Annotated in this window: 35 protein-coding genes, 1 tRNA gene and 6 pseudogenes (1 of these 42 running past the window's edge); 18 read left to right on the forward strand and 24 right to left on the reverse strand. The window is 35.3% G+C overall.

The genetic code is table 11. The annotated features are described in order from the left end of the window. Window positions 1-1468: 1468 nt before the first annotated feature. From RGRSB_RS10425 to RGRSB_RS02785, 5 genes and pseudogenes are all read right to left on the reverse strand, one after another. A pseudogene (locus RGRSB_RS10425) lies at window positions 1469-1741 on the reverse strand (sugar nucleotide-binding protein). 482 nt (window positions 1742-2223) lie between these two features. After that, on the reverse strand, window positions 2224-2952 hold the full coding sequence (locus tag RGRSB_RS02770) for a 4'-phosphopantetheinyl transferase family protein (RefSeq protein ID WP_119259745.1): 729 nt from the start codon (window positions 2950-2952) through the stop codon (window positions 2224-2226). A gap of 33 nt (window positions 2953-2985) precedes the next feature. Then, window positions 2986-3270, reverse strand: a complete 285-nt coding sequence (locus RGRSB_RS10435; protein ID WP_232014557.1) for an ATP-binding protein — start codon at window positions 3268-3270, stop codon at window positions 2986-2988. Between the two features lie 676 nt (window positions 3271-3946). After that, window positions 3947-4595: pseudogene (locus RGRSB_RS10440) on the reverse strand (response regulator transcription factor); the annotation flags it as partial. Window positions 4596-4695: 100 nt separating this feature from the next. Next, window positions 4696-5679, reverse strand: a complete 984-nt coding sequence (locus tag RGRSB_RS02785) for an aspartate carbamoyltransferase catalytic subunit (RefSeq protein ID WP_119259746.1) — start codon at window positions 5677-5679, stop codon at window positions 4696-4698. A gap of 257 nt (window positions 5680-5936) precedes the next feature. Between RGRSB_RS02785 and RGRSB_RS02790 the strand changes: the two genes are divergently transcribed. From RGRSB_RS02790 to RGRSB_RS02805, 5 genes are all read left to right on the forward strand, one after another. Further along, the gene (locus tag RGRSB_RS02790) at window positions 5937-6581 is read left to right on the forward strand and encodes a GUN4 domain-containing protein (protein ID WP_119259747.1); all 645 of its coding nucleotides are present in this window, start codon (window positions 5937-5939) and stop codon (window positions 6579-6581) included. 456 nt (window positions 6582-7037) lie between these two features. After that, window positions 7038-7181 (forward strand): hypothetical protein, encoded by a 144-nt coding sequence (locus tag RGRSB_RS09985; RefSeq protein ID WP_172582020.1) that lies wholly within the window; start codon window positions 7038-7040, stop codon window positions 7179-7181. Window positions 7182-7472: 291 nt separating this feature from the next. Then, complete coding sequence (locus RGRSB_RS02795) at window positions 7473-7664, forward strand: hypothetical protein (RefSeq protein WP_119259748.1); 192 nt, start codon at window positions 7473-7475, stop codon at window positions 7662-7664. Window positions 7665-9409: 1745 nt separating this feature from the next. Beyond that, on the forward strand, window positions 9410-10603 hold the full coding sequence (locus RGRSB_RS02800; protein ID WP_119259749.1) for an NAD(P)/FAD-dependent oxidoreductase: 1194 nt from the start codon (window positions 9410-9412) through the stop codon (window positions 10601-10603). 568 nt (window positions 10604-11171) lie between these two features. Continuing rightward, complete coding sequence (locus tag RGRSB_RS02805) at window positions 11172-11675, forward strand: DNA recombination-mediator protein A (protein WP_119260924.1); 504 nt, start codon at window positions 11172-11174, stop codon at window positions 11673-11675. Window positions 11676-13144: 1469 nt separating this feature from the next. Here the strand turns inward: RGRSB_RS02805 and RGRSB_RS02810 are convergent. The 3 genes from RGRSB_RS02810 to RGRSB_RS02820 form a co-directional block, all read right to left on the reverse strand. After that, complete coding sequence (locus RGRSB_RS02810; RefSeq protein WP_119259750.1) at window positions 13145-14215, reverse strand: potassium channel family protein; 1071 nt, start codon at window positions 14213-14215, stop codon at window positions 13145-13147. 2138 nt (window positions 14216-16353) lie between these two features. Further along, window positions 16354-17508, reverse strand: coding sequence for an iron-containing alcohol dehydrogenase family protein (locus RGRSB_RS02815; protein ID WP_119259751.1), 1155 nt, complete (start codon window positions 17506-17508; stop codon window positions 16354-16356). A gap of 182 nt (window positions 17509-17690) precedes the next feature. Then, window positions 17691-18104: a universal stress protein gene (locus tag RGRSB_RS02820; protein ID WP_119259752.1), complete on the reverse strand. Its 414-nt coding sequence runs from the start codon at window positions 18102-18104 to the stop codon at window positions 17691-17693. A 202-nt stretch (window positions 18105-18306) separates the two neighbouring features. On the opposite strand from RGRSB_RS02820, the gene RGRSB_RS02825 reads away from it, so the two are divergent. Continuing rightward, a complete protein-coding gene (locus RGRSB_RS02825; RefSeq protein WP_119259753.1) occupies window positions 18307-19509 on the forward strand; it encodes a phosphoglycerate kinase in 1203 nt (400 codons plus the stop codon). A gap of 207 nt (window positions 19510-19716) precedes the next feature. On the opposite strand, the gene petE is transcribed toward RGRSB_RS02825, so the two are convergent. The 8 genes from petE to phoU all read right to left on the reverse strand — a co-directional run bounded on the left by petE (window position 19717) and on the right by phoU (window position 33710). Further along, window positions 19717-20076 (reverse strand): plastocyanin, encoded by a 360-nt coding sequence (gene petE / locus RGRSB_RS02830; protein WP_119259754.1) that lies wholly within the window; start codon window positions 20074-20076, stop codon window positions 19717-19719. Window positions 20077-20211: 135 nt separating this feature from the next. Then, window positions 20212-21399, reverse strand: a complete 1188-nt coding sequence (locus RGRSB_RS02835; RefSeq protein WP_119259755.1) for an aspartate aminotransferase — start codon at window positions 21397-21399, stop codon at window positions 20212-20214. A 1249-nt stretch (window positions 21400-22648) separates the two neighbouring features. Continuing rightward, window positions 22649-23842 (reverse strand): anhydro-N-acetylmuramic acid kinase, encoded by a 1194-nt coding sequence (locus RGRSB_RS02840; RefSeq protein ID WP_119259756.1) that lies wholly within the window; start codon window positions 23840-23842, stop codon window positions 22649-22651. Between the two features lie 2045 nt (window positions 23843-25887). Beyond that, on the reverse strand, window positions 25888-26775 hold the full coding sequence (locus RGRSB_RS02845; RefSeq protein WP_119259757.1) for a phosphatidate cytidylyltransferase: 888 nt from the start codon (window positions 26773-26775) through the stop codon (window positions 25888-25890). A gap of 176 nt (window positions 26776-26951) precedes the next feature. After that, window positions 26952-27542 (reverse strand): precorrin-6Y C5,15-methyltransferase subunit CbiT, encoded by a 591-nt coding sequence (gene cbiT / locus RGRSB_RS02850; protein ID WP_119259758.1) that lies wholly within the window; start codon window positions 27540-27542, stop codon window positions 26952-26954. A 95-nt stretch (window positions 27543-27637) separates the two neighbouring features. Next, a complete protein-coding gene (gene tgt / locus RGRSB_RS02855) occupies window positions 27638-28738 on the reverse strand; it encodes a tRNA guanosine(34) transglycosylase Tgt (protein ID WP_119259759.1) in 1101 nt (366 codons plus the stop codon). A 2323-nt stretch (window positions 28739-31061) separates the two neighbouring features. After that, window positions 31062-32810 (reverse strand): iron uptake porin, encoded by a 1749-nt coding sequence (locus RGRSB_RS02860; protein ID WP_119259760.1) that lies wholly within the window; start codon window positions 32808-32810, stop codon window positions 31062-31064. Between the two features lie 243 nt (window positions 32811-33053). Continuing rightward, entirely contained in the window at window positions 33054-33710 is a 657-nt protein-coding gene (gene phoU, locus RGRSB_RS02865) for a phosphate signaling complex protein PhoU (protein WP_119260925.1), read from the reverse strand. A gap of 375 nt (window positions 33711-34085) precedes the next feature. Between phoU and map the strand changes: the two genes are divergently transcribed. Further along, a complete protein-coding gene (map, locus tag RGRSB_RS02870) occupies window positions 34086-34925 on the forward strand; it encodes a type I methionyl aminopeptidase (protein ID WP_119259761.1) in 840 nt (279 codons plus the stop codon). Between the two features lie 103 nt (window positions 34926-35028). On the opposite strand, the pseudogene petH reads toward map, so the two are convergent. Further along, window positions 35029-36246, reverse strand: a pseudogene (gene petH / locus RGRSB_RS02875) (ferredoxin--NADP reductase). A 1448-nt stretch (window positions 36247-37694) separates the two neighbouring features. Continuing rightward, window positions 37695-38483, reverse strand: coding sequence for an SAM hydrolase/SAM-dependent halogenase family protein (locus tag RGRSB_RS02880; protein WP_119259762.1), 789 nt, complete (start codon window positions 38481-38483; stop codon window positions 37695-37697). Between the two features lie 309 nt (window positions 38484-38792). Here RGRSB_RS02880 and mazG point away from each other — a divergent pair. Together mazG and lepB are read left to right on the forward strand one after the other, a co-directional pair. Then, window positions 38793-39624: pseudogene (gene mazG, locus RGRSB_RS02885) on the forward strand (nucleoside triphosphate pyrophosphohydrolase). Window positions 39625-39661: 37 nt separating this feature from the next. Next, window positions 39662-40252, forward strand: a complete 591-nt coding sequence (gene lepB, locus RGRSB_RS02890) for a signal peptidase I (protein ID WP_119259763.1) — start codon at window positions 39662-39664, stop codon at window positions 40250-40252. A gap of 155 nt (window positions 40253-40407) precedes the next feature. On the opposite strand, the gene hypB is transcribed toward lepB, so the two are convergent. From hypB to RGRSB_RS02905, 3 genes and pseudogenes are all read right to left on the reverse strand, one after another. After that, a complete protein-coding gene (hypB, locus tag RGRSB_RS02895) occupies window positions 40408-41271 on the reverse strand; it encodes a hydrogenase nickel incorporation protein HypB (protein WP_119259764.1) in 864 nt (287 codons plus the stop codon). Continuing rightward, window positions 41262-41607: pseudogene (gene hypA, locus RGRSB_RS02900) on the reverse strand (hydrogenase maturation nickel metallochaperone HypA). The gene hypB and the pseudogene hypA overlap by 10 nt, the downstream one beginning before the upstream one ends. Window positions 41608-41756: 149 nt before the next feature. Continuing rightward, the gene (locus RGRSB_RS02905) at window positions 41757-42806 is read right to left on the reverse strand and encodes a YheT family hydrolase (protein ID WP_119259765.1); all 1050 of its coding nucleotides are present in this window, start codon (window positions 42804-42806) and stop codon (window positions 41757-41759) included. Window positions 42807-43002: 196 nt separating this feature from the next. On the opposite strand from RGRSB_RS02905, the gene RGRSB_RS02910 reads away from it, so the two are divergent. From RGRSB_RS02910 to RGRSB_RS02925, 4 genes are all read left to right on the forward strand, one after another. Further along, window positions 43003-43749 (forward strand): response regulator transcription factor, encoded by a 747-nt coding sequence (locus tag RGRSB_RS02910; RefSeq protein WP_119259766.1) that lies wholly within the window; start codon window positions 43003-43005, stop codon window positions 43747-43749. Between the two features lie 243 nt (window positions 43750-43992). Beyond that, window positions 43993-45720: a DNA mismatch repair endonuclease MutL gene (gene mutL, locus RGRSB_RS02915; RefSeq protein ID WP_119259767.1), complete on the forward strand. Its 1728-nt coding sequence runs from the start codon at window positions 43993-43995 to the stop codon at window positions 45718-45720. Between the two features lie 1135 nt (window positions 45721-46855). Continuing rightward, window positions 46856-49012: a polyribonucleotide nucleotidyltransferase gene (locus RGRSB_RS02920; RefSeq protein ID WP_119259768.1), complete on the forward strand. Its 2157-nt coding sequence runs from the start codon at window positions 46856-46858 to the stop codon at window positions 49010-49012. An 81-nt stretch (window positions 49013-49093) separates the two neighbouring features. Continuing rightward, window positions 49094-49648 carry a DUF2808 domain-containing protein gene (locus RGRSB_RS02925; protein ID WP_119259769.1) on the forward strand — a complete coding sequence of 185 codons (555 nt, stop codon included), beginning with the start codon at window positions 49094-49096 and terminating at the stop codon, window positions 49646-49648. Window positions 49649-49707: 59 nt separating this feature from the next. Here the strand turns inward: RGRSB_RS02925 and RGRSB_RS02930 are convergent. Then, a tRNA-His gene (locus RGRSB_RS02930) sits at window positions 49708-49780 on the reverse strand. Window positions 49781-49882: 102 nt separating this feature from the next. Between RGRSB_RS02930 and RGRSB_RS02935 the strand changes: the two genes are divergently transcribed. Beyond that, on the forward strand, window positions 49883-50275 hold the full coding sequence (locus tag RGRSB_RS02935) for a DUF4359 domain-containing protein (protein WP_119259770.1): 393 nt from the start codon (window positions 49883-49885) through the stop codon (window positions 50273-50275). 72 nt (window positions 50276-50347) lie between these two features. Then, the gene (locus RGRSB_RS02940; RefSeq protein ID WP_119259771.1) at window positions 50348-50902 is read left to right on the forward strand and encodes a cofactor assembly of complex C subunit B; all 555 of its coding nucleotides are present in this window, start codon (window positions 50348-50350) and stop codon (window positions 50900-50902) included. Window positions 50903-51008: 106 nt separating this feature from the next. Here RGRSB_RS02940 and RGRSB_RS02945 read toward each other — a convergent pair whose 3' ends face one another. Beyond that, window positions 51009-51338, reverse strand: a complete 330-nt coding sequence (locus tag RGRSB_RS02945) for a DUF3155 domain-containing protein (protein WP_119259772.1) — start codon at window positions 51336-51338, stop codon at window positions 51009-51011. A gap of 231 nt (window positions 51339-51569) precedes the next feature. Here RGRSB_RS02945 and RGRSB_RS02950 point away from each other — a divergent pair, with 231 nt between their 5' ends. Then, complete coding sequence (locus tag RGRSB_RS02950; protein WP_119259773.1) at window positions 51570-52880, forward strand: GAF domain-containing sensor histidine kinase; 1311 nt, start codon at window positions 51570-51572, stop codon at window positions 52878-52880. A 34-nt stretch (window positions 52881-52914) separates the two neighbouring features. Further along, a complete protein-coding gene (gene queF, locus RGRSB_RS02955) occupies window positions 52915-53343 on the forward strand; it encodes a preQ(1) synthase (protein ID WP_119259774.1) in 429 nt (142 codons plus the stop codon). Window positions 53344-54700: 1357 nt separating this feature from the next. On the opposite strand, the pseudogene RGRSB_RS02965 reads toward queF, so the two are convergent. Further along, window positions 54701-55590, reverse strand: a pseudogene (locus RGRSB_RS02965) (CoB--CoM heterodisulfide reductase iron-sulfur subunit B family protein). 184 nt (window positions 55591-55774) lie between these two features. On the opposite strand from RGRSB_RS02965, the gene RGRSB_RS02970 reads away from it, so the two are divergent. Then, window positions 55775-57671, forward strand: partial view of an APC family permease gene (locus tag RGRSB_RS02970; RefSeq protein WP_119259776.1) — the 5' portion only. Its footprint extends 347 nt past the window's final position; 1897 of the gene's 2244 nt are visible here — the first part of the coding sequence; it begins with the start codon at window positions 55775-55777; the stop codon falls past the right edge of the window.

The raw sequence follows: 57671 nt of genomic DNA on the forward strand, positions 1-57671 counted from the left end.
AAATATTAGGGTAATTTCTAAAGGCAGCAACTAAATATTCTCTAACTATTTAAAATCTAGATAACATTTGTTTGAGTTAAGTATTTACAACATATCACCAATTCTCAATTTTGTTGAAATTGAGAGAGTAAGACAGAAGACACGATAATTCGCATCTAACTTCTTCTACTATTTCCCTAACGGTTTTCCCCTATAGAATATACTATCATTTTGAATGATAGTATATTCTAGTTTCCACCAAGCAATTAAACTCTAAGATCAACAACCTTCAAATAAGTCTCTACTATAACTACATTTCTCAACCATTAAAGAAGTAAAGCTTTTGCTTTTTTTTTAAAACCTAATTAAACATAGAACTTCTCCTTTTTTTCACATTTTATAGATCAGTATTTTTATTCTATAAGATTATTTTTTATAGATAATTTCCTCGGTTATCAAGTCCAAACTCATTTAGATATAACTTTCTATTTTTAGTAGTCTATCCTAGTTTTCCCCTAAACACTTCTTCTTATAGTTAATTTCTTTCTCAATATTCGTAAGTTTTTCTATGGTTATTCCTGATTTTTAGCAAGTATGATTATATACTGTTAAGTATTATTGCTTCATGATTGAGTTATCTTTATTTTAGTCTTAGCCTTATTTGGATTAACAAATAATTTAAACTTTTATTTATTCTTGATTTTACTCTCTCTTTCCTATTTATTGGCAATTGCTATATAGTTTACTGTTTATTTTAACTTTTTTAACCATAGATATAATTGAGACTATTTTTAAATATATGACAAACCATTACTTTTTTGTATTTTATTTGTGCTGTTTCAATCGTATTGTGGTGTAAATTATAACTATAAGATGCCAGCATAATTGATATAGTGGCTTTCACTTGATCATTTGATTATTCCTTTCTTAATTAAAAAATTGTTCTAATATTTTTACTTTATGCTATGAAACTTACTTAGTCTAAATATTTTATCCTTATACTTCTATTAACTTCTGAGCGAAACAGCATTTCCAGATTTGAATTTTTTGACTTTTTTTTAGGATATGAATAAATTATCATAGTCAATTCTGTTCATCTCTATTTTCAGTCCTGTTTTGTGTGATATTACAGATAATTACAAAGGTTAATTTAACTTTCATCTCTTTTTTAAAACTTCAGATATTCGAGATTTTTTATTTCCATATATTTATTATAATTTATTTATTTATTACTTTATGTTCTATTTCTTGCACTAAGAGTAAACTCAACTGACCTCTATAAAGCTGCTTTAATATTTTGGCTAAAGAATCGCGGCAATAGTGACCATAATGCCCTAAAACATCAGTCATTTTTTATTGAAAAAACAGAGTAGGCTGAACAATTAGCATGAGTAGGATATTCGGCTGTTGTAATGGGATAGATCTGGTTAACCTTTAAAGGTTAACCAATTTTTTTATCTTCTTCAAAAAGAGAAACAGTTAAATTATACTAGTTCGCGACTCTGCCATTAGTTCTGCCATTAATAAAACAATAGATTTGAGCAGTATCTACTAAATCTAAGGCCAACAATAATTGAGCAATGGCCTCAGCAACATCTCTTGTCCAGGTAGGCGTCCCCAATTGATCAGCAACTAGTTGTAATTGTTCTCAGTCTTTTCCCAAGCGCAGCATAGTTTTGACACAATTTCCTTTGCCATAGGTTCCATAAACCCAAGCAGTTTTCAAAATAGTATAGCGATTATTATATTTTCGAATTCCCACCTCCCCAGCAAGTTTACTTTAACCTTAAACACTAAGAAGATTAGTGGAATCATCTTCTAGATACGAAGTATTTTTTTTACTATCGAAGATATAATTTGTGTAAATATAAAAGAGAAAATCCCCGAGTTTTTAAGATTCTTATGACATAATTGTGAGAGCAATTTCATTGATGGCGAAAACAACTTTAGACTTACTGTCGGTTTTGTCAACAGCAGTATAAGCGGCAGTATTAACTATTATTTAAGCTTGATTTCTTGTGTTCCCTTGCAAATTTTACCAGGTTGAGCTAGACCAATAATCTTGCGGTTTATACAGAGGACTTCCTCAATAGGAATTAAAGTCTGCTTTAACTTTTGACCTAATTGTTCATCAGTTCCTAATTAATAAAATTTTTGACATCAGGTTTTTCATTGCAAATCTTGACTCGGAATTGTATAGAGAACGGGGTCCACTTTGAAGAGTTGAACATATTGTCTACCTTCTTAAACAGTCCAATAACTCAATTTCCATTCGTTAGTATATTTGTTAGTGTAAAAAACTACTGCTCCTTGATAATTAGGGTGTGGAATCAAAAAGTATGTAGTCCAGTTCAACAGAGATTGATTGTTGGGTAACTTAAGCAATTGAGGAAAGGAACCAAGGGAGAATTCTACTTGATTAAGTCCTCCACCAATTCCCTCTCCTGTAGCTTTCAAATAGGCTTCTTTGGCTGTCCAAAGTTTAAAAAAAGTTTTTTCCAGATCAGGAGAAGTTAGAAGGCTAATGTGATGATATTCTTGGGAACAGAAAAAACGTTTAGCCAGTTTCTTGGCCTCTGACATAGGACGAATATATTCAAGATCAACTCCTATAATGTGATTGCAGGTTACACCATAAATTGCCAATTCGTGGGAGTGCGAAAGGTTAAATTGCAACCCATTCCCCACTAATTTATTCGTTAATCGTGGTTTTCCTCGCGAACTATAGGTAAATTCAACTGTGGAAGCTGGGATATTCAAGTACCGACCCAAAATTATTTTTAGAGTACCTCTGGCTACAATGAAGCGTCGTTGATGTTCTTTAAAAGAAAACTTTTCAGCTTTTATTTTTTCTTCTTGATCGAGTATGGCAAAACACCTATTTACTTCTAAATCTGAGACTTTTAGGTGTTGTTTCCATAAGTGAATATCAAATGGATTTAGGGTTAGGCAATTGGGAGACTTAAGCCACATTAGATATTCATCGAAAATTTTACAACTAATAATCTAAGCAACTGAAAGATAGAAGGTAAAAATACTTCTTTTTTCTAATTTGCTCGTGACGCCTATTTTCCCTTCTTGTAATTCTACTAGACGGCAGGTAATAGCTAGCCTGATTTCTGCCCCTCCAGCATAACGTGATCTGGATTTATCTGCACGCCAAAATCTTTTAAAGACATAGGATAAATTTTCAGGCTTAATACCTATTCCTGTATCAATGACAGACACAAAAACTCGGTGATGATAGCACCAAGCTTTAACAGTAATTATTCCTTTTTCAGTGTACAGCATAGTATTTCCTAATAAAATAAATTTACTAAAATCTGTTCAGTCCGATCTTTATCTCTCAATATTAGGTGTAAATCTTTAGGACAGTCTAATTTAATTATTGGACTACTATCAAGAATAGTAGCAAAAAATATTTTTACTAAAATGTCTAAATATCTTGAATTAATCTCTATAAACATCTTATTTATTTAAGAAATTTTAAATAAAGTTTTGGAGAGGAGTCAATGGATTCATCAGCTAATTTTTCTAAGTATTCTCTAACCACTGTTAAAGTAGTTCTTAATTTATGGATTAGATCGCTAATTAATTCTCGTCTTCTTTTTTCAAAATTTTCTAAACTATTGGCTATATAATTAAGGCTTTTTCCAAACTAGTCAAGCTCAATGGTATTAACTTTCGGCATTCTTTATTTTATTTTTTATAAAAAATATAAACTTAATTATATTACAATTTTTCTTATAAAAAACAATAAAAATACACTGTTATTACAAGCAATTTTATTTTTTATCAGATGAATTATTGCTGATTAAACAGTAAATGCATCCTGCTTTCTTTGAATTATTAAAGATAAATAATAAACATTTGTATTTAAGATATTTTACAAGTTAAAATAAAACTTACTATCCCTATTATTATGACCAATAAATAGGAAATAAATAATAGTTGTATTAAACAATACATCTTCAAATTTGAATTCTACCCCTATGACTGTTTTAATAAAAGTTGGATGAGCGGTATCAATTTATATTTGTTTGCACAACCTTCTAACATAAGTATCTACAACCCTTTCATACAAAAAAAATTATCACACCATAATTTTTTAATTAGTTGACTGCGACTCCACACCTGCCCAGAATAATTTATCAAAGTTAACAGTAAATTAAATTATAGTGCTGTCAATTCAAGATATTATTCTGATTTGTTTTTTAATTTTTTAGTAGCAATATAACAATTTAAATCAACAGTAAAATGTTGAGTACAATAAATTTGGTTTAGTTGTCCTCCATCTTGTAAACTATGGTAAAGTGAAGTATGGACCTAACCTTTACTACTAATTTTATAGGACTAAAGGGTTTAATAAGATAATCATCTGCTCCCGTTTATAATCCAATAATCCGATCAATTTCTTCTCCTTTCGCTGTTAGCATCAAAATATATAAATTTTTAGGAGTTAAAGTGTTAATAATACGGTTGCAAACTTCTTAACTATCTAACTTAGGTAACATTAAATAGAGAATAATAACATCTAGTTGCTGTTTTTAAAACATCTCTAATGCAACGATTTTATCGGTATAAACTTGATAAACAAATGATTCATTTTTCAGGATTTATAGAATTAATTTATTAATTTTATATGCGTCCTAAATAATCAAAATATTCATAGATAAATATTTAACCTAAAAATTTTTTATTAAAAATAAATTAATATTAATTATTCAGTGTTCCAATCAAATACAATAAGGCCATTCGCACAGCAATTCCATTTGTAACCTGTTGTTGAATTAAACTAAACTCTTGATCATCCATTAAATCAGAACTGATTTCTACTCCTCGATTAACTGGACCTGGGTGAAGAACCTTGACGTTAGGTCTACATAACTCAAGACGATCACGGGTAATGCCATAGTGTTGATGATACTCTCGTAAACTAGGTAATAAATGATCTATCATTCGTTCTTGTTGTAAGCGCAAAGTCATGACAAAATCAGCTTCGATTAAAGCAGGTTCAATGTCCCAATGTAAGCACAATTGATCGTTTTCCAATTTTGTCACCATCTGGAGAAAAAACTGGGGAACTAATGTGGGGGGTCCGGCTAGATGAACCTGGGCTCCAGCCTTGGTTAAACTCCAAATGTTAGAACGGGCAACCCGTGAATGTAAAATATCTCCTACTATGGCAATTTTTTTGCCTTTTAAAAGTTCTGTTCTAGGGTTATCAAGATCAAGTAAAGAACATAAAGTAAATAAATCTAATAATCCTTGGGAAGGATGTTCATGTTGACCATCTCCTCCATTAAGAACACAGACACCCGTTTCTAGAAAGTCCATTTCTGCCGCAATCGCTTGAGGAACGCCGGCTTGTTTATGACGAACAACCATAATATCCGTTCCCATCGCCAGATAAGTTTTAGCAGTATCAAAAATAGTCTCTCCTTTAGTTAAAGAAGAACTTCCAGGAGAAAAATTAAGGATGTCTGCCGAAAGACGTTTGGCAGCTAATTCAAAACTACTGCGGGTACGAGTAGAAGGTTCAAAAAACATATTGGTCACTACCTGTCCCTGAAGGGCTGGAACTTTTTTAGTACGTCGAGACAAAACTTCCCGGAAACTAGAGGCAGTTTGCAGAAGAATATCGTATTCCTCAGTCATCCAATCGGCCAACCCTAAAATATGATGTCGAGTCCAATTCATGTTAGTTGGTCATTAATTTAGATAAGTTGTGAGTTGTGACTGAGATGCGAAAGGGCAACCAATCAATAACTATGCTACTGTATTGTTTTCGCTAACTCTACTAATCTTTCCTAAGAAAAGTCTCATAACAGATTTAACTATTAAGTTAAATATTTTTTAAACTCCCTACAGACTTTGGTAATCGAAACAGTTAAAATGACAGAAGCTTAAACCCTCTCTTTTATTTCTTAAAAAGAATTATCAATAGTCAATATATAATGATATTCACATATATTTTACCTACACTCCTGTTAGCTTTAGTATTGAGTTGTTTATCTTTGTCACCAGTGTTGTCCGAAGATACCATACATTTAACTGAAATTAAACCGAACAATCGCTCCTTAATATCTCCAGAAACAGGGGTAGACTATACCCCCCTACAAAATCGTTTACAACAACAACAATGGCAAGAGGCTAATGAAACCAGCACCTACCTAATACTTAAGGCTGTTAACCGGGACGAACAAGGATGGATGTCCGGTAAAGATGTGGTTCAATTGGCTTGTTGGGACTTAAAAACCCTTGATGGTTTATGGAAAGAATATTCCCAAGGAAAATTTGGCTTTAGTGTTCAATTTCCTATTTTCATTGACACTGGAAATAAACCTGGAAAATTAGTAGCAAGTTATTTCTATGACGATTTTGGGACGCGAGTAGGATGGCGTAAAGACGATCAATGGATCGCCTTCAAACACAATTTAATTTATAGTTTAGATGCTCCGATTGGTCATCTTCCAAACCCCCGCTCAGAATACCAAATTACCGGAGGGCAACTGAATTATACAGCCCTAACCCAAAGGATGGTAGAGTGTAGACTTGTTTCCCCCACGTTTCCAAGAAGACGGACCTACAATTTTAACTAAACAATTATCCCAGTCTAACGAAAGTGCAATAAGCTCGGGGCTCAAAAATTTTGAGAATTGACAGATATCTTCTTTTTGATTATACCCAAACAATTTTGGGCAAAAAATCAACATATAAATGATAACAATCTCACTCAAATACTTTGAGAATTTCTAAAAAACTTTCTAATTCTATTTTTATCGATCATAGCCTGTGGCTCGGAGGAACAACAAGCTACAAGTCTTAGTACTAATTCCTGTTAAACTCCAAACCCTACAATAAACTACCCTAATTGATAATTGTGTGGGAATTCTTGAAGCTAGACAATGGATTAATCCAGTTTCTAGTAGTACCAGTGAACATATTATCAAGATTTTTTCTAAAGAAGAGGATTATCCTTCGTTAAAAATAATCCTTAGTAGAAATATAACCTCTCTAAGAGAAAAAGGATATCAGAGCTACTATCAGATGCTTGAATGTTGCTCAAGCAGAGTTACGTACTGCCGAAGCGTAATTATGACAACGGAAAGCTGAGCTGGTTTCACAATGCTGATGCACATAAAACCGAAGCTAATTTAACTTTAGTTGAGATTAATTGTGGTCGATCACGAAGTCTCTAATGGTTCTTAAAGCAGACTTAGATGATAAAATACGCACTTTAAACGCTACAAAAGCTCAATTAAACTCCAGAATTAAAACCTGTGATGCGGTAAAAAATATCTCAATGCTGCTGTCAAAAATCTACTAGCCTCTGAAAAACGGGTAAACTAAGCTTTAGCCAATATGGATAGTCGAGAATTTGTATATCAAGCCTAATTAAAATTCGGGGCAACCAACCAGTCAAACCCTAACCTATAATTTTCTTTACGCTCCTATTATATAGAGTGTAGGGAAGTTTAAATCAAGAAGAAATGGGAGATAACGCTGATCTTAGAGAAGTAATTACCACCATAATAGATAATCAAGTCTTGAATCTTAATGTCAGTGTTACTGCTGAAAATTATAATCGATTGTGTTCAGTACTTCCTATAGGAATTATTAATCCTGATGGAACCACGGAAGTGGAGGGACAAATTATTTATGTTGTTCTTTTAATGGACTGAAATACCAAGACTATTCAAGTTAAAATAACTTTTTGCAAAAATGGCAGTTTAGGAGATCAACAATATGTGCAGTTAAAAGTGATTTGGAATCAAAAATTTAGGGTTTTAGTCCATACTACTGCAACTAGTAGTTTGGAAAAATACAGACTTATTTTGATTGCTCAGCTTAGATGCTTAAAAGATAAGTAAACATGCCTAATTACTAAACAAATTTCTGTTAAAATAGGTTCTGTTTAAGATAAAAATTCTCAGATAATTTATGAAGTTAAATCAGAAAAAAATTTCTGTTAATCGTATCTTATGTTTAAGTGGTAACAGTTCTACTTAAGAGAAATCTGTTAATTGTAACAATACAATGAAACATATCAATAAATAACTGTGGTCAAAACTTAATCGATATTGTAATAACTTTTTTAAAAAGTGAATTTTTAATATTTTTGCCAAAGAATCAGATCAAATAGGAATACTTGTTATTTTTTTATCTTTCTTTTTTACATAAAACAGATTTTAAATTAAATTTTTTTGACTTAAGCCAACAGCTATAAGATCTATTAGAAATAATAAAGATCTTATAGCTGTTGGCTTACAGGGAATTGATTTATTGAATAAAATATTTAATTATTGATCATAGTATAACTAATTATACATAACAGGTTAATATTTTTTATCGTTAGAATATGAGATCTGACTCTGTTGTAACCTATCTCTCAAAAAAAAATATTGTTATAAATAACAAGCAAATAAGATTAACAATAAACTTAATTTAATCCAAAATTAAATGATATTAATCATACTTATATTCAGTATTTAATTTTAATTTAAATATTTTTAACCCACAAATATTTTTTCATGTTTTTGGTTAAATCTAATTATAAAATATTAATAAATATTAAAAATTAATACTGGCATAAGTGCAACATTAAAAATAGTTAATTTCTCTAGAAATTATTAAAATATAATAATAGATAAGCGTTCAGTTCCAAAAACTTTAAAAAAATATAAATCATATTAATTTGGTAATTAATTAGTAATTATATTAAAAATAATAATTACTAATTTTAATAAAAAATATATTTTTGTTCATTCTTAATTATTTTCTTTAATTTCAAATACTTTTCAAAAAGTATTTATACATAACTTATTTTGTTTTTGTTATTAAAAGTAGATTAACAAATATTTTAAATAAATCAAATTTTATTGAGGTCAGCTTTCATGGGTTATGGTCATTTACATGAAAAAACAAGGTTATAAATAATCATTAAAATTAAATAATATACTAGAAGTTGAAATTAAATTATTATTTGACCAAGTTAAATAGATAAACTGTATATAGTTTATTTTATTTCTTCAAACCTTATTTTAAGAATATATTTTCTATTTTTAGTTATTTTATCTCTAGTGATAAATTTAAAATAAAAAAGAGGTTGACAAACTTTTAGCGGATTTGTAGCCAGAAAATAGATTACATTGGCAAAAAATATCGAAACTTATTATATACGGTAAGTTAATTTACACATGGTTAAGTTAATTAAGTTCGGTTGTTCAAAGATTTTTATAATGTTTGAAAATAGCAAGAAATTACTGTATGTGTAATGATAGTTCCTAACCATTTTGACCTCCACGGGATCTGCCCCGTGGTTTTTTCATAGAGGATATTTCATCAACTCTAATCTCTAATCTCTGATACTAAGTTATATTAAGAATAATCAAGCTTAGTTTAAGCAACCCCACAACATTGAATCATCATGAGTGAGCAAGCATTACGCATCTGTATTTTGGGGGGAGGTTTTGGTGGTCTATATACTGCTTTACGTTTAAGTCAGTTTCCTTGGACAGATGGACATTTTCCTGAAATCATCCTAATTGATCAAAACGATCACTTTCTGTTTACCCCTCTACTCTATGAGTTAATTACTGGAGAGATGCAATCTTGGGAAATTGCCCCTTGCTTTGAAGAATTATTGACTAATACGAGAATTCGTTTCCACCAAGGTTGTGTCACCGCAATTAATGTCGAAACCCAACACATTGAATTAGACAATCATCATAGCTTATCCTACGATAAATTAGTCCTGGCAATGGGGGGAAAAACACCCTTGGACAAGGTATTAGGGTCAAAAGATTATGGTATTTCCTTTCGCAGCCTCCAAGATGCCTATCGAATCAAAGAAAGGTTGCGCTTACTAGAAGTTGCCCAGGCTGAAAAAATCCGTGTCGCTGTAGTGGGTGGTGGTTATAGTGGGGTAGAACTTGCTTGTAAACTCGCAGACCATCTAGGAAAAATAGGAAGAATCCGCTTAGTGGAACGGGGAAAAGAAATTTTAAGTAATTCCCCTGAATTTAACTGCAAGGCAGTTCAAGATGCTTTAGAAAAACGACGAGTTTGGATTGATTTGGAAACAGAAGTTAGTGAAATCACTTTTGATAGCCTATCCCTATGTTACAAAGGTCGAACGGATACCATTCCTGTCGATTTAGTTATTTGGACTGTGGGAACCCAAGTTTTAGACTGGGTGCAAGACCTTCCCTTAAAACACAGTGAACAGGGATTGATTACGATCAACCCAAAATTACAGGTGATAGGTCATCCAGAGATTTATGCGCTGGGTGATTTAGCAGACTGTAAAGATGCAACCGGACAACAAATCCCCCGAACCGCCCAAACAGCCCTTCAACAATCTGACTATTGTGCTTGGAATCTTTGGGCTTCCATTACCCGACGTCCCTTGCTACCCTTTCGTTATCAAGCATTAGGGGAAATGTTGGCTCTAGGGATTAATAATGCAACTCTCAATAGTTTAAGAATAGAACTTGATGGACCATTAGCTTATCTAACTCGACGGTTAGTTTATCTGTATCGTCTTCCCACTTTTAAACATCAACTCAGTGTAGGGTTGAGTTGGATAATTCGACCTCTTGTAGAAGGGTTACCAGATTAGTTGATTAAGAAAAAAAGAAAAGGATGGAGAGTAAAAAAAGATTTAAAAAATTAAATTGTAGATAATATTGTCAAATGAATTAAGATTATGAAATCTGCTCGAATCTTAGTGGTGGAAGATGAAGTAAAATTAAGTTGGTTTATCGAGTTATAATTTAAAGTATAAGGAGAGTTATGACACTGCTATGGCTAATAGTAGTTTATCGAAATTAACCCTCTCTAGAGAAGATGCCCTAGACCTCATTTATTTTATTAGATAGTAGATTTGCCAATGCATCAGTATAAATGCTGATGTATTATCTTCACGGAATTTTTACTAGAGAGCAAATTATCGAAAGGGTATAGGATCCCAATTTTGTGGAAGACCCGAATATTATTTAAGTCTATATTCGTTACCTGCTCCTAAGATTGGAAGTCCAAAAAGAACTTTTACTAATTCAAACCGTTTGAAGGATGGGTCATGTTCTGCTGAACTAACGGGATTTTTTAAAAATTTTACAAAATAAATGACACAAGTAAGTTAGGTTTTGCTAGAATTACAGGCGGTCATTCAGCTTAAGATAGAATCTTTGAGTAAAGCAGTAGAGATTCCCAACCTAGATATATTGGCGCAAGAGCTAGCCGCTATCCAACAGACAGGTTCCAAACGGATTGCCCTATTAGGTTCGCGCCACGTTCCCATCACTCATCAACAATTGATTGAGATGATGACCTATGCCCTAGTTTTAGGAGGCAATCGTCTTATGACATCTGGGGCGACAGGGACCAATGCAGCCGCTATTAAAGGGGCAATGAGGGCTGATCCAAACCTCTTAACGGTTATTCTTCCCCAAAGCCTCCGATGCCAACCTAAAGAGTCCCGCAATCAATTGCAAAAAGTCGTTCATTTGGTGGAAAATCCGGAGAATGACGGGCTATCCTTAAGACAAGCAAGTTCTTTGTGTAATTTAGAGATTATTTCTCGTTGTCAACAGTTAATTTGCTTTGCCTTTCACGATAGCCATACCCTTCTCCAAACTTGTCAAGAGGCCGAAGGGCAGCGCAAGCTAGTTACATTATTTTATTTTGATTAGCTAGAAAAACGCTGTTCTGATACGAGAGTTGCAATCTTTTAAGAAGGTCTCAATATCTCAACTCTACTCGGTGCTTAAACTAAGCCGGACACCTTAGAGAAATTCCACTTCTGGGTTCCCGATGGGAGTGTTTAGAATCTAAGCCCTTTCGTTGAATAAGGAATTCTGGTAGTGATACAGAGAGAACCCCCCGTTACTAGGGAGTTCAATGGGGGGTATTTCATACAGAGGTTGGGGTTGTTGTCTTGACTTTTTCCTTGCCGCGACTAATACTCGGTAAGTTCTTACAAGAGATTCAGTTAAACCAACAAATAAATATTTTCAAAATGGATAAATTTAAGTAGTTTCCAGCAAACTCCCCAAAACCAATAAAGATTTTTATTGAACGGATTAGTTTAAGTAGAATTCTATATTGACTCAACACACTTTCTTTTATGAAAGAGAATAATAGCTTTTATAGAAAAATTAACATTGAGAGGGCAATAACTAGTAGAAAGAAAACAATTTTTATAAGGAACTTAGTAAAAAAACAGGCGTTTGAAAAAAATCGATGAGTTACTAATAAAAAGCTTGATTTACTCATTGGTCTGATGAGTATTATTACATATAATTCAACGAGGGTCTTGTCCCTAACCCTATTTCAGAGCTAACAGTGGATTACTCATCTCTGAAAAAATTGCTACCGTCTAGAGTAGCACTGAAATGTTATTTCAAGTGGCAGTCACTTCTTCGCTTGAGGACCTACTTCTTAGTTTTATTATGTAAATAGTAGGAAACCTCATCTTATGAGTAGAAATCCAATATAATCAAAAACAATTTTTCAGGCATTATATTTGGGAGACGAAGGGTGGAGTATATTTTGATTTAATCAAATTAACTACTTTAAGTTATAAAAATACAACCACTGTTGCTTAAAATAGAGAAGAAAATTATAAGTTTGTAGGTATTAAAATCACCATAGCTGCTTTGTTTTTTTTAAAAGCAGTTGTTGGTGAGGTTTTAAGGCTTGTAATCGATAAGAAGAGCGTTAACTTTTTTGATCAAGTTTAAGATATTCAGGACAAACAAATAGCCATTGTTACTGAAAGCACAGAAAACAATAAGCCAAATATAGCAAAGCACAGTTATTACCATATTTCAATTCAGAACAGTCCGTTGATTATTTAAAATTAGGTCAGGTACGAACAGTTATATTGAGACCTTCCTATCCTAGGATACTATTTATCAGTTGCTACTTACTGCTAAAGGATTGTGGATAAAGAGTGTATTTTTTTACAATTAAAAATTCGGTACATTAATGATTTGAATATTATTATGCAGTTAAAGAAGATTATAATAAATTATTCAAAAGCAAGTCCAAAGGTATGAACAAGTCAATAATTTAGATTGTTAGAGTCCAAACTCATTTGTCTCTTAATTAAGAACAACAAGGTTTAGAGAAAATTACTTCTTCAATGTAAAAACATTAATTATCGATGTCTGGGAGGGCGTAATGCAGGAAAAAGACGAATTGGACCTAAAATCTGGTTGAGTTCTCGTAATTGTTCAGGGGTTCCCATACAAATGAGTAAATCTCCAGCAAGTAAGATGGTATCTCCTGTCGGACCACCTATAAGGGCTCCATCAGACCGGCGAATTGCTAACACTAATGCCCCAGATTTCGACCTTAACCTAGCCTCACTGAGGGTTTTTCCTACACAAGGACAAAATTGTGGATCAAGCAGGAATTCTTCCATATAAAATGTGCGCTCAGTTCCTGTTAAAATTCCATCCACAAAGTCCATCACTTGAGGACGTAAGGCCGCTGCTGCTAAGCGTTTTCCTCCTGTAATATAGGGAGATACCACCGCATCAGCCCCAGCTCGTTGTAATTTGAGAACAGCTTCTTCTGTACTGGCACGAGCGATCGCTCTAATATTAGGATTTAGGGTTTTTGCTGATAGGACAGTGTAAAGATTTTCCGCGTCAGAGGTTAAGGCCGACACAATACAGGCAGCCTTATCGATTTTGGCACTTATGAGACATTCATCGAGGGTTGCATCTCCTTGAATCACTATGTAGCCTAGTTGCTTGGCTTCTTCCAATTGCTCGGTACGCGAATCAATAATTACAAAAGGAATGTCTTCTGCGGTAAATTCTACAGCTACCTGACGGGCGGTACGGCCATAACCGCAGACTATACAATGATGTTCTAACGTATCAATCAAGCGTTTCTCCTGTCGTTGTTTAATTCCTTCTTGAAAATACCCTTGAATTAATGCTTCGGTTAGACGATTAACAATATAACCAATGGTGATCAATCCCATCAAGATCAGGAAAATAGTAAATAATCGCGATCTATCTTGGAGAGGATGAATTTCTGAAAATCCTACTGTAGATAGGGTGATCATGGTCATATAGGCTGAATCAATAACAGACCATTTTTCGACTAATGAATACCAAACGGTTCCCAGTCCAAAGACTCCTGCTAACGCCAACGCTCCAAACAATAACTCCTTTTGTAAGAGTCGATATTTATCTTGAAATGAGTATAGTGTCATCTCCATCTCACCTAATTACTTACCATGTTTTTTCCCTGTGATTTTCCATTAAAAGTCTGTTTTTTAATTGAAAATTAACGTAATTGAGCTTTTTCCAAGAGATATCCTTTAAGACTACTTCAACTTATCTAAAATTAGACTCAAGTTTCCTTCTAAGTTATCGACTAAGTTTGTTAATTATTTAACAATAATTTAGGTTTTAATTATGACTCCTAATCAACTCTATAATCTCTAACACGTAACAGTTTATTTGGCTATAATAGTTACAAAAAACATAACTTTTTGGTTAATTAACCTGTGACTATTTCTCAAGTGTTAAGCAATGATCTTTGCCCTTGTTGATTTTACCATTTTATTTAAAGGAACGATAACATATTCTCTAAAAATATGACAAGTCTTCCAAAGAAATTATAAAGTTAGGATAATCACTGATTTTTTATCTTGTTACTACATCAGACCATAAGTTACTCTCCTAATTTTATTGATTTTAAGTAGCATATCGCTAAATTCTTTAATCAACAAATAAGTTGGACAGTTGAAACCAATAAACATAATCAAACAATACAATTTAGTGGTTTAAAATAATTATATTTTTTGTCACTACCAGGTTAAGTAGACTCGTACAGATGTCATTTAAATTTTTATAAAAAAATATTAGTTTAAACTGTAAAATTACTAAGAAAATTAATAAAAAGCATAAAAAAAGTCATCATAGTTTAATTACAAAAGGAATGTACCCTGTGGTAAATTATACAGCTACCTGACAGGCGGTACGTCCATAACCTCAGACTATACAATGATGTTTTAACGTATCAATAAAAATAAATAGTAAAATCATATAGGCAACAATTAGATTATAAAAAAGAATAATTTAAAAAAAAAATAGCAGATTATTTAACCAGATAGTTTTACAAAACTGTGACATTGCTTTAGTTAATTTAACTCCTTAATCAAATCTATAAAGGTTAGTCATAAATGGAGTTGATGTCGTTAAATCTAGAGATATTTGTGACACTTTTGAGATGTTTTTTAGAGAAGATTAGCGTGAAAATTTAGCTCATAGTTATATAAATAGTTATAGGATTGTTGCTTGTAATTTTACCCTCTCTTGAGAACGTAATTCTAAACTATTATTTCTACAATTTTAAATACTTTTAAATAAATCCATCATCTTAATCAAGAGTTTTTTTATTTATATCAGTTAGGTGGTTGAGAAATAATTACTGTCGAGTGGCTAAATTTTCTAAGAACAACTTTTTAAGAAAATTACCAGTAAATTGGCAAAACTAATGATAAGTTTTACTGTATCAATTCTGAATAAACTTACATTTATTATAGTAACTTTTTATATTACTGATACATTCATATTCTTGAAGATATCGATAATCTCCACAGTAAATTAGCCTTTAATATTAGTTGATAATAAATATTAACCACGAGATGATTTAATCAATTCAGCAGAATATATTGAATAAATAATTATTAAGTTTATGTATTAAAATCTATAATCTAAGCCTAGATTAGGATATTATCGATCCTTGAATTTCTGTTTCTCATTATATTTTTGTACTCATAACAGTATACAATTAGACGAAAAATTACTAGTAGAAAATGTTTGAGTTATCTAGTAAACTAATAGTGGAATAACTAAAACGTACTATTACGAATAGATAATAATGGAATTAAATTTATCTATGTGAACTCTAAACTGAATCAAATATTATTGTAATAAGGCATTTTTATTAGCTATAATTATACAAGGCTAAGTCAACTGTTACAAAACAGATAGTTAAAAAATATTCACTTTTTACATTTTTAAAAAATTATTTTGAGCCTCATGAACTTGATTTAGCTCAGATAATGCCTGATACGTCTTAGGGGAACCACATTAGCCTTGAAGTGGAGTTTGATAAAGTGGTTTTGATCTTCAAAATTGGATTGTGCTAATTCTTTAACATAATTTTTCCCTCAATGGAGTACGCTTTGTTTTGCTGCTTTCTTGAAAGCATTGGGCGAATGTTAACTTAAATACTATAAAATAGCATTATGCTAGTGATTACATTGAGCCCAGTTTAAAATTTATCGGTAGTGGACAAGACTGGGAAACTGAGGAGTATAAAAATACTGTAAAAGAGAATCTAGACATTTGAGAAAATTCTGTCAGAAACAAAATCACTAGTAGTAGATACCATTGCTGCTAATAACTGTTCAGATGAAACAACAAAAGGAAGGCGGTGAATATCTGATTCAGGACAACAAGTGACATCTGCTGCTCGGCGCAATTCACCTAATGTCACGTTAGATAACCCTAACTCTTCTAAGGTTTTTGGTAAACCAATTTCCTCGTAAAATTTTAGTAATTGCTGTCGAGAGGAAACCGCCAACTGATTGCTTTGGATCATTTCCTCTAGGCGCAGTTGAACTAGAATGCCATAGGCAACTTTTTCCCCGTGTAAAATACTGTGGGCTGCCCTAATATGGGTTAATCCATTGTGTACTGCATGGGCAGCTACAGTACGGCAATTAGCTCCACCTAATCCTCCAATAACTCCAGCTAATAACACACAAGCATCAACTACTTCTCGCCACACCTCACCTCCAGGAGTTTTCAGGGCAGCTACTGACTTCTGAAACAATAGATCCCGTAATACTCGTGCTTGTTGAACAGCAGCAATGGTAAGGGTAGTAGTAGAATCACCACTACTGACAGAAGCTTCATACCATTTAGCAATCGCATCGCCTATCCCTGCCACTAAAGTCCGTTCTGAGGCCGTTTTGATAATAGCGTAGTCTAAAATCAGTAAATCGGGGCATCTTGATAAAGAAACATCGTGTTGAAATGCCCCTTCATTAGAATAAAGATTTGACAAAGCTGTCCACGCTGCACAGGTAGCTGCTGAAGTTGGGACAGTGATAATAGGCAACTGACGTTGATGGGCGAGTAATTTTGCAATATCAAGAGCTTTACCTCCCCCCACCCCGATAATAACATCTCCTTGATGCTCCTTAAGTGTCGTTTTAAGAGCGTCTAAAGAGCTCTCTGAACAGTCCGGCGTATAGATGGCATAGGCTGACTTTAACCTACACTTACTAAAGATAGGATCAAAGTGGGGGGAAATAACCTTAAGAGTTTGCTGTCCTCCCACGACTAAAGGACGTTGGCCAAAATCGGCGATCACGTTTCGAGCTTGAAACAGGACCCCCTCTCCCTTGATCACTTGACTAGGGGAGACTAACAAAGGGGTTAAGGTTGTAGACACACAAGGAGAGACAGGAGAAGTTTTTGAGGGCATTGCTACGGACTAGTCTAGTCTTGTTAAATTGAATATACTTAATGATTCAATTTGGCAAATCGATTAAGTTAATCACACTTTAACTCAAAAAACAGATCTCTCCCAAGTTTCAAGGAAAGTGGAAGAGACAGAGAGAGAAACAACAGAAAAACTTTAACTTTTATCTTTTGCCTTATCGAAATTTAGGGAATAATTAACACGGGACAAGGAGATAGGTTAATCACACGGTTAGTAACGCTCTCGGATGCGCCTTCCATCGTTAAACCCAGTCCTCGACACCCCATAATAATTAAATCTGCATTAACTTCATCAGCCACATCGCAAATAACAAATGATGGCATTCCCTCCCGTTCAATAAGATCAGCCTCAATGCCTTTGTTAGCAAAAAGTGCCTGAGCCCCTTGTAGCAATTTTGCTACTGCATCAGTAGAACCCATAATCCTCTCTTGTTCAGTTTTTTGTTCTTCTGACGGTTTTTCTACAACCGATAGTAATATAAGACGACTATTGTAGATTTTAACGATATTAGCTACGGTTTCCGCAGCTTCACGGGTTTCTCGACTTTGATCCACAGGGAATAAAACGGTAGTAAACATGACTTATCTATCTCCTGTACGTATCATTCCAAGATAATCAGGAACATCAAATACCGCCTGATTTCTTGCCTGTATTCCCATTATCTCAATAATTATTCAATATTAATCTTAATAAAGAAATAATCTTGAGTTATTTTTTAGTCAATATCGATGTTAGTCTTTTTTTGTAATTATCGAGCAATTATTTTAGAGGAGATTGACAATGGCTAAAAAGACTATTCTAAACTTATCGGCGGACGAATTAGCTGGAAGGCGGGTTTTGGTTCGCGTTGATTTTAATGTTCCCCTCGATGGAAGAACCATTGTTGATGATACTCGAATTCGGACAGCCTTACCAACCATCAAAGATTTAATGGAAAAAGGATCTAAGGTAATTCTCTGTAGTCACATGGGTCGTCCCAAAGGCAGAGTGGTGAATAGTATGCGCCTTACCCCTGTCGCTGCACGTTTGTCTGAATTATTAGAACAAGAGGTGGTAGTATGTCCTGATTGTGTAGGAGACTCCGTCACTGCAAAGCTTAGTAAGCTTGAAAACAGTCAAGTGGCTTTACTCGAAAACCTCCGCTTCCATGCAGAGGAAGAGAAAAATGATTCCGAATTTGCCAAGCAATTGGCTTCTAATGCAGATTTATATGTCAATGATGCTTTTGGAACTGCTCACCGTGCCCATGCTTCCACTGAAGGAGTCACTCACTATCTTAGCCCTAGTGTTGCGGGCTATTTAATTGAGAAGGAACTCAATTATCTTCAAACAGCGCTCAAAAACCCCCAACGTCCCTTAGCAGCAATTATTGGTGGTTCCAAAGTTTCTGACAAAATTAGAGTAATTGAAACCCTACTAGAAAAATGTGACAAGCTGATTATTGGTGGAGGAATGATTTTTACCTTCTATAAAGCTCGTGGTTTGAGTGTTGGTAAGTCTTTAATCGAAAATGATAAATTAGAATTAGCTAAGTATCTCGAAGCTAAAGCTAAAAAAAAGGGGGTAGATTTTTTATTACCTTCTGATGTAGTTTTAGCTGACAATTTTGCTTCAAATGCTAATCATAAAACTGTTAGCGTTGATAGCATTGAAGAAGGCTGGATGGGGTTGGATATCGGACCTAATTCCATTAAATTATTCCAAGAAGCTTTAGCTGATTGTAAAGTAGTAATTTGGAATGGGCCTATGGGGGTTTTTGAATTCGATAAATTCTCCATTGGAACGGAAGCGATCGCCCGGACTTTAGCGGATTTAACGGAGACCGGAACCACTACTATCATTGGAGGCGGCGACTCTATTGCTGCGGTAGAAAAAGTTGGGGTTGCTAAAAGAATGAGTCACATTTCCACTGGCGGTGCTGCAAGTCTAGAGTTTTTAGAAGGTAAAACTTTACCTGGTATCACTGCTCTAGATGAAGTTTAATGTTTAGCCTAGTCGATTGTTTAAGTAGACAAAATTAAAATTGAGTTATTAGCGATAATAATAGATTTTGTTTCTTGCCTAAATTCTCAGTGTCTAGAAAATCTTCTTGTTCAAGAAAACTTTATACTAAAATAATACCCACGAATGAATGCTATCCGTGGGCTTAATTTTCCTAAATAATTAATTCCCAATTAATTAGATTAGAAACTACTTGACGATTATTTTACCCACCATACCAGCACCACGATGGGGTTCACACCAGTAGGTGTATTCCCCAGGTTCGTTAAAAGTGGTTTCAAAAGATTCTCCAGGGGAAAAGACAAGACCCTCATGGTTGTACTCACTCGCCTTGTCAAAAACAACGTTGTGGGGAGGTAATTTATTATTTACCCACTTAACGGTGTCTCCAGCACTGATTTTAACTTGCTTAGGTTGAAACGCAAGCATTCCGTTATCTGCACCCATTTTCACCGTAACAGTTTCAGCAGCAACAGGGCTAACAGCTACAAGGAAGCTAGAAACGACCAGCACAACAGTAGCAAAAAATAAGCCTAATTTGTTCGACATTCGGTTAATCCTGTAAATAGTTTAATGACCTTAGCGGTTTAGCTTGTAACTTATTTTACTATGTTTACTCAAATATGACTACCAACTTTGACAGTTTGTCTTTTGACAAATCCCTAAAACTTTGCTGGTGACTACCTATTGCTGGTAACAAATTCCCGCTTGTTGAAGACGGAGTAGAGCTTCTTCTAGACGATCACAATTAGCAATTAAACTAATACGAACATACCCTTCACCCCCTTCCCCAAAAGCATTACCAGGAGTAAACACAATCCCTGTTTTTTGTAACACATCGAAAGCAAAATCCGTCGAATTCATTCCCAATGGACAGGGAACCCAAAGATACATAGTCGCTTTAGAAGGAGTCATTTCCCAGCCCAATTTTCTTAAGCCGTTAATCAAAAAGTCTCGCCGTTTTTGATAGCGTTCTTGAACTTGTTTGATGTAAATATCTGGTAGTTGTAAAGCTGTTTGGGCTGCGGTTTGGATAGCGGAAAAGATCCCATAATCCAAATTAGTTTTTAAGGTTCGTAGTCCCTGAATAATATCGGCACTACCCACTACAAACCCCACACGCCATCCGGCCATATTGTAAGTTTTCGAGAGAGTATGAAACTCTACCCCAATTTTTTTAGCCCCTGGAATTTCTAATAAACTAGTAGGTTGATACCCGTCAAAAGCCAGTTCCGCGTAACACAAATCATGGACTAAAATAACTTCATAGTGATTAGCCCAGTTGACAATTTCCTCAAAGAATTCTCTTGGAGCAGTTGCTGTTGTCGGATTATTAGGATAATTGAAATAGATTAGTTTAGCTCGTTGAGCAATGGTTTCAGAGATTTTAGTTAAATCAATCAACCAGTCTTGTTGAACTGATAGAATAATAGGATATAATTCTCCTCCAGCAATTAAAGGTCCACGAAAATGAGCGGGGTAGGCAGGACTAGGGACTAATACCACATCCCCAGGATTCACATAAGCTAAAGCTAAATGAACTAAACCTTCTTTAGAACCAATTAAGGGCAATACTTCACAACTGGGATCGAGATCTACACTGTAACACTTTTGGTACCAGTCTGTAATGGATTGGCGAAAACTAGCAGTTCCTTCGAAAGGAGGATAGCCGTGGGTTTGTGGTTCAGATAAAGAGGTAATTGCTGCATTAATGACAGGTTGAGGCGCACAACCGTCGGGATTGCCCATTCCTAAGTCAATTAAATCTAATCCTTGTTCAGTTGCCCGTGCTTTAAGTTCATCTAAACGGGCAAAAACATAGGGGGGTAAAGCCTTTAAGCGATCAGCACGGCGAATCCAGTTGACACTCATCGTTACGGAAGCTTAGCAAAATATACACAGGTTTTTATTCTCCCATCAATGAGGTCATTTTAACTATTTATCTACCGACAATATATTACTTTTCTAGAATTGATAACAAATCAGCGAAAGTTTCTTATGAGTTTCTTATAGTGTGGGAAAAAAGAATTTTTTGTTTTGGTTTATTCTTGAACTAGGTCATTTTCAGACAGACATATTGAACAGAGGGAATCTATTCTAGTACAAGTAGTCTCAGCATTGAGGGTGAGTCCAATCGGTAAAAACTAGCGATCATGTTTTTTTCGGATTTAGCCTGACTTGATTCTACTTTTTCTAAAATTTAAAGTGGCTTATTGACGTTTTGGGATCGACCATCAATTCTAGCCAAACATCCTAGGATTAGATTTTTAAAAGCTGATGGGAGATTCGATTGAGAAGGCATAGGTTTAAGTTTGTTATGGATAGTGGGCTTCATCTCAACCTTCAAAAGAAGAGTTTCCTGAGAAAAGGGGCATTTCCAAAATCTAAAATTTTTACCAATTCTCTTAAAGCCTCATATCCTGTGACAAAGACGTTACTAGGTTTAATATCTTAGGAAGTGATAAAACTACAACTCCTCATTAAAATAAGATACCTTTATAAGTATATTTGTTTTATTTTCATTGAAAAATAATTAAGTAAAACACAGCAACACTTAATAATTTCGTTAAGAGGCTTCCCTTCAAAGGATTACATACATATAGAAGACAATTTCTTTTTCATCCATACCACAGTCTCCAATAATGGACATAGTCTTCCCCTAAGAGAGCAGGAACCGTTCACACAGATTATCCCTACAGTAAAGTGATCGGATTAAATATAATAGTCGTTGAGGACTTGCAGTGATAAATTCGGGTTGACTTTCTAAGGTCACTTCCATGGTATCAGATTAGATAGTAACCCCCTAAAATTTCACTTAACGAATAACTAAGTACTATTGTCGAGGCGATAGAAAGTTTTAAGTCCGTTATGCTATTGACGATTATCCAAGATTCAATATCGTTGGACAATCAAATCAGGGGCAATATAATCTTTTTTCCACTCTTTTTAATGAAGCTGTATTCAAGTATCTGGGCTCTATTGAAAATGTGTCAGCCGATCTGTCATATCCGATTCCCCTTGACAATAGTGATTAGATACTTTTAGTTTTAAGGTTAAATTTAGGGTGTCTTTCCTATCTTTGATCAATTATCTACATCGTGGCAATTTACACTGCAACCTTCTATCCCAAAGACTTAGAACTAAGGCTATTTTTTTTCCAGTCAATGGGCAGATGAATTTCTCCTAATAGCATGGGATGTTTTCCACCTGTTACTTGGGGTAAGTTACCCGAGATACGACAAACAAACCGCCAGTAAGCTAAGACACTAAAAGCAATAGATTCTTTGAAGTCTGTACTAATTCCGAGAGCATTGGTAGTCAAAATTCGGGAATTAAGTAAGTGTTTTTGTAATCGTTGGGTCAAATATTGATTACGACTTCCTCCACCACATAGTAAAATCTCATCAATAGGTTTATTAATAAATCGGTGATAGCTATCGGCAATTGAGACGGCTGTTAGTTCTGTGATGGTGGCTAACCAGTCTTCGTTTGTGAGACGATACTTTTGTGCGTCTTGCCAACATTGTTCTAGATAAACATAGCTAAATAATTCTCGTCCCGTTGATTTAGGTGGTGGTTGTTGAAAAAATTCTTGTTTTAGCCATTGTTGGACTAAGAGTTCGCAGGGAGTCCCCTGAGATGCCCATTTACCATTATTATCGTAAGTTTGTCGGCCATTGGTCAGTTTTTGGATAGCTAAATCAATTAAGATATTTCCTGGACCTGTATCCCATCCACGAATTTCCTGTTCCCAGTGGGGTTGTTGATGGGGAGGGAGATAAGTAACATTCCCAATTCCCCCAATGTTTTGAACACAGCGATGGCGGGTAGTATGGCTTAACAAATAGGCGTCAACCTTAGAGACTAAGGGCGCACCTTGTCCTCCAACAGCGATATCAGCCACCCGAAAGTTACTAACGGTAGGAATCCCTGTTAAATTTGCAATAACTGCTCCTCGCCCCAATTGCACACTATATCCCAATTCAGTTTCTTTGTTACCCTCCTGAAGGGGTCGGTGAAAAACAGTTTGTCCATGAGATCCAATTAATTCCACTTGGGGATGGCTTTCTTGAATTATTTTGGCGGCTTGGGCGAAACAATAGGCGATTGAATCATCTAATCGGGCAAATTCTTCAACAGAAATTGGTTTTCCTCCACAAACTTCTATTATTTGAGATCTGAGACTTTTGGGATAGGGATAAATTTCTCCTGAAAGTAAATTAATTTTTAAGTCTAGTTTTGTTCCGGTAATTTCGACTAGAGCAGCATCAATTCCATCAACAGATGTACCACTCATTAAACCAATGCAATACATAATCTTGCTCCTAATTTTCAAAAAGTTTAGTCAATTGATTTTTTTTGAAGTTCTCTAATGGTGTTTTCAAAAATTGGATTACCTTATTTAGATAATTGATGATAACCATCCGCTGTCTTATCATAAAAATAATAAACAAGTTTATTTATCATGATATCAAAAATGTCTTGTATAGAAAAATTATCTGAAATTTCATTGGTTTTATTAAGACGCTTAAAAGTTTATAAAATAAATACTTTTGGTTTTCCCGTAAAAACAACTAGTGTTTTTATAAAAAAATAATTATCTTGATAAGTAAATTAAATTTACTTCTTCTATTAGAGAGAAATTTATAGAATCTATATTCTATTGTATTTGATAATCTATTTTTAATTTTATTAAAATTAAATTTTATGCACAAATAAGAATGTAAGAGAAAGATTTTATTTTCAGATAAAGACTTACTATAAACTATTTTTAGCACGTAAATTAATAGTATTCAAGTATATTGTTTCTTAAATTAAGATATATCAAGTTTAATGTTTTTACTTGACTTATACTGATGATATCAAATATTTAGATCAGCTTAATAAATAAGATTCTAATATTAGAAATATTTACTATATATAGACTTATAGTTATTATTTTTTTGCTGATAAAGTTTATCAAGATAATGAATTAAATATTAGAGATTAATTGTAAAAACAAATTAATCTATTTATCTTAAAATTAATTATAAAAAAGATTTTTTTTAAAAAATTTCAGTCAAGAGTTGATCTGGGTCAAGAATCATACAAAATATTTTGAAAAGTTTAAAATAAAAATTTTTGAATAAAAATAATACCAAAGATTGAAATCAAAGTTGACAGATAGAATATTTAAGATATTCGAAGGGTTTATAATTGATACAATTACTCTAATAAAAAAGATAAAAATATCATAAATTGTTAGTAAATTAACATCAAAAAGTAGTTAAAAAAGTTTATAAAATATAACTAATTTATTTATGCCATAAGTTATTAATTAATCAAATAATTAAAGAAAAAATTTTAATATTAAAATCTCAATATAAAAATTAAAAAGTATTAGGATACTAGTCAAAGATAAAAATATTTTTACTTAAAATAATGGCAAATATATTTTGTATAAAAATAAAAAGTAAAATTAAACCAGATATGTAAAACGTCACAATATCATTTTCCTTAAAAAGAAATTAATTATAAAGAGAAATTTGAGATAAGGACTTAGACTAGGTATCAGAACTATAAAGATTAACTAATTGGCGTTAAAAATTATATTAATTGTACTTAAAAAGCAATAAAATAATTATATCTTTAGAGAATAATTATTCATTCTTATTAAGAAAAAATCTAAGAAACAGTAGAAGGTATTAACAATAAATCGAGGTTAATTAAAATAAGAACTTATGGACTCAGCAATGTCGTCAATTTTCACGGCTAAAATCTTTTAAATTAGTATTTATTTAGTTAAATCTACATTCTAAGTTTAAAATAAACAATCTTTGTAAGAGGAGAATATAAAATCAAGAATTTAACCATAATTTTGTCTGGGAAATTCAGTGAATATCTAAGTTGGATAGTGATCAAGTAAATATTATCACTTTTATTCAAAAAAAACAGAGAACATGGTCTCTACTCTTAAGAAGTTATTAATGAATGAACCCCTAATCAAAATTAAACTACACTTACAACAATTAATACTTTTAATTAATCTTTAGAATTATTGCAGGAAGATTATCAAAATTTTTATTTGTTTGACTGTAATGTAACTATGTGCAAATTAGATAGTTTAGAAAGAAAGAAAAAAATATACTAATTTAATTATTAAAAACAACTATAGAGTTAATAATTAAGATTATATTTAAGTTATTGACAATAAGTAGTTACGGTTCTTTCTTTCATAAGAAGAAAAATAAGTTTTGATTTGTGAAAAAACAGTATAATATCTAACTTAAAAGTTATAATAATTAGGAATCAACTTTGACAATATCCAAAACAAAAAATCAATTCATATTTAGAAATTGATCTTCTTAATAAGACTTAATCTTAATCAAGTAAAGGCAACAACAAAGTTACAAAATAATAAACTAAAGGAGCGGTAAAAACATAACTATCAGTGCGATCTAAAATACCTCCATGACCAGGAATTAATTGACCTGAATCTTTTACCCCTGCATCTCGTTTCATCATTGATTCAGTCAAGTCACCTAATAAGCTAACAATACCGATTAATATCCCTAACAAGAGTCCAGTTAAATACCCATAGGGCCAAGTTAAATACCAAGCTCCTAATTCAGCAACGATAATACTCCCTAAGAGTCCAAAAATTGCTCCTTCAACTGTTTTTTTAGGACTAATATCGGACAAACGCGTTTTCCCTAACCATTTTCCCATAATATAAGCTCCAATATCTGCCGCCCAAATACAGCCAAAGGCAATAAAAGTCACCATTAACGTAGGGGGAAACAGGTTAGGTTCAGTCCATGATTTAGGCCAAAATCCCATTAATGAGAAATTATTACTAGCAATATTTACCGTGGGAACTGTATTGGCAAACCCGACCCGTAATCTTATCCAGTAACTAGGTAGATATCCCCCATAAAATAACCCTAAGATAGAGGTTGAGATATCGGCAATGGTGGCTAGTTTAGATTGAAATAACAAGTAAAAACAAATTAAAGCCCCTGTCAAAGGAAATAGGGCATCGGTGAGAGGGGGAGCAACAGCAGCAGTGATTAGTAATACTTGAGAGACTACTAAGGTGGTTTTAGCGGCAGGGACAATACCTTTTGCCCAGACTAATTGAAAATATTCTAGTTGTCCTAAAAAAACAATTAGGCAAAGTCCTAGGGTGAAATACCACCCTCCAACGATGAGCATGGTCAAGGCGAGGGCAATGGTGACAATAGTACTGATAATCCGAGTCCAAGGCATAAGCTAGAGTGACATTTAGGTGAAAAGATCAAGAAATTCTTATAAGGGAAAAACAAATGTCTACGAAAAATTAACAAGTTATCTTATCTCTAATCGTGTAAATCTTCTGAGGATGAAAGCAGCTTAACTTGAATTATAGAAAATGTTTTCACGTTGCCGACTTCTTCAATTAGAAATTAAAACTTTTCTCCACTCAGAATAAAACTAGGATCAACAGCAGCAAAAACTTGATGAAGTCCTCTAGTCTCTAGACGATTTACCCCTGATTGAACAACTTCTATGTTACGCGCTTGTAGTGAGGCTAACCCTTCGGAAATTAAATACAGGGTTTCTAGATTACTTGCGGTGGCTATTAACCTACCTTCAGGCTTTAAAAATTGCCAAGCTTCTGTCACGATGTTTTTAATTGGCTGGCCCCCTTCGATACAAATGCAGTCAGGTAAGGGTTGCAATTGGTCGAAACATTCAGGAGCACTGTCTTCAAAAATCGTGACATTTTTAACTCCAAAGCGATCACAATTATTGCGGATTAGTTTTACCACGTCTTCGTCTCGTTCGACAGCAATAATAGTACTTTCAGGACATAGCAAACCAATTTCTACAGGAATTGTACCTGTTCCTGCACCGATATCCCAGAGAATTGAGTTGGCATTCAATCGTAGAGCAGAAATTAATAATAGACGAACTTCGCGTTTACTTAGGGGAATTCCCGGAAAGCATTCAAAAAGATGATCCGGAATGCCAGGAGTTTTGTGAGGCCAAAGCATAAGACAGCAATATAATTTGACAATGATAATCAATTCTATTATCGGAGAGAATGGGCAATCATAAACACTAAAATAGTGTCTCATTTTTTAAGCTTTTAGTTTAACCAATGACCAAATTCTTCCATGAACCGATTGCCTAAAATAGCTTCTCGAATTCGCTGAGTAAACCTAACTAATTCCGTAACGTTGTGTAGGGATAGAAGGATATACCCTAACATTTCCTGCGATCGCACTAAATGATTTAAATATGCCTTGGTAAAAGTCTTACAAGTATAACAGGGACAATCAGCATCAAGAGGACTAAAATCCTCGCGGAACCGGGAATTTTTTAGATTCCAACGTTCTCCTCCCACTAATGCGGTTCCATGGCGGCCGAAACGAGTAGGAATTACACAGTCAAATAAATCAATCCCGTACGCGATTGTCATAGCCATCTCCCGATAAGTTCCCACTCCCATTAAATAACGAGGTTTAGTTGCCGGAAGCAAGGGTGCGGTAATTTGTACAATTTCTCGAACTAAGGCGGGCTCTTCCCCGACACTAACTCCCCCAATAGCATATCCGGGTAAATCGAAATCGATCAAAGACTTAGCTGCTGATCTCCTTAGTTCTGGATAAATTCCCCCTTGAACAATACCAAACAAAGCTTGATCCTGGGGACGTTGGTGAGCATCAATACACCGTTCTAACCAACGATAAGTACGTTCAGTGGCTGCTGCAACCGTTGAATAATCTGCTTGACCTGGGGGACATTCATCAAAAGCCATAATCACATCAGCCCCCAAAGTATTCTGAATATGTATCGAACGTTCGGGAGTTAATTCAATGATTTGTCCATCCCTAGGAGAACGAAAAGTTACGCCAATTTCTCGGATTTGGCGTAATTCACTGAGACTAAACACTTGAAAACCACCAGAATCAGTAAGAATTGGACCTTGCCACCCCATAAACTGATGTAGTCCTCCTGCTTTTCCGATCAGGGTTTCTCCAGGTTGCAAATGTAGGTGATAAGTATTTGCTAAAATCATCTGCGCCCCCGTGGTTTGCAGTTGAGCAGGGGTCAACCCTTTCACTGTCGCTAGGGTCCCCACAGGCATAAATCGAGGGGTTTCTACTAGTCCATGAGGAGTGTGCAAAACTCCGACTCTAGCGTGAGTTTGACAACATTTTTTTTGAGTTTGAAAAGAAAATCTCAAGGTGACTATAAAACCTAAAGTTAACAGACTTATCCCATTGTAACTAAGTCGTTGACATTGAATCTCTATTCAATAGTTTTCGATAAAAATAATTTATCAAGAGTTTTCTGAGCAAGCCTTCTAAGAACTCAATCAGAAAAAAATTATCTTCGAGCAAAAAGAGTAGAAGGTGAATGCGGTACGCAAAACACAAACTCAAATACTATTATTGTCATTATTACCGTCGAGAATGAAGTAATTTTTAGAGATAAGCTAGGGTATTTTTGTCTTAAAACGATATTGAGTTTCCACAATATAGTTAGTATTTCAATTAGGAACTGCTAAGTTTCCTGTTACAGCATTGATACTATGACTATTCCCTAAATTATCTAAACCCTGCGCTCTAGCCAGAGCATAAGCTCCCCAAGTAGAGAACTTAAATATTAATCTGTCAGTCTTCTGTAAGATAACAGGCGCACCCCAAAAAGGAGAGCTGACGATTTCTTAGCTAGTTTCAATATTAGTTATCTAAATCATATAAGACTCCCTTAATTATATTGTCGCCAGTTAATTATCTTTTGAGTAAGTAGATAGCCTTAAATAAACTTTTTTAAAAAATTATTTTATATTTCTACATTTAAGTAGAGATAGTTAATTTTATGTTGTTTTCATTTACTTTTTTATAGTAATTTATATAAGCAACACTTAATTCAAATATATTACCTAAATTTTTGTCAACTTTTTTAAATTATTTCTTTCTATTAACCCCTATTAAGGACTAAAATAGTAAAAAATATACTTTATATTTTTTACTATTTAAAATCTCATAATAAAAACTATTTATATATTTTATATTATTGTTGATAACAATTAGAATTCGCATTTTTTTTACTGTATTTCTATGTAAATATAAATATTCACTTAAAGTATTAAAATTTTTATAAAAATATTTTTAATCTTTATTTAAAAAAATTATTAATAGTAATATATTCTTATTTTTTTTATTTATTAAACAATTTATATTCTTGTATTTAAACAAAAATATCTTTGCTTTTATTTTGGTTTTAGAGGAAGTTTTTGGGTCGCGAGTCGACTTTTATAGTTCTTGCTCTTCTAGTTGAGATAAACTAAGATCTAAGTACTTAGATATAAATATATTAATAGAGTTAGCTATAAGAACTCTAAATGACCGATGTCATCTCCTCGTTGAAGGGTTTTTCTAAGGTCTAAGTAAAAAAATACTTCATTTTAGTCAAGTTAAGCTCAAAGAATTTCTCAAAAAACAAAAGATAGAGCTAGTACGACGCAATTGTTAGTAATGGATTGGAAGTTGAAAGATAGAGAAAATTACCATTTATTTAAAATGAGCTTATTATACAATTCACACAATAATCCATCGATGAAATAAAATTAAGTTCATAGGCAGTAAGAGATACTTCGCGAAGCCGTAGAAAAAATCTATTTAAAATATCTAGATTAATTAGACTTTTATCTGTGATCAACATTAATTTAGTTAATCTAAAATAGAAGAATAAAAAAAAATTGAATAGACTCAGAAAAAATATGCAGTCTATTAGAGGTAGGAAAAGTATAAAATTAAAAACAGATAGTAAAAAGTTAAAGTTTTGACTAAATTTGTAATGTAAAAGTTACAAATATAAAGATATAGTTTAATTTTCAGTAATAAAATTACAAGAATTAACAATTACTATATGGGTAATATCCATTGTGGTATATTTTTTTATGAAATAAAATCATGCTAGATCCAGCATTCTAACTTAATTTAAAGTTATCAGTTTAACGAACAAAATCCTATCTTAAATAAGATGGGATTGGTTTGATTCATTAAAAAATAGTTCAGCTATTAACTCGTATTTATTTAAGTTAAATTTTCAATAAACTTCATCACAATAATAAATTAAATATTAGAGATTTACTTAGAGTATAGAAAGTCATTTCTTTTAAAAAGAAAGAATTACCACATGAGATACCATTAATTTAGTAACGAATTTACAATGGTGACAAATTCATAGAAAAGTTAAAACCTTATCTAATTAAGTTAAAAATTAGTGTCAAATTCTGGCTAACTGATGTATCTATCAGTTCTGAGTTTTGTTTGTTTATGTTTGACTACTTAGCAATTGCCCTGTCTTTTATATTTAATTACTTTTCTATTTTTCAGCTCACTTATTGAGCAGTTTATTCTAATTTAATAAGCTTAAAAAGAGATTATTTTAAAAAAATGTTAGTCAAAAAATCCCTAATTCGGAGATAATGATCGCTAAACTAGGGAAATAATCGAAATCTGATCCAAATTAGATTAACTAAATTGGATTAACTGAGTTTAGAATTTGAAGGTGGTTCGTAAAGCTCCAACCCAAATACTGTTATTGTCATTATTGCCCCCAGGTTGAAGAACAACATAGAAACCAGGAGTTAGCAAAATGTTTTTGGTGAGGGGGTATTGATATTGAGCTTCAATAATGTAGGGAGTATCTTGGTCAGGAACTTGCAAATCTCCAGTAATGGCATCAACCCTTTGTGTATGAGTAAGAGCACCACCGGCAAGGGAAAGAATAGCTCCTTCCCTAAATACGTCGACGACGTTAAGGGCTGCCATCCAGGACCACAAGTCGGCACCAAAACCGCGACGACTGTTTCCATTTTCGTCAAGCCCTTGGGCGCGCCCTAATCCATAACCTACCCAACCGGTGAGGTTGAACATATGATTGATACGCCAGTTACCGTTTGCTCCGTAAGCATCAAGAATTGTCGGAGTCCCCAAGAAAGGATCACTAGCTAGTCCGCTACCGGTGCTAGAAGTCAAGTTGACATGATCCCCTTTGTAGTAAGTGTGTAGGTAGTGGAAGTTGAAGGCAAGATTGTCAGTTGGATACAATCCAAGTTGACCTCCTGCGCTGAAGTTACCATTAAATAAACCGCTTCCTAGTTCAGGATTAGCACCGTCATTATTAGGGGTCAAATAAAGCCCACGAACGGTGAACATATCATTGAATTCATAGGTAAAACCGGCACCAATACCTTCTTCACCCCGCATGGTTATAGGATCACGACGGATAAATCGTGACAATGCCCCAGTCCCCGAACTTTTTAGGAATGGGTTTCCTTCATCAAAAATATCATCTATATCTAGGGAGTTACCTCCAACATAACCAGTGAAGTTACCGATGGGAAAACGGTAATATAAGTTGTCAATTTGAAGATCAGCATCACTGTTAACATCGTGTCCTAACCGTGCCATGTTAGTCCCTGTGGCACGACTTAAGTTAAAGAGAGTTCCTGCTTCAAGACGAGTAGTTAGTCTATCCTTTCCGTTAAAACTAGCATCTAAGTTGAGACGAGCTCGATAACCAAAAGTCGCGTTATCGTCAATACGTCGCCGTGCGTCTGTGAATCTACCGTTTTGCAAGTCTTGGTTAAACTCGTCTTGCTCACGAGCGTCTAAAGCCCGTTCCCCTGATGCAGAGGAGATAGTAAATAGTACTTCCCCTTTCAACTTAGTAGTAGTGGAAAACTGATGATTTTCGAGGAAAGCCATCCTACGTTCGAGGTTATCGACCCGTGCGCCTAAGACAATTAATTCCTGTTCAAATTCGTGGGCTAATCGCTTAAGTTTTTCGATGTCTTCTCGTAAAACAGCAACGTTTTCCTGTAAGAGTCGTTCAATGGTATTCAAACAAGCATTTAAGCCTGCTGCAAATTCCCAACGACTGGCAGCCCGGTCACCTCGGAGAGTTCGATCAGGATACCCGACAATACAACCATAGCGTTCAACCAGATTTGATAGAACTTCATAAGTCCAGTCAGTAGGAGATATATCCCGTAATTCTGAAACGTTAGTAACTTGAAAAGTAGAAGTACCAGATTTCCGCTTAAAGGTACTAGGATTAACGTAATTTCCCAATTGGGGACGATTCCGTAGAATCCCTAAAGCTTCTGTCGAGTTTATTATATCGGGGTTAGCTGCTTCTATCTCTGTTTTGGGAGATGCGATCACCCCTTGAGCAACTAAACATAGAATTCCCAAGACCCCTGAGGTTGCTTTGAGTATTTGACTAAAGAATCGTGACATTGGGAATAGTCCTCACACCTGAAATAAGAAGTATCAAAACCACCGAGTCTATATAGTGTTCTTTAATACTCAGTTGATCTTATTTTCAACTTCTAATCTAACAGACAAATTATACAAGATAGATCAAAGTCTGGGCGAAAATCAGCTAAGTTTTACCAAAAATTATTGTAAAACAACGAGCACAAAAGTTTGGGAGCTTTTTTTTTAAAAAAAAAATGACAATTTGATGAATAATCTATCTCTCTATCCAGTAACGATATAAGAAACTCTTTGAGCAATATTGGTGGAATGATCTGCCATTCTTTCTAGGTGACGAATGACTAAAGCTAATAAAAGAAACGGTTCAATGACTTCCTGAACATTTCGTTGACAAGCTAAAGTTTGATAAAGTTTTTCGTAGGTGTCATCTACTGTATCGTCAAGTCGTTTAACTTGTTGTCCAGCATTGGAATCAAGTTCTACTAAGGCAACTAAGCTCGTCCCTAGCATTATTTGAGCATGATGGGACATGGCTGCAGCTTCCTTCATAATAGGATGGGGGGGATAAGAAAACAATCTTACAGCTATTTTTGCTAAATCTTTGGCATAATACCCAATTCTTTCCAAGTCTATTAACTGCATGAAGGCGCTTACAAGACGTAAGTCTTGGGCTACAGGGGACTGTAGTGTCATTAAGGTAGCGAAATCGAGCTCTATCTGTCGATAGTAGTGATCAACTTGTCGGTTAATTTCAGTGATTTTGCTAACTGCATCTAGATTCTGATTAAATAGAGCTTGATGACTAAGGCGGCAGGATTCTTCTACTAAAGTCCCCATTCGTAATACTTCTTGTTTTAGTCGTTTGAGACATCGTTCAAAGTGAGTGCGTTGAGGGTGACCATTATAATACGATAGGTTCACAGCACTTCTTAATAGAAGAAAAAAAAAGACATTTGAACAACGATTAAAAAGGAGAGCTAACGACGCTCTGCCCATAGTGTGTGATTTTTAGACTATACATCAACTTGTTATCTATACAATAGTCATAACGAAAAAATCGATAATTTGGTATTGGTAGGGTTTGATGTCTATCCTAACTATTTTTAGGAAAAATAATTAATCACCACAATCTCATAGAAAATTGTCCTTAATTTTGTAATCAATAATCGTTATATATCTCCAATTTTTAATTTTAATTAAAAATAGAATTCGTATTCTAACCTGACTCGTTAACTTGGGTTAAACCTGTAAATTATAAGAAAACTTAAATTGGCCTCTAGCTTTTTGTAACATCCTATGAACATCTTGACTAATCTTTCTAAACTCCGAAACAATAACCAAACGGAACTTCTCCCCTTGAAAATAAGCGGTCAAAGGATAGAAACTAAATCTCCTCAAGAAATTGCTATTATGCGCAAATCATCCCAAATTGTAGCCACGGTCCTCAAAGAGATTGAGATGCTTGTAGAACCAGGAATGACAACAGAGTACTTAGATAGATATGCTGAACGCAGAATCAAAGAAATGGGAGCAACCCCTAGTTTCAAAGGGTATCATGGTTTTCCTGCCTCTATCTGTGCTTCTATTAACGAGGAAGTTGTTCATGGTATTCCTAGCTCCGAACGGAAGGTTCATGTTGGAGATCTACTGAAAGTAGATACAGGAGCCTATTTTCAGGGTTATCATGGGGATTCTTGTATCACTATTGCCGTAGGAAAAATTTCGCCAATAACTTCTCGTCTAATTCTTGGAGCCCAGGAAGCATTGTATGCCGGAATTTATCAGGTAAAAGCGGGAAATTATTTATTAGATATTGCCAGAGCGATCGAAGATAAGGTAAAAGAATATGGTTATAGCGTTGTGGAAGATTATACCGGTCATGGGATAGGGCGTAATCTTCATGAGGATCCCTATGTTTTTAATTATTGCACCAAGGAATTACCCAACGTTAAATTAAGGGCAGGAATGACCCTAACTATAGAACCGATTGTCAATAAAGGGTCAAAATATACGAGGAAACTGCGTGATCGGTGGACTGTGGTAACAGTGGATAATTCTCTGTCCGCACAATTCGAACATACGGTACTAGTCACACAGACGGGATATGAAGTCTTTACAGATCGTACTATTGTTTAGCGTTCAGCGCCCAGTAGGAGTCAACAGTTGTTGACCCCTAAAATATCTTGCAATCTAAGCAGAGCAGTCAATACCCACCCTACTTAGGTTGGAGTGAGGAAATTTAGTAAACCTCAACGTGCCAACGATGATCTTTTTTCATGGACTTAACAAAATCAGGCCATTCTACTCCCTGCTTTTTAGCAAAGGGAGCGAGTCCTTCTTCAATGCCGCTTTCCATACCTTTTAGTCCACACATATATAAGTGAGTTTTGGGCTGTTGTAACATATTCCATAACTCTTCGGCGTGTTCAGCGACTCGATGCTGAATGTACATCTTGCCACCGTCTTTGTTTTGTTGTTCCCGACTGATAGCAGTGCTAAGACGGAAGTTTTCAGGGTAATCTGCTTGCATCTTCTCTAAATCATCTTTGTAGAGAATATTAGCGGAGTAGGGAACCCCAAAAATTAACCAAGCCAGCCCTTTAAATTTATAGTCTTTGTGTTGTTCTTTAAACATCCGCCAGAGAAATGAACGGAAGGGAGCAATTCCAGTCCCTGTTGCTAACATGATGACGGTAGCGTCTTCATCTTCAGGAAGAAGCATTTCCTTACCTACAGGTCCCGTAATGGCTACATCAGCACCAACCTCTAGATAACACAGATGGGTTGAACAAACACCATAAACAGTTTCTCCATTTTCAGGATGTTTATATTCGAGTTGACGAACACACAAAGAAACTGTCCCATCATCGAGCTTATCACCATGACGGGTAGATGCGATGGAATAGAGTCTTAACTTATGGGGTTTGCCATTCTCGTCAGTTCCCGGGGGAATAATTCCAATACTTTGTCCCTCCAAATAGTGTAAATCTCCGCCGGAGATATCAAAGGTGAGGTGTTGAACAATTCCACTACCGCCTTCGGCGACGAGAGGATAATTTTCAATACATTTCCCAATATAAGGATCTTTGGGCTTGTAAATATTAACAGGAATCTTCGCCTTTGCTTGAGTCATAGACTTATCTTGTTGGTTTCTTGTTGCTTTACGGTTGTTCTACGACCCGGGGTTTTGACTGGTTGGTGGTAACTTGCAAAGGAGTATCTGCGTTCAGAGGTTTGACCTCGACAATCCTAATACCTATGCGAGCAATGCGGCGCGTTTCCTAATTCATTCACCGATAAGGAACAGTGATAGGGAAACTCCCACTGCAACGAATTGGGTAGCCAAGACTATCATTAATCGCCACTCTGAATCTAACCCCACAACCCCGTAAACAAACAGTTGGTTTCCAGACACTGTTGCTTTGGTTGAAGTCGTCCCCAAATTTGGACTGTACATGTTATGTCTTGTTCCCAATTCACTCAAAACACAACCGCTGCACTCCATCATCAACCTACGTTAGTAGACTTCGGGTACAGTAGTAAATCAGGTTAGGAAACCTATAAACCAGACCAGGTCGTAAATCAATTCTACCTGATTCTAATGTTAAAAACTGTCAACCTTGCCTCTGGTTAAGATTTTTTTAGGAAAAATTTTTATTCAAAGCAAAAGGTGACAAGCACTGACCCTCAGCACTTGAAGTTTAGATTAAATTGGAGTTTTTAGCTTAGAAATGATGAACATTTAGTATTCTCGCTATACTTCTTAGTCTCCGCAGTAGCCGGAATACAAATTGCTCTCATGTTATTTATTAATCGTTTATCTTATTTTTATTCCATTATTTAGATCGATTATTAGTAATTACAATGGTTAATCTTGAGAAGTCATCTATAAACTCTCTCCCATTATGAATCATTAGGATTAGTGGAAGGTTTGTTAGCTTTATATATTGAAATTAGTTCAAGCAGAACAGTTTTCTAATTACTCTTGGTTCCTTTTTGGCTAGTTTGTTTCAAAGAGATTGTTATATATGGTTATAGTTATTTTTACATTTAAAGCACCACAAAAAAGCAGTTTATTTATTTAAATAACACTGCACCTAGCCTTTTGTGATTGCATTACTTAGCAACGATGGCAACTTAGAAGTCAACACCTAAGAGTGAAGGTTATTGCTCAGAAGTAAAGATAATTAATTTTATTAAAGTAGAGAAAAAGAGCTTACTTAAAAAAATACTAAGTCTTAATTCTAAACAATCAATTTTTGAATAAAAGTTTACAAACCTAGTTGACTAAGTTGACTATCATCGTATTAGGATGTTAGCGTGATGTGTTTTAAGAGACAAGTATTGATAATTTTTTTACAAAAATTTATTTCTTACGAAAGATTACTACTTCTAATTCAAAATATTTTCAGTGACTTCATATTCGCTAGGTTTTCTCTAAAAGAAAGAGACATTTTGTTACGGACTGGGGTAGTTGAATTAATCGTATAAATTATTACGTTTACTGAAACTACTAGACTTTCTCCTTAAAAAATAGAGAATAGTATTTATTTTTTTAGGAGTAATAGTTTATATTTTTTGTATAAAAATTTTTGCTTCAAAAAATAGGTTTATTTATTTTAAACAAAGGACTATTTTGCCATCTGTCTGCATATTTTTCTTTTAGAACAAAGACAATTAATACTTGTATTTAGTTTAAAATATTAAATTAAATTAAATTCTAATAAGAATTCGGTTAAACGATAACTTAAATTGTTATTTACTTAGCTTATTTTGTTCTAAAGTAGAGCAAAAATTACTTATAGTATTGAATACTAAATTGAACTTACCTTCTATACTGCTTAACAGTTAGTTAGTATGATTTATTGTAATTTGTTTTTAATAGATATTTTTAATAAGTTACTTCTAGCCTAGAAAAATATTTATCTGATCTCCCCAATTAACTTGTAATTTCTGTTGGGCACTACCGCCATTTACTGCAATTTCTACCCAGCCATGACTACCGATAAAACTGACTAATTCTTCCCGAGATACTTCATTATATGTTAATGCAGTTTTTATCGGTAGTTTTGCTATTTCGACTGACCAGTTATGACCCCTAACTAACTCGCCTAAAATATTAGTAATAAGATTGCCAAAACGATCAATGTATTGAATATAACCATGAACATGGTTAGCTGTTATTATTACTTCCTTAAGGGGAAATTTAATTAAACTATCGGGACTAATAGAAGTTCCTAAAGCGTTAAGAGAAATACCACTAGCTAAATGTGCACCCACAGAAGCAAAAATATCCCTTCCATGAAAAGTTGAACTGGGATCTCCAACTCGCCAATAATTAGGGTTTGTCAACTCTACCGCTGCGATTGCCTCAGATAAACTCAGAACACCTCCAAATAAGCCGTTGTCAGGTCCAACCAAATACCCTTGGGGAAATTGAATCGCAACCCCTCTTCGTCGACTTCCTACCCCTGGATCGATAACCGCAACATATACCGTTCCATTCGGGAAAAAAGGATAAGCATTCATTAAACAAAACCGTCCGGCGGCAATATTCTGGGGGTCGATTTCATGGGCGATATCGATGACAGTTAAATATGGGTTAATACAGTGGATTACCCCTTTGATGATTCCTACATAACCATCTTGTAAGCCAAAGTCAGTTAATAAGGCAATCACAGTCGCATAAGTCATGAGTTATAGCCAGGAATAAAGTTGAATCTGTGTTAAATGTTGGGAACAAAGACTACAAAGCAGTCTACTCATTATCTTTAATAGATTATTATCACTTAACACTAAAGTACTTTTTCTGTTGTTTCAGTATTAAGAAACTGTTCATCAAGTTGTCTTGTTGGTGCGCTACCGCAGAGAAATAAAAGTAGTTTGCTTAGCAAACCTTAAATTTAGGGTTTTGTTTAAAAATAGCCTCTAAGGATTTCTATCTTTACAGAAAGGGACAATCGGGATAAAAATAGATAAGAGGTTATTTATCATTGCTGTTTTATGTCTGCACCCCAGAAAGTGCCTAGTCAGGCTTACGATACGATTTTAGAAGCGTTAAATCGCTTAATCGAGGTAGTAGCTAGACTGCGATCACCTGACGATGGATGTCCCTGGGATCTTGCCCAAACTCCTCAAACCCTCATTCCTTACGTCATTGAAGAAGCTCATGAAGTGGCTTACGCTATCAAAAGTAAAGATAATCAGGCTATTATCGAGGAATTAGGAGATTTATTGTTACAGGTAATATTGCAAGCACAAATTGCTAGCGATGAGGGATATTTCAGTTTAAAAGAAGTTGTTCAAGGAATTACTAATAAACTAATCCGTCGTCATCCTCACGTTTTTGGAGACATAGAGGTCAAAGATAAAGAAGAAGTCCATCAAAATTGGGAAAAAATCAAAGCTCAAGAGAAGGGAGAAACTTTAGAAATGACTCAGTTATTGAGTCGAAAAATCGGTCGCTATAATCAAACTTTACCCCCTTTAATGGCTAGTAATAAAATTTTAGTTAAAGCTGCATCTTCTGGTTTTGAATGGGGGACTGTAGATAGAGTTTGGAAAAAATTAACTGAAGAACTAGAGGGATTTAAACAAGCTTTGGAAGTAGAAGGTAAAGCGAATCAAGAAGCAAAATTAGGGAACTTACTTTTTATTTTAGTTGATATTGCTCGATTGTATGCTATAAGTCCCTCAGAAGCTTTGCAGGAAACCAATGAAAGGTTTATTCAACAGTTATCAATAAATGGAGACTTTTACTGAGTGTTACCTAACAGATTACACTTTAAACAAGTTAGAAATCTTGTGGCATAAAGCAAAAAAACGCTTAGACTAATAATAAACTACTTTTTATAAAAACTATTGAGATTTTTATGAGTTTAGACAGAGACAAAGTAAACAGTTCCACTGATTATGATTCAAAAAAGGAGAAGAATCAAATTTGGAGAGGACTTTTGGAAAACATACAAATTATCATTTTCGCTTTAATTTTATCATTCATTATTCGGACTTTTATTGCTGAACCGCGTTATATTCCGTCTGAGTCTATGTTGCCGACTTTAGAAGAAGGTGATCGCTTGGTAGTGGAAAAAGTTTCTTATTATTTTCATCCTCCCCAAAGAGGTGATGTTATTGTATTCGAACCTCCTAGACAATTGAGATTACAGGGATATAAAAAAGAACAAGCTTTTATTAAAAGGGTTGTTGGCGTCGGAGGAGAAACCGTCGCAGTTGTCGATGGAAAAGTATACATTAACAACCAGTTAATCCCAGAAGATTATATTCTAGAATCTCCTCGTTATAACCTAAAACCTATTACCATTCCCGATAGCCAATTATTTGTTATGGGAGATAATCGAAATAACAGCAACGATTCCCACATCTGGGGGGTTTTACCTAAAGAAAATGTAATTGGCCATGCAGTTTTTAGATTTTTCCCTTTTCAGCGAATTGGTAATGTTTAAATGGTCAATCCTTAAAAGTTTTAGAGGCGATTATTGATGTGAATGAATTCTAAAAAATTTAGGATATAACCCCACTTCAATAATGATTATAAGAGATTTTATTGGTTGCTCTTTATCTCCCGATTTAATCTTAGTATTTAAAGTTAAAGATACCCCTAAGTCTGTGTTAGAGCATTGTCTAGCCAATTATACCAAATAGATAATCCTTCTCCTGTAATTGAAGAAACCTGAAAAATGCAAATATTAGGATTAACTTGTTTGGCATAATCTAAACAGCGATTTACATCAAATTGAAGATAGGGAAGTAGATCAATTTTTGTTAAAATCATTACATTACTTTTTTGAAACATATGGGGGTATTTTATCGGTTTATCTTCTCCTTCTGTTACGGAAAGAATAGCAACTTTAGCATATTCACCCAAATCAAATAATGCTGGACAGACTAAATTTCCTACGTTTTCAATCATTAAAATAGAATTAGCAGGAGGATTTAATTCTGTACAACTTTTTTCTACCATTGCTGCTTCTAGATGACATCCCATCCCTGTATTAATTTGAATAACTTTACATCCTGTCTTTTTAATTTTACGAGCATCATTTGCAGTTTCTTGATCTCCTTCAATTACACTAATCTTTATCCTATCTTTCAAATCTTCAATCGTTCGAGTTAATAGAGTTGTTTTTCCTGAACCTGGAGAACTTACTAAATTTAACGCCAAAATATTATGTTTTTTAAACCAAACTCGATTTTGTGCCGCAATAGAGTCATTTTTTTTTAGAATGTTTTCTTCTAAACTGACGGTTGTGCCGTGTATTTGAGAATGAGTTTGGGATGATTTTGTTCTGGAATGAGAATGGAAATGGGAGTAATGATCTTGGTTATCATGAGAATGGGTAACCATTGTCCCATCATCTAAAATATGAGTATGGTGGTGTCCATCTACTGTTATCGTAACCTCTGCTTCGAGATTAGTGAACCGGACTTGACTATTATCTGAACAACCGCAAGTTACACACATATTTCATCGTACCTCCATTTCTTTGATTTTTAACTCTTGTCCTTGAATAATATCTAACTTAGCACTGCGACAGCAGTCACAACGACCAAAAGGTTGAGAAAGTTTCACTTCTGCCCCACAGTCCTGACATTTTCCTATCCCCGGAACCTCGATAATTTCTAAAGTTGCGCCTTCCAAAACTGTCCCTTGACAACAAATATCGAAACAAAAATGAATTGAGTCAGCCATAATTGTTGAGAGTTGTCCTACTTCCAGAGTAACACGCGTAACTGATAATCCTTCGGCGTGTTCAGCCACAATAGCTACAATATTTTTAGTTATTCCTAATTCATGCATAAACATCCGTAGAAGTTAGGATATTACCATGATAGTACATTTAGCTAACGGATAGTTTTAACTTAATATTTGTTTGTTTTATTTATAAAATTTTAAGTAATTTAGTTATAATCTACAATTAGTATTTGTTTTTCAATAGCTATTTGAACCTAGCTATTTAACAAAAACCAATCTAAAACTCGATTCCAAGCCCACCAAATATCAGGATCATTTGCCAACTTTCGCCCTTGTTCACTGTTTAAATAATGAACATGTCCGCCATATTTAGTCAACAATAGTTGAACTTGATCATTGCCTTTACAGGCTTGATCTAAGTCATAAATAATTGATGGATCAAACATAGGATCATCTGCCGCATAAATAATTAAAGTGGGTTTGGTCAAATGGTTTAGAAAGAAAAGAGGATTACTAGCTTGATAATAGTCTTCTACCGAAAAAAAACCTAATGGTTTAATTATCAATTCTTCATCAAATTTCCAAATACTATCAACCCGCTCAATGGCATTAGGATCTATACTTTGGGGATGGTGTCGATAAATACGCCAAGCTAAATTTTTAAGGTTTTTAGCAATAGACTGTTCGATATATCGTCCTAATGGAGAACGAACTAAATAAAGCAGAGAGCGATTAGTATCAAGATTAGGGCAAATTACTGCCGCCCCTCCAATCTCCGAGGCTTCTAGAGGTAAATCGCTGCCCCAGTCAGATAAAGTTTCGGCAGCTTTAACTCCCCATAAAGCCAATTGTCCCCCCAAAGAATAACCAGTAAACCAAAATGGTGCAGGACATCCCGTCGCTTTTGCTTGCGCTGCAATTCTGACGAAATCTTCTCCCTCATGCAACCCATTAGATGTTAGAGATGGGGATAACTTTGCCGTTTTCCCATGAGCTCGCCAATCAAACAAAACCACAGCATAGTTTCTCGCCCACCCCTTACGCCCTAACAACTTCAAAAACCACTGATTATCTAAGTCTCCCGTGATGCCATAGGTTCCAATAATTGTCCCCTGAGGTTGACCAGAAATGGCAATGCGGACAAATAAAGGAACTCCATTAGCTCCCTTAAAAATATAATCTCGGTAGGAAGGTTCTTGATGATAAATTGTTTTTTCCCAATTACGACTTGATCGCAAAGTTGTATAAATGGTCATCGATAACCCATGTCTTAGCAGAGGCGCGGGATAGAAGCTAGAAGACATAGCTTACAAAATTCTAATTTTTTGGGGCAATCCTAACATCATTTAGAAGATAATTGAAGATTATATCAGCAAAGACTAACAATTTTAGACTCTCTTTCTCAGAATCATGCTTATAATCGGGACAGGATTCTTCATTTTCCGATCGCATTTCTTAGTTAGCCTTTACAATACACGATAGTAATTACTATCTTATGTTATGCCTCGAATACTAGTAATAGACGACGATGCTGCAATTGCTGAATTAGTCTCCATCAATCTGGAGATGGCCGGTTATGATGTTAATCAAGCAGAAGACGGCATTAAGGGACAAGCCTTAGCCGTCCAATTACAGCCAGACCTAATTATGCTTGATCTAATGTTGCCTAAGGTCGATGGTTTCACTGTCTGTCAGCGACTGCGCCGAGACGATCGCACAGCCGATATTCCGGTATTGATGTTAAGTGCTTTAGGACAAACTCAAGATAAAGTAGAAGGATTTAATGCAGGGGCTGATGACTATCTCACCAAACCCTTTGAGGTAGAAGAAATGTTAGCCAGGGTACGGGCGTTGTTACGACGGACTGATCGAATTCCTCAAGCAGCTAAACATTCGGAAATTCTTAATTATGGTCCATTGACCTTGATTCCAGAGCGATTTGAAGCAATTTGGTTTGAGAAAACCGTTAAGTTGACTCATTTGGAATTTGAATTACTTCATTGTCTCTTGCAACGTCATGGACAGACTGTCTCTCCGAGTGAAATTCTTAAAGAAGTTTGGGGATACGATCCCGATGATGACATTGAAACTATTCGGGTTCACATCCGCCACTTAAGGACTAAATTAGAGCCCGATCCTAGACATCCTTGCTATATCAAAACTGTTTATGGTGCGGGTTATTGTCTAGAATTGCCTAGTGCTGAACAACTTATGGAACAACCTGAACCTAATGTAGCTACTGTTTAAGTGGCGTACGATCAGGGACAGATATTTCTGTTGTAAAGCCTTTGGCAACGAGTAAAATGGGGGGTTTATAGCGATAAAATGTCCTAACGTTTATTTGTGAGGGAATTAATTTTATCGTGAGATGATTAGGAAGTCATCAACTTCCCTTCCATAGTGGTAAAAACTTTAAGAATAAATCTTTGGTTTTCAAACTTAAGTCAATAGGAAGTCTAACTTCCGACTTGGCAACTTGACGACTTCTTTATGTCCCCCCCCATTCAACCCTTACCTTCGGATGTTGTTAGCCTCATTGCTGCTGGAGAAGTAATTGACTCTCTGGCTGCAGTAGTGCGGGAGTTGGCTGAAAATGCTCTTGATGCCCAAGCAACTCGCCTAACTATTTCCCTCTTACCAAAAGCATGGCGTATTAAGGTGGCAGATAATGGTGAAGGGATGTCCCTCAATGACTTACGCAACTGTGCTAAACCTCACAGTACCAGTAAAATTGCTCACTTCGATGATTTAGCTAAGATTACTAGTCTAGGATTTCGGGGAGAGGCATTACATAGTTTAGCCAGGGTCTGTGAGTTGGAAATTGCTAGTCGTTATGCTATGGACCCTCAAGGGATGGGATGGCATTTACGTTACGATAACCCAGGAGAACCTCTAACAGAACAACCAACAGCGATCGCCCCGGGAACGATAGTGACTGGATCGAACTTATTTGGAAATATGCCAGTCCGTCGACAAGGTTTACCTTCCCTCTCGCAACAACTGAAAAGAATACAAGCAATTGTTGAAAACCTAGCTTTATGTCATCCTCATGTTAATTGGCACGTCTGGCACAATGAGCGATTGTGGCTTAGTATTAGTCCAGGGAAAACAGCTCAAGATATTTTACCACAACTCCTTAAACAAGTTCATCACCATGATTTACAATTTGTTTCACAACATGTAAAAATTCCCGATAATTATGCTTTCCAATCTTTAGAAAAAGCGCGGTTAATTGATTTACCCTCACCTCCAGTAGAAAAAAATGGATTAGTCGAAGTTACTTTAGGATTGCCTGATCGCTGTCATCGCCGAAGACCTGATTGGGTCAAGGTGGGAATTAATGGGCGTGTCGTTCGATTACCTCAATTAGAACAGACAATTTTAATGACTTTTAGTCGAACTTTACCTAAAGATCGTTTTCCTATTTGTTTTCTCAACCTGAGTATTTCCCCTAATCACATTGATTGGAATCGCCACCCTACTAAGGCTAAAATTTATCTTTATTCCCTCGATTTTTGGCAAAAAAAAATTTCCGAAATTATTGAACAAGGATTACGATTATTTCCTCAAACTCTGTCGATAGCGACTCAAAATCAGCGAGTTGCAAAATTACTTAAATCAGTAGAAAAGAAGGAAAGTCATAACATCATACCTAAAACTTCTAACGAGATCAGATTAATACCTTTGAAGGCGGTGGCACAGGTACGGAATACTTACATTGTAGCTGAACATTCAAGTGGATTATGGTTAATTGAACAACATATTGCACAAGAACGAGTATTGTACGAAAAGTTACAGAGAGACTGGGAATTTATAGGTTTAGAGACCCCTATAATTTTAACAAGAATATCAAATTACCAAGTCGAACAATTACAAAGAATTGGGTTAGAGGTTGAAGGATTTGGTAAGGAAATGTGGGCAGTTCGTACCATTCCTAAAATACTAAGTCAACGGGATGATCGCCTAGATGCTTTAATAGAGTTAAGTTTAGGAGGAGATTTAGAAACAGCGCAAGTAGCGACTGCTTGTCGCAGTGCAATTCGCAATGGAACTCCGATGAATTTATCCCAAATGCAAGACCTTTTAGATAGTTGGAGAACAACCCGAAACCCCCGAACTTGTCCTCACGGTAGGCCAATTTATTTATCCTTAGAAGATTCTTCTTTATCTCGGTTTTTTCGACGTCATTGGGTAATCGGAAAAAGTCATGGAATTTAATAAAGATAGAAGCTAATTTACTTTCCCAGTAAAGTAAATTATAAGTCATAAGTTTAGATTTATAGTTAAGTTTTCTCATCACTAAGTTAAATCTAATTAAGATAATACTTACTTTTTGTATTATTTTTAATAAAAATTTTATATTAATCTGCCTCAAATTGAGTTGTGTTTTTACCATATTTTAACAGTGATTTAAATATTTTTTACTTAAAATATATTTGCTTTTATTTAAACCTGACAAAATTTCTTCTGTATTAACTAGTATTTAAAACCATTTAACCTCTTGCCTGAGAGTTTTTCTTTGACTATCTAATTGAGTGTAAACTTATTTAAGCATGTTAAGTATATCTACTACTGGAGTCATTTTTTATTAATCAATTTATATTATTTTTTACAAAAAAAAATATAAATTGAGCGAGAAATTTCAGTTGAATACCTATCTCTTTTTAAGAGATATCTTTCATGCCATATTTCCGTATAATAGATTTGTCTAATTAGTAAAAAAATAAGCATTAATAAGTATGATTTTTATTGCTTGTATTACCTGTTTTAAAAAATAGTTTCCAATTAGTATTGAAAATATTATTTCAAGTATTACAGAGTGAGGCTATGATTCCTCATTAATATTTATTTTTTTTGGTTATCTAGTATAGTTTTTGGTGTTGCTAATGTAATTATTGCCGTTTTCTATTATGTAGTAATCTTTATTTTAATTCGAAATTACCTGGCATAAGGTAGATAAATTAATAGAAATAATAAAATTACAAAGAAGCATAAAATTACTTATAAATAATTAAAAATTTTAGTTTAAAATATAGGTACACAAAAATAGAATTATTTAATAAAAAATCGTAATTTCTTATTAAATAATTCTATTTTTGACCTAATAATCAAATCAATAATCAAATTAGTAATAGTATTTAAACAACTTACTAAGCACAAGTTAATCTAGTATTTTATAATTTTTTTTTAAAAAAAACATTCGTGTATTAATTTTTTATCAACTTTCGTATCACCATATTTCCTACAATATCAACGTCTAAATATAAGTAACATAGAAATCAGCGAGGGTGAACTAAAAATGTTAGGATTGCTCTAGAAGAAGAAACGTGATAAAAAAAGGAACAAACGCTACATGCAAGAGTTTGATAAGTCAATATCTTTTGACGGACGGGATATTCGGCTCAAGTTGGGACTACTGGCCCCGCAAGCAGGGGGAGCCGTTTTGATCCAGTCAGGAGACACGGCGGTTTTAGTAACTGCAACAAGAACAGTAGGTAGAGAAGGAATCGATTTTCTTCCTCTAACCGTGGATTACGAAGAAAGACTGTATGCCGCAGGGCGTATTCCTGGTGGTTTTTTACGACGAGAAGGTCGTCCCCCCGAAAAAGCTATTCTCATTAGCCGCTTAATTGATCGTCCTCTACGTCCTCTGTGTCCCAACTGGATACGGGACGATATACAAATTATTGCTACGACCCTTTCGATGGATGAAGAAGTTCCTCCCGACGTTCTTGCAGTCACAGGGTCGTCGATTGCGATGATTGCCGCAAACATTCCATTCTTTGGTCCAATGGCCGCCGTTAGAGTGGGGTTGATTGGAGATGATTTTATTATTAATCCCACCTATCGGGAAATAGACACAGGAGACTTAGATCTCGTAGTTGCTGGAAGTCCCGATGGAGTGGTGATGGTCGAAGCGGGAGCTAATCAACTTCCAGAACAAGATATCATTGAAGCAATTGATTTTGGCTATGAAGCAGTTCTGGATCTTATTCAGGCTCAATGGGATGTGATGGAAGCGTTAGGACTCGAATTAACTACCGAGGAACCACCGTCAGTGAATGAAGCGGTTGAAGCATTTATCCGCGAGCACGCCTCGGAATCAATTAAAAAGGTATTAACACAATACGACCTCGATAAAAATAGTCGAGATAAATATCTTGATGAGATTAAAGAAAGCAAAATTGATAAGGTTATCGCCGAATTACCCAAAGAAGACCCAATTAAAGTAGCCACCACTGAAGACCCTAAATCTATAGGAAAATTGTACAAAGATTTGACTAAAAAATTAATGCGTTCTCAGATTATTAATGAGGGAGTTCGCGTTGATGGACGCAAACTTGATGAAGTCCGTCCTATTTCCTCTCAGGTTGGTTTATTACCCCAACGGGTTCATGGAAGTGGTTTATTCAGACGGGGATTAACACAAGTACTATCCCTCGCTACTTTAGGAACCCCAGGGGATGCTCAAGATCTCGCTGATGATCTCCATCCCGAAGACGAAAAACGTTACCTTCATCACTATAATTTTCCTCCTTTCTCTGTAGGGGAAACCAAACCCATGCGCTCTCCTGGCCGCCGAGAAATTGGACATGGCGCTTTGGCAGAACGGGCGATAACCCCTATTCTTCCCCCGAAAGAAGAGTTTCCCTATGTAATCCGTGTGGTATCAGAGGTGCTATCTTCTAATGGTTCTACATCTATGGGATCAGTTTGTGGTTCAACCCTAGCCTTAATGGATGCAGGGGTTCCTATCACAAAACCAGTTAGTGGTGCAGCCATGGGACTCATTAGAGAAGGAAATGAAGTTCGTATCTTGACTGATATTCAAGGAATTGAAGACTTTTTAGGCGATATGGACTTCAAAGTAGCTGGCACTGAGAACGGTATTACTGCCCTACAAATGGATATGAAAATCACTGGACTGCCTATGGAGGTGGTCGCAAAAGCTATTGAACAAGCTCTTCCAGCTCGATTACATATCCTTGATAGAATGTTAACTACCATTGATAAACCCCGTGCGAATCTATCTCCCTATGCTCCTCGTCTACTGACTATGAAAATCGATCCCGATATGATTGGGTTAGTGATCGGACCTGGGGGCAAAACCATTAAAGGTATTACCGAACAAACTGGTTCTAAAATTGATATTGCTGACGATGGAACCGTAACTATTGCGGCACTCGAAGCCGAAAAAGCTGAGAAAGCTAAGCAAATCATTTATAACATGACCCGTAAACTTAATGAAGGTGAAGTTTATGCTGGTCGCGTTACCCGTATTATTCAAATTGGGGCTTTTGTCGAAGTGCTTCCCGGTAAAGAAGGCATGATTCATATTTCTCAATTAGCTGAAGGGCGTGTAGGGAAGGTAGAAGATGAAGTCGCTGTAGGCGATGAAGTCGTAGTTAAAGTACGAGAAATCGATAGCAAAGGCCGCCTTAACTTAACTCGATTGGGCATTCATCCTGATGAAGCAGCAGCAGCCCGTCAAGCGGCAGTTCCTGTCTAAGGAACAATCCTAAATTCTAGTGTGCAGGTCAACGGCAATTGACCTGTACGGGCAAATTAAACCCCAACTTAGATTTCCCCAATGGGCTACATCAATTTTAAACCTATCTTAGAAATAGCAAGTATACTAACCCTTAGTGTTTTCCCTAACCTAGCGATGGAATTAGGGAGTGGAACGACTATGTTTAATAAGTCACCTCGTTTAGTTAATGCAATCACAACATCGAGTGGCATTAGAGTGAAGGGGGCAAAGTATTACTTCACAATTGAGTTGGGAAATGACGTTGGCGAACCCCTTGAAAAATTAACGCTACAACAAGTTCAAACAACCCAAGTTATTAACTATTATTTAGACGAAACCTTTGCTTTTGAGGGAGAACCAATTAATCGAGGCAAGTCTTTAACCATTGCTCGTATAAAGAGAAATTTAGATAATGAAGCTATTACTCTTATCTTTGATAACCCCATTGATCCAGGAACAACTTTTACTGTAGGACTAAAGCCCCAACAAAACCCCGAATTAGCAGGGGTTTATCCATTCAGTTTTATTGCTTATCCGAAAGGAGAAAAACCTCTGGGGTTATATCTTGGACTCGGTAGACTTCGTTTTTACCAACGAGGCAATCATTTCCCCTAAATTAGAAAACACTCACATCCCAGATTGGAACAAGAAGATAAAAAACTGTATATATTCAGGGCGAACGATGGGACTTGAACCCACGAATGGCGGTACCACAAACCGCTGCCTTAACCACTTGGCTACGCTCGCCATGCGTATTTAGGTGTCAGTATAACATACTTTTTGTTTGTTTCATGATCATCGAAATTAAGTTATCCTAATAGTTAAGCAAGTTAAGTAACCAAAAAAGTGATGGAAGCGTTACAATTGGCGAATACCGTCGGAGGAGTTACGTTAGTTGGAATTGGTGTTTTAATGGTGATAACCAATCCAGGACAGAATGACTATGAACACTATGCTACTGATGCCCTCACTGAATATTTAAAACAAGAAGTTTGTCCCAAAGCCCCTCAACAATTAGGAGGCTTCTTACAAAGCTATTGTAAAACCCTAATAGATACAGGACGACCTCAAATTGAACAAGTAATTGCTAAAGAGACTATTCGGCGAAACTATCTTCTGTTCAGTATCTACGAAACTGAATTGTTGTTGCCTTTTCCAGTCCCCAGTTATGAGTTTGGTACAATAGGTGCTTTCCAGAAGTTCTATACATACGAGGTTCAGGAATTCCAGAAAAAGCTCTGAACTATGTATTCCCTAACAGATAACAGTTTATCGTAATCGATCATTCGGATAACTAGCCTACCCCTTAACTTTGTGAATCTTCCTGTTCTTAGCTCCACTTTTTTTCTGACTCTTCTGTTAATGATGGGTCTGTTCTTTTTCATTCGCGCATCTGCTAAAGATCGCACTGAACAAATCAATTTAACCCCACGAGAGTCTGTAGATCAGCTTTTGAGTAAACTACAAGTATATTTTACTCAACGTGCTTATCACATTAGTTCTGTCGATCTTCAACACCAGACTATGACTTTTGAGGGTTTTGTGAGTCCTAGTTGGTTCCTTGCTATCTTTCTGAGTGGGTTAGCGGCCATCGGATTATTTTGTTTTTCTTTGGTTCTATCTTTTTTATATCCCTCGTTGACTTTATTGTTTCTGGGACTAGTTTTTTTGTGTCCAGTAGGTGGACTTTTTTATTGGAAGAAGTCAGGACGTGTCGAAAAAGTCTTGCTCGAGGTTAAAACGATATCAGGGCCTAACCAGTCACAACCAGGTGAGAATATGCAGAGTTTAGTCATAGTAACAGCTCATCGAGACGAACTGGCTCAGCTACAAAAAGTGGACTTTTTGAAATCCGCTTGCAATCCTTAAAAAGAAATTACGGTCGAAACGAAACATTTCCCAATCTACTTGTGTTTAGAGTGGGAAATGGGATGTTAAACTTCATTAGACGAGAGTCAGCAATCTTGCTTGTTTGTTAATGATCACTACCAGCGGTCATCACTGCGGGAACTCTACTCAGCACAGGAGGCTGGAATTCTCGCAAACTGGGAAAGAGAAAATGATTTTCTTCAACGTACTGGGCACCGAACAAACCCTTTTCTGCCCAAAAGTATCTATCCGTTGTGTGCTCGTTTCGTTTTACAATCAGCAAAGCCGGAGGTTGGATCCCGACTGCCCCAATATGCTTCCTCGCGGCTGTTACTGGTTTATCTTCACCACTTTCGATACTATACTGGGGTACAATCTCGAGAATTCTGCGACCTTCTTGACGACGACGACTCTTGCGCTTACGTTTTCTTGCCAACCCGATTACCTCCTATTCTGGATACATGCTGTAATCATAGTTACAAAAGTTGAGGGTATTATATCTGGTTTAACATAGGAAATCAAGAGCCTTTGTTCGCATTTTAGTAGATTTGTTGGAGTAACAAGGCTTCAATAATCAATATATTCCGCTAAACTTAAGGAAAAATTCCGAAATGATTAAAAATCATTTTCTTAACAAAACTTTATAGCTTTATGGATTAAATCCCTTATGTCCTCTGCTGCTTACACTTTTATAACACCAAGTAAAGAATTCATTACCTTATGTCGAGCTCAAACAACGTTGTTAACTCAAGGACTGAAGGCCGATTGGAGTGGGATTTATCTCACCCAAGAAAGAGAAAAAGAAACACATACGAGTTTGATTCCTCTCTTGTTTTCTCCGCAAAAATGTGAGTTTTACGTCAGCAAGAATGTTAATTTGAGTTTACCTAAAGTCGAAAAATTCCTAAACAGTTCTATCAGTTTACCGATAGCTAACTCTTTTAAACTATCTAAATCTTTGAAGACTAATTTTGAAGGTAATCACAAAATTATTGATGAGAATAAAACAACTATGAGCAATCCCCATCAATTAGTCTTACCCTTGATGTATAAAGATATAGTAGTAGGATTATTAGTAACTCGACGTAAAAATCGTCCATGGCAACAGTCAGAATTGGAACAAATCGAAACCATTGCTCAAACCCTAGCAATCGCTCGTTTATTAGATAGCCATCAGCAATGGTATCAAGAACAATTGAGTCAACAGCAAACATTACAAAAACAAGAACATGAGCGCCTCGATGATTTATTTCATCAGTTGCGTAACCCATTAACTGCCTTACAAATCTTTGGTAAACTATTACTTAAGCGGTTGCATTCAGACGAAAAAAGTACGGCGATCGTAGAGAGTATTGTGCGGGAAAGTGATCATCTTCAAGAGTTACTCCAAGAATTTGAAGTTGATAAGCAATCTCTCAAAGACGATGTTGTTACTCTTGATGCTCGGTCAACTCGTTCTTTACCCTCAGAACAATTTCTGTCCTTATCAGCTATCCAGGTTACAGAAATATTAGAACCATTGCTAACTTCTGCTAAATCAATCGCCCAGGAAAAATCAATTGAGTTAAAAATCGATATCCTTGAAGACTTACCCTGTATATGGGGAGATCCTCAAGCACTCAGAGAGGTCTTTAGTAATATCATTAACAACGCTTTTAAATATACACCATCGGGAGGTCAAGTATTTGTACAAGTTGGGTTACTCTCGATGACTAATGGACAAAGTTATCAAGGTGTTGTAATTGAAGATACAGGATGCGGTATTCCTATTGAAGATCAAGAACATATTTTTGAGCGTCATTATCGAGGGGTTCAAGAAAAAGGAGAAATTCCAGGAAGTGGATTAGGTTTGGCAATTGCTAAAGATTTAGTTACTCAGATGCAAGGATTGATTGAACTTGTTAGTCCCACTGATGAAATGCAGAATATGGGGACAAAATTTCTAGTTTGGTTACCTTTAGTTGATAGTTTACAATGAAAGAGTTAAGTAAGTTAAAGAGAGTATTTCAATAATGAATCAAGTTGCTAATTCTCAATCTTCTAAATCTAAGTCTGATTCTTCAACGATTAGATATGGGGAACGGTTCATTGAAGAAGGGAAATTAATCACTTTTCCTAATCCTCGTATAGGTCGACGGTATGACATTAATATTACTTTACCTGAGTTCACTTGTAAGTGTCCCTTCTCTGGTTATCCTGATTTTGCTAACCTTTATTTAACCTATGTTCCTGATAAAAAAGTGGTTGAATTAAAAGCATTAAAATTGTATATTAATCGTTACCGGGATCTCTATGTTTCTCATGAAGAATCGATTAACCAAATTCTGGACGATTTTGTAATGGCTTGCGATCCACTAGAAGTAACGTTAAAAGGAGACTTTAATCCTAGGGGAAATATTCATACTGTTATTAAAGTTCGTCATCATAAACAAAAAAGTTAGAGCTGTAAAAAAATTAGCTTCTTTCTCATGAGAAAATCTCATGTTGGAAAAACTAAGAATTATACTGATGACTCTATGAAGTTAGAATTTATTCGATACCCTGTTGGAATTGTGGATGTTTCTGAGATAAAAAATAAGTGTCATGATTATCTGTTCGGGATATATATCTGTATTAATGTAGGAGACAAACATAAAATATTAGAGTATTTCGATTAGGTTGCGTCAGACACAATAAAAGTTGTTTTAATAAAAATCGAGGAGTAGATGTTATCATGCACTGGTAAGGTGTAACAATTTAGAGTTAACTTTCTTGTAAAAGAGTTAGGCTAGTTGAAAAAGAAAGAATCTAGTTGTGAAAGATCTAGGACAGAAACTGTTGAATATATCTTAAATAATGGCACTAAGAATATAGCAAGAAGAAATAGAGTAGGTAGACAACAGACTAAAACAACACTCAACTATCTACGTCAAGAATTGCAGGTAAAAAATCTCAGCCATTGAAACAGTTGGCAATTGATGAGATTGTTGTGACTAAAGGATAAGAAAGTCATCGTACAATAATGGTAGATTTAGATGAAGAAGTAAGTATAGAATTATAGAAGAAAGAACATCTAAACAAATGGTAAGATAGCTATAAGCTTGAAAAAAAAGTTTTGACCAAGACTCAAAAGGTTGGTCTTAGTCTTTAGAAATACTCTGATAATGTTGTAAATAAATCCATGCTGTAAGCTGAAGTAGTAGTGGACATACCTGACATGCTTAAATAAGTTAACACTCAATTAGATAGTCAAAGAAAAACTCTAATATGAGAAGTTAAATGGCTTTAAATACTAGTTAATACAGAAAAAATTTTGTCAGGTTTAAATAAAAGCAAATATGTTTCAAGTAAAAATGAAGAATATTTAAGCGAAGAACAAAGGACAAAATTAAACAACGTGTATAAAAAAACACCATTCTTCTCAAGAAGACATCGATTAACAGAAACGAGTAATTTAAAATATTTTCTATAAAAACGTATACTTGGTGTCAGAACTATTGAAATTGGCCGATTGGTGTCAAAAAAACTTATTGATTACACCCAAAAGTCTCTATGACAATTAGGCTAGGTGTTAAATTGCTAGAAATTATTGTATATTTTTACCAAGGGAAAACTCAAGGGACAGTAGAATATATTAATAATAAATTGAAGTTGATTAGAAGGAGGGATTAATCTAAAATTTAAATAGTTAAATAGTTAAAGTAAAAGTAAAATCATAAAATACTACTTTTGTTTTAGGTGCCTTATCTGTTTTAAGTATTTTAGAATATTGGCAATTAACCTTTAAGTGAATATTTAATTAACTAATTAAATATTCACTTAAAAATCTAACCTGTTTAAAACAGACTTTGTTGAAACTACATGACGATCTAATCCTAGTTTAGCGGGGTTAATTCCTAATGCTAATCCTACTAACTGAGGTAAATGTAGCACAGGCAAGTTTAATTTGTATTAAATAACTTTCTCGATTTCTGGTTGTCAAGAATCTAAATTTAAGTGACATAAAGGGCAGGTAGTGACTAAACAATATGCACCTGCTTCAATAGCTTCTTTCAGGTGATTTCCCGCTTAAATGACTCTTTTGTCGCATAACTTCTAAGGGCCAACCACAACATAGAGTCCGTCCTTGATAATAAATAGGAGTCGCCCCAAGGGTATGGAGAATATTTTCTAAATACTCTGGTTGAAAGCGATTATCGTAAGGAAGATTATCCTGAGCTCGTAATAAATAACAGCCATAAAATGAAGCACAATTTAAACCAATTAATTTCTTAGTCACTTTTTTTTTAAGTTTTTCAAGACCATAATCAGCTACTAATGCCCATAACAGATGTTTAAATTCAGTCCTTCCTTGATAAGGAAAACAATGTTCTTTCTCTAAAAATCCATTAACTTGTTCTAAATAGTTAGGATCATTTTTCTGTGCATTTTTGAGACGTTCGTCTACATGTCCAACAACTCCCTGACAGGTACTACGATGGGTTAACAAAGGAAGATTTAGAAACTAAGCTAAAGAAATATTACGTGCATTGACCGTATCTTCCAATAATTGGGAATCTTCTTTGTAAGTTCCTAAACCACAACAGGCTGCTTTTTTGAGTTCAACCAATTCTATTCCCAACGCATCAGTGAGAGCAGCAGTAGACAGATAACGTTCACGACAAGCACCTTTGGCAACACAACCTGGGTAACTAAGCGTACTTCAGCATTGTTTCACGTACCAGCTGATGGATCTGGGAGATCTCGCTGTTAAGGCAAAGTTTAACGAGAAGTTCTTGTTTATACTGATTATACAACATATTTCGTCTTTTTCGCCCTCCTAAAACAGTCAATTGTTTTAACTCATTTTGAAAAAATTTGGGATAATGACCATAACCGAATAAACGCTAAATTATGCCCGATTGGAAACTACCCTTTGATCGCCATTCTGAATCTGCTACTGTCCTTCCCGGAGAGACTCAAGGGGGTTTAGGAACTTTTGGTGGAGTCTACACCCCTTCTATTTTGACCATCCTTGGCGTAATCATGTATCTTCGCTTTGGTTGGGTGGTAGGAAATGTGGGGTTATTAGGAACCTTATTGATTGTCATCTTAGCCAACAGCATCACCTTTTTTACCGCTCTATCTGTGTGTGCGATTGCAACAGACAAGGTAGTAAGAGCAGGGGGAGCCTATTACATGATCAGTCGCTCTTTAGGGGCAGAAACAGGAGGAGCCGTAGGAATCCCTCTCTATTTTGCCCAAGCTCTTTCCGTGGCTTTATATACTATAGGTTTTGCTGAAAGCTTAAAGGCAGCCTTTCCCCACATAAATCAACTTTATGTGGCTTTGGTGGTAACAAGTTTAGTTGGAATATTAGCGTTTATGTCGGCCAGTATTGCCATTAAAGCGCAATATTTCATTATGGCTGCCATTGTCCTATCATTAGTGTCATTCTACTTTGGACACCCTGTAGAAGAAACTCACATTGAATTGTGGGTTAACAATAAAGCTCCCTTTTGGACAGTTTTTTCAGTATTTTTCCCGGCGGTAACGGGAATTATGGCCGGGGTCAATATGTCAGGAGATTTACGAGATCCTATCCGATCTTTGCCCAGTGGAACTCTGTGGGCTGTTGGGACAGGATTTGCTATCTATATGACTATGCCCATTTTTATGGCTATGCGAGCTAATAGTAACACTCTAATTGCAGAACCTTTGATCATGCAACAGATGGCTGTCTGGGGTCCTTTAATTTTGTTGGGGGTGTGGGGGGCAACCCTCAGTAGTGCCATTGGTAGTATTTTGGGTGCACCTCGTATCCTCCAGGCATTGGCTAGAGATGGGATTTTACCAAAATGGATGAGTTTCCTCGGACAGGGAAGTGGACCTCAGGATGAACCAAAAATGGGGACTCTAGCAACCTTGGTAGTAGCGATCGCAGCTGTTTGTGTCGGAGATTTAAATTTAATTGCTCCTGTATTAACGATGTTCTTTTTAACCACCTATTTAGTGTTAAATATGTCAGCAGCTATTGAAGGATTTTTACAAAGTCCTTCTTTTCGTCCCTCGTTTAAGGTTCATTGGGCGTTTTCCCTTTCCGGGGCGATCGGTTGTTTAATCGTTATGTTTTTGATTGATGCTGTTGCGACTGTTGTGGCAGCGATTGTGGTGATTGGAATTTATTTTTGGGTACGTCAACGAGAATTAATAGTGACGTGGGGGGATGTACGCCGAGGACTTTGGATGGCTTTGTTAAGGACTGCAATTCTGCAAACCGATCACACAGACGATACTAAAAACTGGCGACCTCAACTCTTAGTTCTGTCGGGTGCACCGACTAAACGCTGGACTTTAATTCAGTTAGCAGAAGCATTAACCCATAATCGAGGTTTAATTACCGTATCAAGTGTTCTTCCTGTTGGTTCACGGGATATGGCCAAACAAGCGATTCTGGAAAAGCGGATTCGCAATTATTTACAACGACGAGGTGTACAGGCATTAGTTCGGTTGGTAACAGCTCCTGATCCCTTCGATGGGGCTGAGAGACTTGTGGAGACTTACGGACTGGGATCTATTGTACCTGATACAGTATTACTGGGAGATTCTCAACAATCATCCCACCGTGATCGCTATTGTCAAATGATTGCCAACCTCCATCGCGCCCAACGCAATGTTATTATTTTACGGGAAAATCCTAAACTCGACCAAAACCCCTTTTTAGAGTCAAGACACCGCCCCTGTTACATAGATATTTGGTGGAGTGGGGGAATGCAGGGAAATGGTAGTCTGATGTTGATTTTAGCCTATT

The organism is cyanobacterium endosymbiont of Rhopalodia gibberula (assembly GCF_003574135.1).
GTDB lineage: Bacteria > Cyanobacteriota > Cyanobacteriia > Cyanobacteriales > Microcystaceae > Rippkaea.

Coding starts and splice junctions, on each gene's coding strand:
- RGRSB_RS02770 (WP_119259745.1), bottom strand. CDS start 2,952: ATGTGGCTTAAGTCTCCCAATTGCCTAACCCTAAATCCATTTGATATT.
- RGRSB_RS02825 (WP_119259753.1), top strand. CDS start 18,307: ATGGCTAAAAAGACTATTCTAAACTTATCGGCGGACGAATTAGCTGGA.
- RGRSB_RS02880 (WP_119259762.1), bottom strand. CDS start 38,483: ATGACTTATGCGACTGTGATTGCCTTATTAACTGACTTTGGCTTACAA.
- RGRSB_RS02835 (WP_119259755.1), bottom strand. CDS start 21,399: ATGAGTGTCAACTGGATTCGCCGTGCTGATCGCTTAAAGGCTTTACCC.
- RGRSB_RS02905 (WP_119259765.1), bottom strand. CDS start 42,806: ATGTCTTCTAGCTTCTATCCCGCGCCTCTGCTAAGACATGGGTTATCG.
- RGRSB_RS09985 (WP_172582020.1), top strand. CDS start 7,038: ATGTTGCTCAAGCAGAGTTACGTACTGCCGAAGCGTAATTATGACAAC.
- RGRSB_RS02860 (WP_119259760.1), bottom strand. CDS start 32,810: ATGTCACGATTCTTTAGTCAAATACTCAAAGCAACCTCAGGGGTCTTG.
- hypB (WP_119259764.1), bottom strand. CDS start 41,271: ATGTGTGTAACTTGCGGTTGTTCAGATAATAGTCAAGTCCGGTTCACT.
- RGRSB_RS02920 (WP_119259768.1), top strand. CDS start 46,856: ATGCAAGAGTTTGATAAGTCAATATCTTTTGACGGACGGGATATTCGG.
- lepB (WP_119259763.1), top strand. CDS start 39,662: ATGAGTTTAGACAGAGACAAAGTAAACAGTTCCACTGATTATGATTCA.
- RGRSB_RS02925 (WP_119259769.1), top strand. CDS start 49,094: ATGGGCTACATCAATTTTAAACCTATCTTAGAAATAGCAAGTATACTA.
- RGRSB_RS02910 (WP_119259766.1), top strand. CDS start 43,003: ATGCCTCGAATACTAGTAATAGACGACGATGCTGCAATTGCTGAATTA.
- RGRSB_RS02935 (WP_119259770.1), top strand. CDS start 49,883: ATGGAAGCGTTACAATTGGCGAATACCGTCGGAGGAGTTACGTTAGTT.
- petE (WP_119259754.1), bottom strand. CDS start 20,076: ATGTCGAACAAATTAGGCTTATTTTTTGCTACTGTTGTGCTGGTCGTT.
- RGRSB_RS02800 (WP_119259749.1), top strand. CDS start 9,410: ATGAGTGAGCAAGCATTACGCATCTGTATTTTGGGGGGAGGTTTTGGT.
- cbiT (WP_119259758.1), bottom strand. CDS start 27,542: ATGCTTTGGCCTCACAAAACTCCTGGCATTCCGGATCATCTTTTTGAA.
- RGRSB_RS10435 (WP_232014557.1), bottom strand. CDS start 3,270: ATGCTGTACACTGAAAAAGGAATAATTACTGTTAAAGCTTGGTGCTAT.
- RGRSB_RS02845 (WP_119259757.1), bottom strand. CDS start 26,775: ATGCCTTGGACTCGGATTATCAGTACTATTGTCACCATTGCCCTCGCC.
- map (WP_119259761.1), top strand. CDS start 34,086: ATGAACATCTTGACTAATCTTTCTAAACTCCGAAACAATAACCAAACG.
- RGRSB_RS02785 (WP_119259746.1), bottom strand. CDS start 5,679: ATGAATTGGACTCGACATCATATTTTAGGGTTGGCCGATTGGATGACT.
- queF (WP_119259774.1), top strand. CDS start 52,915: ATGAATCAAGTTGCTAATTCTCAATCTTCTAAATCTAAGTCTGATTCT.
- RGRSB_RS02810 (WP_119259750.1), bottom strand. CDS start 14,215: ATGACACTATACTCATTTCAAGATAAATATCGACTCTTACAAAAGGAG.
- RGRSB_RS02950 (WP_119259773.1), top strand. CDS start 51,570: ATGTCCTCTGCTGCTTACACTTTTATAACACCAAGTAAAGAATTCATT.
- RGRSB_RS02795 (WP_119259748.1), top strand. CDS start 7,473: ATGGGAGATAACGCTGATCTTAGAGAAGTAATTACCACCATAATAGAT.
- RGRSB_RS02790 (WP_119259747.1), top strand. CDS start 5,937: ATGATATTCACATATATTTTACCTACACTCCTGTTAGCTTTAGTATTG.
- mutL (WP_119259767.1), top strand. CDS start 43,993: ATGTCCCCCCCCATTCAACCCTTACCTTCGGATGTTGTTAGCCTCATT.
- RGRSB_RS02820 (WP_119259752.1), bottom strand. CDS start 18,104: ATGTTTACTACCGTTTTATTCCCTGTGGATCAAAGTCGAGAAACCCGT.
- RGRSB_RS02815 (WP_119259751.1), bottom strand. CDS start 17,508: ATGCCCTCAAAAACTTCTCCTGTCTCTCCTTGTGTGTCTACAACCTTA.
- RGRSB_RS02840 (WP_119259756.1), bottom strand. CDS start 23,842: ATGTATTGCATTGGTTTAATGAGTGGTACATCTGTTGATGGAATTGAT.